This is a genomic window from Candidatus Omnitrophota bacterium (genome assembly GCA_028715415.1).
GTDB lineage: Bacteria > Omnitrophota > Gorgyraeia > Gygaellales > Profunditerraquicolaceae > JAQURX01.
This window is the reverse complement of the sequence record JAQURX010000001.1, coordinates 1-57,671: the sequence shown is the minus strand read 5'-3', so window position 1 is coordinate 57,671 and position 57,671 is coordinate 1. Positions and strand designations below refer to the sequence as shown.

Below are 57,671 nucleotides of genomic sequence, written 5' to 3'. Positions count from 1 at the left end.
TAACCCTGCCCCACCAGTAATCAATACTTTCATTCTTTGTTTCTCCTTTCAATTAAAATTTCTTGATATTTTAAATAACTCATAAATTGATAAAGCCCGGCGTAAAAAGCAATCACAAAACCATAAAATCCATCTTTATAACCTTTTTTACCGACATAAGTACGCATAAACCTATCAATTGTCCTATAAAAGAATCTTCCCAACCGCATCGGCTTATTCTGATTAAACCACTTCTCCGCTTCCCAGCTCGTCTGACGGTTAAGGCTATCTAGAAAATGCGCTAAATCAGGATACCCTTTGTGAACTATATCCTTGGTCAAATGGCCGCATTCTCCATCAATAAATGCCCTTGGATGGACCTTGACTTCTTCGTATTTAAATTTATCCTTACGGAATAACCTTACTTTTCCAGCAGGGTACCACCCGCCATGCCTTACCCAATAAGTTCCGATAAAATTCCTTAAAGGAATAGAAAAAGCGGCGTATTTTGTTTCGGGCTTTAAAACTTCACTGACTTCTCGTTTTAATTCCTCGCTTACCTTTTCATCGGCATCAAGGCTTAAGACCCATTCGTTTTTCGCCTGAGCATAAGCAAAGTTCCTATGTATTCCTTCTACATCCATTCTTCTTTTAATTATTTTATTTGTATATTTGCTTACAATATCAAGTGTTTTATCAGTAGACCCATCATCTACAACTATTATTTCATCCGCCCACCCTGAAACCGAATCAAGGCATTCAGCGATATTAGCTTCTTCATTCTTAGTAAGCACAACTACCGATAAATTAACCATTAAAAAACTCCTTGATAGAGCTTACAATATAATCTTTTTCTTCTTGGGTTAAATCAGGATGCACAGGGATTGCCACAATTTCCCTGGAAGATCTTTCTGAAACAAGAAAATCTCCTTTTTTATAGCCTAAATAACTAAAACATTTCTGTAGATGCAAAGAAAGAGGATAGTAAACTCTCGCATCTATCCCCTTATCATTCAAATATTTGATAAGTTTAGCACCAGATGAATTAAGACGCAATATATATTGATGATAGATATGCGTACTAAAAGGCGCAACAAAAGGAGTTTGAAGAGGCAAGGCTTTAAAAGAATTATTATAGTAAGCTGCAATTTCTTGTCGTTTTTTATTCCAGCAATCTAAATATTTTAATTTTACATTGAGGACCGCCGCCTGTATCGCATCCATGCGATGGTTAAACCCCAAAACAGTATGAAAATATTTCTCTTTATTTCCCTGATTCCTAAGCACTTTTAGCTTATTGGCAATGCTTTTATTATTTGTCAAAATCATGCCTGCATCGCCGAAAGCACCAAGGTTTTTTCCGGGATAAAAACTAACAGTGCCGCAATCAGCAATTGCCCCGGCCTTTCTTCCTTTGTACTCAGCGCCAAAAGCCTGCGCAGTATCTTCAATTACTTTCAATTTATATTTTTTGGCTAACTTCATAATTCCGCCCATATCCGCGCACTGCCCGTATAAATGCACCGGGATGACCGCTTTAATTTTCAACTTTTTGCTTTTCTTGATAACCTTCTCCAGGCTTTCTACGGAAATATTATATGTATCCTGATTAATATCAACAAAAACGGGAATTGCTCCAATACTTGCAATTGCCCCGGCTGTCGCAAAATAAGTAAATGTTGGGCATAAAACACCATCCCCGCTCTTAACACCCAATGCAATTAATGCTAATTTTATAGCATCAGTCCCATTTGACACTCCTATTGAATACTTGACATTACAATATTGAGAAACCTGCTCTTCAAATAGCTTGGTTTCGCTGCCTAAAATAAAATTAGCATTATCTATTACATTCTTTATCGCCAGATCAATCTCGTTACGAATAGGATTAATCTGTTTTTTCAAATCTAATAAAGGAATTTTACCCATATTTAATTATTTCTTTCTCCGGTTAAAAGACGAGCAGCTGCCTCAAAAGCTTCATTGACAGAAATGTCTTCAAGGCATTCTTTATTATTTTTACATTCTGATAAACGAAAATTATGGTAGCAAGGAACACAGTTCAATTTACTTTTTAAAACAATATGACGGTTATCATTGGGTGGATAAGGTCCATAAATCAATGGTGAAACCGGCCCATAAAAAGAGAGCGTTTTTTTGTTTAAAGCTACCCCCATATGCAATGGGCCTCCATCATTTGCAATAAGAAAATCTGACCTATCAATTATTGCAGCTAAAACACCTAAATCAGTTTTGCCTGTCAAGTCAACCGGCTTATTCCTCATAAGGCTAGTTATATTTTGGGAAATTGTACTTTCCGGTTCATCCCCAAGAATTAACACTTTAACAGAATATTTCTCCATAACTAAATCAGCTAACTGCGCAAAATTCTTCTGCGGCCAATGTTTAAATGAAGCATCAACACCCCAGCTGGCTCCTGCCCCGGGAGCAATAACAACAATTAAGTCTTTAAGGCCAACCCCGTAATCATTGAGCAATTTATCGGCTTTAATTTTATCTTTACTAGATAACGCTAACTCTAAATTTACTCTTTTAGGGTTAATGCCAATAAATCTCAAAAGATCAAGGTAATATTCTACCACATGCTTTGCGGAATAACCGGATAAGTCTATTTTTTTAGTAAGGAATCTCCCGCGGTTTTTGTAATTATACCCTAACCGCTGCCTTATTCCTGCTAACTTAGATACAAGCCCATAACGATGGTCTAAAGAACAATCAATTGAAACATCAAATCTCTCTTTCCTTATTTGGGAGAATAATTTTAATGCTTTGCTAATCCCAACAAAAAAGTTCTTTTGGAAGATCTTCTTCAGATCTCCTCGGGATAAAGCAAAAATCCTGTCAATCTTAGGATTTGGCTCAAGGATGCCTTTTACTCTCTCATTACACCAATAACCAATCAAACTGTCAGGATATGCATCCTTAATATTGCTTATAATCGGAGTAGTAAATAATACGTCCCCGATGCCAAAAGGATTAATAATGAGAAACTTTTTCAAATTTGTTTATTAAGTTTTTTTTGTTTTAATGTTTCAACAAGTCTTTTAACATCCTGGCTTTTGTCCTTAGGGCAAACCAGAAGGGCATCCGGAGTATCCACCACTAAACAATTCTCTAACCCGAAGGTAGCGACAAGGCGTTTACTCTCCGACCAAACAATGCTGTTTTCTGAACCTAAATCTATGCAGCTCCCCCTAAAAATATTCCCTAAACTATCTTTTTTTACTAAACTCTCCAGCGCCTCCCAGCTTCCGATATCGCTCCATCCGGCGTCAAGAGGAATCAAAGCTATTTTTTTTGTCTTCTCCATCACCGCGTAATCAATAGAAGTAGCAGTTATTTTTCCCCAATTCATCTTTACATTATTTAGCGTATTTACCTTAAGGATTGCTTTGTAGTCTTTCTTAGCTAACTTCTTAACCTCATCCAACAAAACACTGGCCTTAAAAATAAAGATCCCGCCATTCCAATAAAAACTTTTGTTATTAAGATATTGCTTTGCCTTTTCAAAATTAGGTTTTTCAACAAATCTTTCAACAAGAAACGCGCCGGTTTTTAGTTTTTTATTTACTTTAATGTATCCATATCCTATTTCCGGCCTTTCTGGCTTAATTCCAAGAGTAACAATGTAGCCTGATTTGGCTACACAAATAGCTTTCTTGAGAATTGACAGAAACTTAGTTTCGTTCTTGATGTAGTGATCGCAAGGCAAAACAATCATGACAGCGTCTTTATCTTTTTCATAAACAACCTTAGACAACACAACAATTGGCGGAAAAGTATTCCTGCTTTGCGGCTCAAAAAGTGCATTTTGCAAAGGGATTCCTGTCTTTTTTAACAAGCTTTTTATTTTATTAGAATACAATTTATTAGTTGCAATATAGAAATTATTCTTACTTACTAGGGGCTTAAGGCGCAATATAGTCTGCTCAATCATAGGTTTGTTTGAACAAAGATTAAGAAACTGCTTTGGCTGGCTGCTCCTACTTAACGGCCAAAACCGCGATCCTACTCCACCGGATAAAATTACAGAATAAATCATTTTTTTAATACCTCTTTTACTTTTTCAAAGACTTCCTCTGGCAAAAGGCCAGCTAAATCATCTTTTTGTATTACAATACTTCCTTTGCTTCTCGGGCCCCATCTTAAAGGGCTTTTTCCAGGCATACCACTCTTAAATATTGCTAAAACCGGCGTATTTACACAAGAAGCCAAATGCACTGGCCCGCTATCACAAGAAATAAGCAATTTACATTTTTTTAATAAGGCTGCCAATTGCAAAAGATCAGTCTTGTTAGTCAGGTCAACTAAATTGTTATAAACAAATCCTGTAAATTTTTCATGGGATTTGGATTCATCTACCGCACCCACTATAATTATCTTAACATCAAGCTTGACTGAAATTAACTCAGCCAAAACACGGAAAAACTTTTCCGGCCATTGTTTTATTGGATCACTCGTCCAGGGATGAATCGCAATCAAATTATCTACATTATTAAATTTTGCCTGGCTTAATAAATTTAATATTATACCATCATTTGTCTCTAAGGACAACGTCAAATCGTTAGTCTCCGCCCCAAGCAAATTAACCAGATCAAGATTATACTCAACTTCATGCTTAAGCCCAAGATGTTTCTCATCTTTTATTTTACGGTTTAATAAATGCCCCATTTTACGCGCGTATCCGACCCTGATAGGAATTCCTGCCAAGAAACTAATGATATTAAACTCTTTGGAAGGATTAAATACTACGCAAGCATCAAACTTACCTTTCTTTAAGCTTATAGCATAGCGAAAAATTTCCAGCCAAGAATGCTCCCTTTTATCCCAGATAATTACTTCGTCAGCATATTTTATGCAATGCGCCAAATCTTTTACATAAGAATCAACCACTAAGGTAATTTTGGCTTCCGGGTATTTTTGTTTTAAAGCCCTTAAGGCAGGAATTATTAACAGAAACTCTCCAAAACGGTCATTTCTGAAGGCAAGGATTTTTCTAATCATTTCTCTGACTTAATAAAGTTCTTAAGAGAAAGTGAAAACCCGCAAAGATACCAGAATATTAAAGCCACTCTAGATGAATTAAGGCTGCTCTCTGTTAATCCATTGATTAAGAATGCGATCAAGCAAGCAATCAGAGAAAGAGAAACTATCCTTAAATAATCATCTTTCAGCTTCCTATAGATAGCAACCGATTCACTAAACAATTTATACAGAAGCCAGAGAAATACTGCCAAACCGATAAAACCAAGCTCTGCGGTTAATTGCAAAAAGTTATTATGGGCGTATAAATAATCCGAAGTAACAATATTCATATATTCCGGGTTTTCTTTATATTTTTTGTAATTCTTCATAAAAGTATTTGCTCCAACTCCCAAAATCGGATTGTGTTTAATCATATTCATGGAATTACGGAAGATCGCAATCCTATCATCATTACACATAAACCTGATTGGATCATAATCCACCTGCTTTGCCCAATCTTTAACCCCTTTTGGTGCTATAAACGGCGAAATCACAGTCAGCACAACTAAAGAAATTATCACTATTTTATCCCTTCTTATGATGCTTAAGAAGAATAAAACAATATATATCGCCAAAAGAGTCGGCCTTGAATATGTCAGATATATCCCTATAACCGAAATAACGCTCGCTAAAACAAAGAACATCCTCTTACTACCCTTATAATAATACAAAGCAAGCCCCAAAAGCAAAGGTGCTAAAGCGCTCAAATAAATTCCAAATGTATTTGAATCCTTAAAAGAAGCGGTTGCGCGCACAAGGCCCATATTAATTATCGGCGCCCAATGCCTGATAAAATCAAACCCTGTTATAACCTGAAAGATTCCGTCTATTGAAGCAAGCACTAAACCAACTAATACAGAAAAAACAATTATTCTCACATGCTTTTTGTCTTTAATCTCTTTTGCCATAATAAAAAAGATAAAAGCATACTGTAATAGCCTAAGGATACCGCCTTTAAAAGTATCCCTAAAATTAATTGAATTCACAATGGATATGCATGTTATTAAAAAGAAAAGTAATAGTGGTAGATTTATTGCTGTTTTAGGAAATATGCCTTCTTTCTTTAAAGCCTGTTTTACTAAATAAGCAACGATAAGAAAACCGGAAAAAATGCTGACCGGGACAGGAGAAGTAGCCATAGAAAAAGGAATAAATATTATTGACCAATAAATAACATAATCAAGGAACTTAACCATTAGGCTCTCCTATTTTTATCCTACAAAACGGTACTTTATAATGTAATACATCGCCCATAAACCATCAGACCACCTAATTTTCTTACCTTCTTTGTAAGTACGGGGATTGTAACATACGGGGATTTCCAATAAACGAAGTCTTTTCTTTAAAGCATTACAAACAACCTCAACGTCAATATCAAATCCTGTTGCTTTTAGATTGAGGCTTTCAAAAACTTGCCTTCTGGCAATTTTATAACAAGTAGCATAATCATTCAGTTTGGCTGAAAACAAAGCATTTAATAACCATGTTAAAAACCTATTCCCCATCTTATGCATAAATAAACCATGGTACTCTTTCCTGAATCGGTTGCCTAATACCATATCCGCATGGTTTTCTCTTACTTCAGTCAGTAATTTCTGATAATCATTAGGATCGTACTCTAAATCGGCATCTTGGATTATTACAAATTCTCCACTTGCGTTAGTTAAGCCTGTCAGGAAAGCCGCGCCCTTACCCCTATTGCTTGTGTGATGTATAACTTTAAGACAGTTGTATTTTATATCCATAAGTATTTTATCAGTGCCATCAGTTGAACCGTCATCAACAACCACCATCTCTTTATCAATATCAAGAGCATTTATTTTTGCTAAGATATCTCTTATTGTTTTTGCTTCATTATAAACCGGGACGATCACCGAAAGTAACGCCATGCTTTATCCTTTCACCCTTTTAACCAATGCCCAAGTATAAAATTTAAGATAATTTGGAAAAAGCTTAAACATCTTAAAGCTGGATTTCCCTTTCTCCCTCTCCTTCCAAACAGTAGGAACCTCGGTTATTTTAAAACCTAAAAAATGCGCCTTAAGAGGCAGCTCCATAGATATCTCAAAGCCAACCGACTCAATATTTATGCTTTCAATTACTTTCTTTCTGTACATTTTAAAAGCGTTAGCAACATCATGAGTAGGAATGCCCAACAAGTAAAAAAGCGACCAGCCGACAAACGAAGAAAAAAATCCTTTTAATTTTGACCCTCCCAAACGAGCCCCACCCTTAATATAACGCGACCCGCAAACCACATCGAAGCCTGCCGGCATCTTGCCATACATCTCTTTTACGGTTTCTAAATCATCACATAGATCTGCCATAATCGGAATTACAAACTCACCTGATGCGTTAATAAACCCCGTCCTAATCGCATTAGCAAAGCCAGCAGGTAGCTTATTCTCAACTAACCTAATATTTTTGTATTTATTAGTTAAACTTTGCACAATTTTTCCAGTATCATCTTCAGAGTGATCATTTACTACAACAACTTCAAAAGGTATATCCAAAGAAGATTCTATTCTTTCTAAAACAGGCTGGATATTTTCTTGCTCATTGTGCGCTGGGACAATAATTGATAACATTTTACATCACCTTATAGATATGAACGGTTTGGTTAGAAAATATTAAATTAAACTTCAAAGGGTTTGATTGCGCCCAATTATCCTCAATAGGAAAATCAACATCCTTTGTTTGATGCAATGAATACACGAATAAATAATCTGTTTTCCTTCTCAAAAGATTGCTTAGCCAGACTGAATAATCCTCGTTCCCCCGGTAATTATCTTTTTCTCCAAAACTGCGGTGCATGCTCAAGAAATCATAATCCCAGTTATAACGGCTATTAGGAAAATAATGCAGTTTTGCCGGTTCAACTTTATTTACCGATACATAATAAACATTATTTTTAAAATTAGTTCCATACAAAGGGAAAGGAACCGGCCTGCCAACATAAGCTATATTATTGCCTGTAGTATTATCATTTATCCATTCCCAGGCTTTTGTTGCGTCAAGCCAAAATCCTGAATATTTTGTCATCTTTACATAACTTCTATATTCATTCCTTATGTAATACTTCTCTAATAAAATTAAACTTAACAACACGGCAAAAACAACCCAAAAAGCTAAAATAGGTTTAAGTATAAATTTTAATTTTTTGATATTCCTTCTCATAAAGAACAAACTTGTCAACGTGATAATAGTCAGGACAAAAGATGTAACCAGCTCTTGTCGTTTTGCGAGTTCCGACATTGACGCGATAATACATATAATTACCCCGATATTTATTGCAATCTTTGGGAATTTAAGAAAATTATAACTGAAAAATCCCAAAATTATCCCAAGTGCCAAAAGAGGATACAAATATCTCGTATTTGCCAATGGGATCAGATATCTATAAACTAAATAGATAAGAACCGGTAAAATCAAAAAATATCCAAACAAAAAGCTTGGTTTTTTAAATTTTTTCGCCATCAATAAAAGAAGCCCAAAAAAGACACCGGGCAGTATAAATAATAAACTCTGAGCTCCTAATCCTTCATGGAATAACAGCTTTGCTAACGAATAATCCTGAATTTTAAAATGGGCTCTATAAACAACGCTATCCATAACCCCCTTAAAGATCGTTCTCCCGAACAATTTAAAATCAAGTGGATACAAAGGATTATTTGTCAGAAAGTAATTTCTTATATACGAATACCCGCCAAATAGAATAATAAAAACTGCGGTGATTATTAAAAAATTATACTTTCTATTCTTAATTGCTAAATAAACAAATGGAATAAATAGTAAAAAACTATAGGGCAGCGCTACTGTTTTTACTCCCAATAACAATCCCAAACTCAACCCATAAATCAAACAACAAGAAAACGAGAATTTCTTTTCTAATATAAACAGAAAATTGAGACTTGCTAAAAATAATGCAACTACCATTATATCAACATAAGCAATTTGCAACTGTTTAAAGAAATTTGGAATAAGGACAAACAGCACTGAAGCGTAATAAGCATAATCCTTGGGAAGGTTGAGTTTTCTAGAAATACCATAAACACAAAAAAAGGCAAGGATAAAGAAAGGAAGTTGGCCTATATCAGCCAAAAAAACATTTCTTAGCGGAACTATAAGCCAAAAATAAAATAAACTTCCATTAATTGGATAATACGAAGGGCTAGGATCATCAAATATTGTGATCGGATTACACAAATTTGCGTTCTTTAACCATTCCACCGGAAAAGTAAAATGATAATTCAAACTATCCCAACCAAAAGGCGCATTAACAAGGTTGATAAAAACCTTAACTAGCCCAAAAACAAATATTACGCATGTTGCAAACACTATTATCCTATTACTAAATAGATGTTTTAAGGCTGGCTTTATTTCAGGAAGCTTTAAATGGTTTTTCCCATTGAGGGCCACCAGGACAAAAACAAAAAAAAGGATAAATAAATTGGATAAAACAAGGTATTTTAAGGTTAAAATCTGGAATATGCCTAAAATTGACTCGGTTAGAACAATCTGAGAAAAATAAAGGATAAAACAAGAAACTAAAAAATCAACTAGACTAGAGAAGCCAAATAACCTTGCTGCTAACAAAAACGCAGAAATTACAACTGCTATATTTATTATTAAAAATAAAATCATAATTATTTTTTATAAACCTAAGTTTAAGCCTAATGTTGTATTGATATTAAATCTTGAGCTAAAAAACACTTAAACCAATTATTTCAAGTCCGTTAACCTGGCATTGATAAATAGCCCACTGGCGAATACTTTAATTAACACCGGAAGATTTTCTTTTTCTTTTAACAATACCATAGTTATGCTAGATCTGTGATAAGGATTATTTTTATCTCTTCGAAAAATATTTCCATTCAAAACATAGAAGGTGTATTTTTTGTTATTTATGGTTTTTTCTAAAACACTCACCTTGCCTTTTATCGCGTAATTTTTTTGATTGGTGTTTAAACTTAAATCAAAATCCTTTAATTTATTAAAATCCATACGCCTTAAATTCAAGATTGCGGAAAGCGGATCTTGCGTATTAGGAAGCATTGAACGCTCTACTCCCCTTATGGTTACAATATTACCTTTCTGGTTATAAAACACCTCTTTTGTTGATTCCTTTTTACCCGATAATGAAAGCGTTTCTTTAAAATACTGAGGATTTAGGCTAACCGGATCGATATATGAATCAAGTAGGGCGGTTACCTTAAAAAACTTGGCAAAAATATTCAAATTCTCAGCTTTTGCGCTTAAGTGAATTACTTTTTGATTATTCAACTCCTCAATTCTGGAATTTGAAAAAGTCGCGTTGCCAGCAGGCAGCACCCCGAAGAAATTAATCCTGTAAACCGCTTCATCAAAGGCTGGCTTATCAATTTGATCAATAATATTCAACACTATCGGTTCCGGCCTATTGTTGTGCCAAAAGATAGCTGAAAACAATACAACTAAAACAATAATCAATATTACAATTTTATTCACGTATTCCTCCGTCTTAAAATAAAGTATAAATAAAAGGTGCCACAGCGCTACTTTGCGTAAAGAAGATAAGAATACCAAATAATAAAAGCATAATAATTATCGGAGCAAGCCACCACTTTTTCCTAACACGCAAAAACTGCCAAAATTCTTTTATTATAGAAAATTTACCCATTACTCCCCCCTGTCATTCCCGCGAAAGCGGGAATCCACTCTTATAATCTTACTTAAAATTGTCTCTCGTATAACGAAGGATCAAATTTAACCTCTTCCTTGCTCTTCCAATAAGTGCTTGCTTTCTTATCCATCTTCTTTTCCAATAAATCCACCTTAAATAATTTTAATATTAAACCAATCGGTGTAAACACTAGATAAAAAATTATTGTCAAAATCAGCCTTGTATTAACCCAAGCCAAAACAAAGGCTAACTTCATCCAAGTTATATATATAGGCTTAAGGGCTAAAGGAAAAGTAAACGCAGCAATAAAAAATAACCCAGAGCTAATTAACCCCCAAAGAGGGAAATGCCTATGTTTTAAGAAAATAATTCCGGATATGGCAATAAAAGCAACACCCATTATTATACCAAACTTCCTTAAGTTACTTCTTCCTAAATCCAGTTTTTCCATCATTTAATCCAATTCAAATTCTTTATGCCAATTATCATCTTTTGCTTGAAGCTTTTGTTCTTTCTTATCTAAAAGAAAACTGCCCATAACAAGATAGTCCATTTCAGTGCGCATAAAGCACCTAAAAGCATCTTCCGGAGTTAAGACAAGAGGCTCTCCTCTTACGTTAAAAGACGTATTTATTATAACAGGACATCCTGTTTTATTATAGAAAGATTTTATCAAATCATAATAAAGCGGGTTATCCTCTCTTTTAACGGTTTGAACCCTGGCGGAATAATCAACATGTGTTACTGCAGGGATTTGGGAACGTATAAATTTTAATTTATCCAGCCCGAAAAGTTCTTTGTCTTGGCCTTTTGGATCAATCCGCTTATCTTTCTTTACGGGAGCAACCAAAAGCATGTAGGGGCTTTCTTTATCAAGGTCAAACCATTCAGACGCCTTTTCTTTTAAGACGCTGGGAGCAAATGGCCTAAATGATTCACGGTATTTAATTTTTAAATTCATCTTTGTCTGCATTTCCCTATTCCTAGCATCCCCAATAATACTTCTTGCTCCTAATGCGCGCGGGCCAAATTCACTTCTTCCTTGAAACCAACCGATAACATTCCCCTGCGCAATCAAACCCGAAACTAAATCCGGCAATTCAGCTTCTGATAATTTTTTAAACGGGATATTTTCATTCTTTAGGAAATTCTCGATATAAGCATCCTTAAATGACGGACCAAGTAGTGAAGTATTCTGCGCATCATCAAAACCATTTACATTTCTTACATTTTTTAAGTATTTATACCAGATAAGAAGCGCAGCCCCTAATGCCCCGCCTGCATCTCCACTAGCTGGCTGGACCCATATTTCTTTAAACGGGCCTTCCCGCAGGATCCGTCCGTTTCCAACACAGTTTAAAGCAACTCCTCCAGCAAGACAAAGATTCTCTTGTTTTGTAATTTTATGGATGTGGCGCACCATACGCAGCATAATTTCTTCGGTAACTTTTTGAATTGAAGCAGCTATATCCATGTCTTTTTGAGTTAAATTTGCTTCACGTTTTCTTGGCGGTGAGCCGAATAATTTATTAAAACGATTATTAATCATGCGCAGGCTATTGCAATATCCAAAATATCTCATATCCATCCTGAACGAACCATCTTCTTTGAGATCTATTAGGTTATTTAGGATTAAATCATAATATCTTGGCTCGCCGTAAGGTGCTAATCCCATTAATTTATACTCACCGGAATTAACCTTAAATCCTGCATAATAAGTAAAAGCTGAATAAAGAAGCCCTAATGAATGAGGAAACCTTAAAAAGTGCTGAATCTCTAAACTATTATCTCGGCCAACTCCAAAGCTGGCAGTTTCCCATTCGCCGACTCCATCCAAAGTTAAAAAAGCAGCTTCTTTAAAAGGCGATGGATAAAAAGCACTTGCTGCATGAGATTCATGATGCTCAGAGAATAAAATTTTACCTTGGTAATTTAACTCTTTCCGAATTACTTCTGGAATGAAAAGTTTTTGCTTAAGCCATAAAGGCACTGCTTGAATAAATTGGCTTAACCCGCTTGGCGCATAGGCCAAAGAAGTTTCTAAAATTCTTTCAAATTTAATAAATGGTTTATCATAGAAAACAACATAATCTAAATCTTTAACAACAATATCAGCTTCTTCTAAACACCAGTTGATAGCATTGGCAGGAAAATTAAAATCGTGTTTTTTACGGGTGAAACGCTCTTCCTGCGCTGCTGCCATAATTTGCCCGTCTTTCAAAAGACACGCCGCACTATCATGATAGAAGCAAGATATACCTAAAATATTCATAATTAGTTTACTTTCGGTTCTATTGGCTCTGCGACAATCTCATACACATCAATCTCACCTGTATTGCCAGTACACATAATATTCTTTCTCCTACATTCCTCAGGTGAAAAAGTCTTAATAAGCTTAAGCCCTTGATTTGAAGAAACATTTAAAATTTCTTTTTTATCTTCAATTAAATCTGAATCCAAATAACTGTCCTTGTGCACAATAACAAATTTTACCCCTAACCACTTTAAAACTCCAGCAGTCCTCTCCTCGGATAATTTAGTTATTGTTCTAGCTATCAGATTTGCTTTAGTTCCCTGAGAAGTTCCGTTAATCATCTTCTTCTCATGTTTAGTCTGATAAAATTTATATGTCTCGTTGGAACTGGTCGAATCTAATGGATATTCAGCTATTACCACATCCATAGGCTGCCCTTTTAACCAAGAATAAACCGCTGGAGCCTGCGAAACATCAATAACTTTAAAAGGAGGATAATTCCAAAACTCAAAAAGTGCTATACAACAGAATAAAGCTGCTACAGTAATCTTTGATTTCTGAGTTTTAAATCTTTCTAAAGCAAATTTTAGCCCAAAACCGGCTAAAACTGCGATAGCAAACATTACCACAATCCCAAACCGACAGTATGCACGGAACATCGGCAATACTTTATACATTAAAAAAGACGGCATATATAATTTAAAACCAAAGATATTCCACCAAGGAGGCTGAGAAAACAACCAAGCAGCAAAAGCTAAAAGTATAAAAAAACCTAAATAAAACTGCTCTGTTTCCTGTGCCTTGTTCCTTGTGCCTTGTGCCTTTCTATTTCTTACCCACCTTCTAACCGCAACAAAAGCTAATATAAGCGGGAGAAAACCCAAATAAAGCGTATGCTCAGTAAAACTTATACCATACAAAGATGTACCGATAAAATTTTCAGTAAATTTTCCGAAAATAGGATGAGTTGATGCTGGCAATAGATAGCTTAACGGCCGGGCAGATTGAGCAAACAAATCTTCAAAAGGGCGATGGTAAACATTATGCGCTGAGGCCTCACTGACTCCAGACATTGAAACACTTTTAATAATTAATGGTAAAAACTGGGGTGACAACAAAATAAAAGCAATTAAGCCAATAACGAATACGTGTTTAAAATACTGTAGGTCCCTAAAAAGAAGCTGCTTATCTTTTAAGAATTTAACCTTCCATTGGAAAAATAAAGAATACGTTAGCAATCCAATCACTGAAATACAAGATAAATACATAATCGTCCAATCAAAAGAAAAAAGTAAAACTAAGCTGCACAAAAACAACAATGCAGTCTTTTTTGAATATTTTTCTTTCAATAATACGGCAGATAACAGCATCAATGGGATCCATTGATTAAAAGTAAGCCCAAAATGCTGCCAGGCTCTTACAAATTGGTAAGGGCAAAAAGCAAAAAGTATACCGCTAAATATAGCACTTGCTTTATTTTTAGTAAGATAAAATACTAAGGCGCACGTAAAGATTCCACTCAAAAAAAGGTTTACAAAAACAATTAAATTGTATGTCACTGCAGGTGTAGTCAGCAAACTTATAATGTAGAAAATTCCGGTCCAGAGAAACGAAGTAAATCCAGAGGTATATAAATCAATCCCGAAGGGATACGCAATTAGAGGCGTATGTGTTAAGGAGACATGGTTCTGGAATGAATAGTTAATCCTCCAACTCTCCCAAAGTGGAGCAAAATTTTCATCGCTTGAAAAGAAACCCGGAATATACGAAGAGAAATTCAATACTAAAGGATAAGTCATCGCAACCGCAATTAACAGGATTGAAACAGAAAATAGAATAGTCAACTTTGTTTTTTTATTTATATTCATGGCTAAAAAAAATAATTAAATCCCCAAATGTTTTTTATAAAAGAATCTTAACGCTAACCATTCTACTGGGAATAAATAAAAATCATGTTTAAATCTAAATTTTGAAGACTTATGCAATATTTTTAAAACAAAATCAACAATACCCCTTTTTTCTTTATATGGCAGGGTTTCCTGAGATAAAAATGATGTCAGCCAGGGCAAAACTTTTAATAATCTTGCGTGCTCAGGGCTTACCCAGTTAGGGACAAAACAATGATACTCAAATTTTTCCCATTCTTCTATCTTAACAGGATATTTAAAGCCTGCTTTTAAACAATCTTTAATCAAATCCATTTTTGGGCTCGGAGAGAAATTAAAGATCCTAATCCCTGCTGAACTATCTATCCCCTGCAAATCTTTCATCAATTTTAGTGTTTCTTTTAAATCAGCCAAACTCTCAAACGGAAAGCCAGACATGAAAGTATAATCCCCAATTATACCATACTTCTTAATACGCTCCAAAGAGGACAAAATTTGGGCAGGCGTTATATTCTTATTTATTTTTTTAAGTACCGCCAACGAACCGGATTCAGCGCCAAAATATATTTTTTTTAAATTCACTTCTTTTAACAATGCCAACAAACTTTCATCACAATTAGAGAAGAAGTCACATCTTCCAAAACTTTCCCATTTAAAATCGCACTTCTTTTGTTTATAGATCTCACAGAAGTCATGGACGCGTTTTTTATCAACAAAGAAATTGTCATCCCATAAGAAGAAATGTGAAGGCTTAAACTCTTTCTGGAAATACTGAAGTTCATCAAAAATTCTTTCAAGGCTATAGGAATAGTACGGCTTATTTCCTTCATAGAAAGCGGCAACAGAACAAAAAGAACAATTAAACGGACAGCCTCGGCTTGAGCAATATATAAACCCGCGGCCTTTAACCTGCTCTTTAAAGCCATCGAGAAGCTTATAATCATACATAGGAAATTTGCCTATATCATCATATCTAGCAGTTGGATTATGGATAATCTTTCCATCTTGCTTGTAAGACAAGCCTTTAATATTTGTGTAATCTCTGTTATGCTTTATTGCGTTGAGTAATTCCACTATAGGCTCTTCACCCCAACCCCTGATCAAGAAATCAATATAACTATTAGAAAGTGTCTGGTCGGGCTCTAAAGACGCATGGTAACCTCCCCAAACAATCTTTAACTCTGGAGCAATTTTCTTTAATGTTTTGCTAAATTGTATTGCATTTTTGATAGGGTCTCCGGTCATACAGGAGACACCAACCAATAAAGCATCTTTTAAATCGTGCTTTAAATCCTTATCAATATCAATAAATTTAATGTTTTTTAATAGCTTGACGCTGTAACCTTTTTCCTTGGCAAAAGCAGAAATTGAAAATAACCCCAGATTAACTGGATTATCCTCTGCCTTACTAAAAATCCCTTGATTTACCGCGTTATACAATAAAAGATTAGCCATAAATATTTATTTTACCTGTTTATAAAATTCCAATAACTCTAGTATTAAATTATCCCAACTGAGCTCTTTCTTGGCAATGACAACATTTTCCTCAAGCTTATGCCGCAACAATTCATCATTAAAGAAATCAATAACCTTCTTAGCAATTGCCTGCGGTCCTTCACCAGAAAGGACACAATTGTATCTCGCCAAAGTGTTATAGGCTTCGTTATCTGTCTTGTCTATTGCAATAACTCTTTCGCCATTTAGATATGTCCCGATACGTATTGGAAAACAAGCTTTTTCTGCGTCTCTTGAACCAGTAAGAAATAATATAACATCGCTTGCCCCCAAATATTCAGCAAGTTTTTCTTTTGTTATATACCCAGTTACTTTTATATTTTCAAATACATTGCGATTAATGCCTTCTTTAATCCTACTGTCATTTAAATAATTATTAGGATCCATATTAAAATATAATTTTATTGAATTATCTAGATTATAGATATGCTCAAAAGTCTTTAAAAGAAGATACGCCCTTCCTCCCTCATAGGTATTTCCGAAAGAAAGGATGATTTTGTCTTTGCTTGGAATCCCTAGGGCTTCTCTTGCTTTCTCTTTGGACATTGATTTAAATTGGCTTAAATCCACCCCATTAACAATTTTTAGAATATTTTTTTTACCGAGACTATTATACTTATTCTTTAGGAATTCACTAGTAACAGTTAGAAAATTAAATTTAGCAGGCAACTTTAAGTCACAAAATCTTATATACCGCCTTATAGCCCAATTTGAGCCGTGATACGTTGGAGAATCAAGCCAGTCATCTCCAATATCAAGAACGACTTTTTTTCTTAAAACTTTACAAAGCACTAATGGGATATTTGTTTCAAATTGGACGGATTCAAAAATATGAACAATATTGTATTTTCTAAAGATCACAAAAAAACATGCCATTATTCCGCGTAAAATTCTTCCGTTATCCAGAAAACCAAACCGCGGTAATTTAAATACGCTTAGATTAAGCGTTTTATTTTCTTTTTTAACAAAAAAGGAGGTTTCACGGCTCGAAATAAGTAAATCTACACAATGGCCTTTCTTAGCCAAAGCGCGCGCCATATTTATACTCCGGTAATAGCCTCCAAAATCCTCAAAACATTGTTGAATTAGAAGAATTTTCATTTTTAGTCTTCAGTCTTTCTTTTTCACTATTAAAAGCATGGTTTCTCTATCAAAAAACTTGAAAAATGGATACAGTGGATAAACAAGGTATTTCAACCAAGATTTTCTCATTGACCAAAATAAATCAAAAGGGAAATCAAAAGACAAATTCTTATCATTAATAACCTTAAACCCGGCTTTCTCCAAAAGTAAGCTTAAACTTTTTTTATTATATAAAATTAAGTGCCTTGGAACATCTAAATGAAACCAATATTTCTTTCCAAATTTAAATCCCAAGCTATCAGTATCTGGAGTGGCAATCATCAAGACTCCTTCTTTCTTTAATATCTTTTTTATTAACCCCAGTGTTTCGTTAGGATCTTTTAAATGCTCTATGACATGCCAAAGCGTTACAACATCAAAGAAACTATCTTCAAAAGAAGCATTCTTTAGCTCTTTATTAGCAACTTTAAGGCCTTTATCTTTACAAATACCATAACCCTTTGGATTAATTTCTAGCCCGTATTTTTCAAAAAACCGGACATCTAAATTCTCCAGGAATTTTCCATCCCCGCAACCTACATCAAGAATCTTTAATTTTGTATCCCCCCGCAAAAAATTCTTTAAAATTAAGCTTTCTTTGATCTTAACAGATAATTTATTTAATAAATGCTCCAACCGGCTAACTGGTTTTATGCTTGATTCAACTTCATAATAATCATTTGAATAATTCTTAGAATAATACTCCTCATTTATTGTTAAGTCGGGAATAAATACTGCCTCGCAATCAAGACAACTTACTAGTTGGAAATTATCCTGTGGGTTAATAACATGCCTTCCATGGGTATCACAGACCAAGAAAACATCCTTAATCTTCAAGCTTCCGCATACTGGACACTTCATATTAAAACTTTTGATTAATAAACTCCCTAACAAGCAAATCAGCTTGTTTTAAATAATTAATTTTTCTTCTTGAGAAAAACAAAACTTTCCAATATTTAAAAGACAGATAAAACTTTAGATTTAACAACACGCTGTTATATTTCTTAGAATATTTCCTTGTCCATTCCCCTAAATCAATATTATGGCGTGAGAATTTGAATTTATCAGGGTTATCCTTTATCGCACGAGACGCATCAATAAAAAAATCAGCATACTCATTCTTTGTAAACTTATAATTCCCTTTATCATAAATTTCTGTTCCCGGATAAGGGCTAAATATATTTAAACTTACTATCTCTGGTTTAATTTCGTCTAACAATTTAAGAATATCTTCTAAATCTTTTTCTGATTCCTTCGGAAGATTTACCAAAAGATTAGCAAATGTCCTGATTTTATATTTATGGCAAAGCCGGAAGATATCTTTTACCATCTCGACAGTCTGCCCCTTGTTTACCAAGCGCAGTGCTTCATTAGAACCTCTCTCTACCCCAAAATCAATCTGGACACAACCTGAACTAGCCATAATTTTTAACAAATCTTCATTAACAGTTGAAACTTTGGAAGAACATCCCCAAATAAGACCGAGATGTTCTTTCTTTAATAAACCGCAAAACTTTTTAACATTCTCTTTATTAACCGTAAAAAGATCATCAACAAAATAAAACGAATCTATTGCAAACTTCTCTTTTAAGTATTTAAGCTCTTTTATCAAACTTTCTGCGCTACGGAACCTTCCCATGCCAAAAATTTCACGTAATTTCTTTGCCACACAAAAAGTACATTGTGAAGGACAACCCCTAGAAGCCAACAGATACATTGAACGCAAAAATACGCCTCTAATTGAATATGGAGAAGCGTTTGTATAATACTGTGTATCCACCAGATTATAATCAGGAAAAGAAATTTCATCCAAATTGTCAACTGGGAGTCTTTTAGCAGTATGGACTACCTTATTCTCTTTTTTATCAAAATATGCAAGGCCTTTTATTTCACTTAAAGCTAACTTACTTTTTCCTAAAATACTCCGGCATAATTCATAAGCAGTAACTTCTCCCTCCCCAATAACGCATATATCAATAACATCATCCTCTTCAAAGAACTCTTCTGGATAAAAAGTAGGGTGGATTCCCCCCACCATAACAATAACAGAAGGATCAATTTTTTTTATTTCTTTAGCCAAAGATACAACTTCAAAGTATTCAGGAGTATAGCAAGATATCCCTACAATCTTAGTTTTAATATTCCTAAAATCATCCAGCATCCTTTTCTGAACATTGCTAATTACCTCTTTCACATTCTCTTTAAATTTACTATCCCTTATCTGATCTTTTAAAGGAACATCCATAACCTTGACACTTAAACCATGATGAGTTAAATACCCTCCAATATACAATAATCCTATTGGCGGCCTGTAATGATTAATCATTCGCGAAGGAGGCGAAAATAAAACAATATCGAAATTTTCTTTATTATTCATTTATTATCTTTTCTAAAATAAACTCTGCTTTTTTATCCCAATCCCATTCCTTAGCCCAGTTAAGAGCATCAATCTTTAACTTGGCATAAAGTTGCCTATCTTCCAGTAATCTTAAGATATTCTGAGAAAATTCCTCTAAGCTAAAACATTTAGTTTTCAGCATCCCCTTCGGGTAATACGTCTTTAATGCAGGCAGGTCAAAACTTACTGCGGGAAGTCCGCACGCCATTGCCTCACAAGCAGCCATCCCGCCACTATCATACAAGGCTGGATGGACAACGATGCTACATTTATTTAAAATTCTTACCTTTTCTTCCCCATCCGTAAAACCCTTAACTATCACATTCTCCGAAAGCGAGTTTAAATTTATTTTTTCCTTTAGTTTTTCCAGCAATTCACCATAACCGATAATAAGCAGACTGGCATTTGGTTTCTTATCTACAACCATACGCCAGATATCAATAAGCTCAATTACTCCTTTTTGCGGATGAAATCTTCCTAAGAAACAAGCATCGTATTCCTTTTTTACTTCAGGAATTTCTCTATGCAGAGAACAATCCACTCCTCCCATTATAACCAAAATCTTATCTTCAGTGCGGCGCGGAGTAATAAAATTACCTACATCGGGGATGCTTGTAACACAAACAAAATCAGCGAATCTTTTAACAATACAATAAATTGGCAATTGAGTAAAATAATACAATAACCCTCTTAATAAACTTTTCCCTCTATAAGGATTATCATTTTTAAATGGATTTGGCGCAAATAGATAGAATCCTGCAACCCACTTCGCGTTATTTAATACTTTTGCCATTATAAAAGCAGTAATACTATCCGGCCAGAAATCAGAAGTTGAATATACAATATCTATTTTTTTATTTCTGATTTTTAATTTAAGGACCAGAAAAATACCTTTTAAAAGCAAGATAACATAGAAAAGAAACAAACCTAACTTTTTGTATTTTCTACCTTGAAACGTAAAAAAATTGGCATTGCCAAGGCCATATTTACAACATGTACTAAACCCCTCATCTGTAACAAAAATATTTAATTTACACCCGGATTTAAGCCACCTCTTGCCGAGCTCAATAAAAATCCTCGTACCTCCGCACATGCCCTCATGGCCCATCGTAAGGGCTATCATATTAATTTCTTTACTACATATTCGATTTTTAATACTATCCATCAATTATTACTCTTTCTTTTGATATCTGTTTATGCTGCAGAATCTTTTCGATAATTAAATCTTCATTAATCAATTCCATACAATTAGGTTTTTTCTCGCAGATTATTTTTTTCATGCAACAAAGACAGTCAAGATTAGAAAAAACTGCTTCTCCTTTTCCATAAAACTCAATCTCATGCCAAGGCGTTGGCCCGAAAAAAACTAAAGTATGTTTACCAAGCGAAATACTTATATGCATAGCCAAGGTATCTGCGGTAACGATAGAATCACAAATATTAATTATTGAAGCAAATTCCCTGATAGAATTATCCAATCCGGCATCAACAAGTTTACTACTGCATAGTGATAGAATTTTTTGATTACGCTCAACCTCTTCTTCTCCGCCAAGTAAAATTACCTTCAAACCGCAATCAATGAGTTTATTGATCATTAAAACTATTTTTTTGATCTCAAGTTTCTTAAGAGGCCATCTTTTGCCTGCTCCGCTATTTATTCCAACCACATAATCTTTATGAAAGTCTATCTTGTGTTTTTTAGCAAAAGAGGAACCAAACTCTTTTTCTTTAGCAGTTAAAAAAAGACGACTACTAAAATCAGAATCATAAGGAAGCTCAATTATGTCATACATGATTTTTTGATAGGTTTCCTTATTTGCTTTTTTTAATTCATCTCTGTTATCCGCCCCCAGCAAACTCATAGACATCCAATATTTCGCGCCTTGCGAACAAACAATCTTCCCGTTCTCTAAATAATAGCCGAGAATTTTTCCTTTTAATTCACTAGCAAGTTGGCATGCATCATAATCTTCATCCAGATTAATAATTAAATCAAATCTATCTTTCTTAAAATGTTCAGTAAGCTCAGATTCCAGGTATACTTTTTTAATGAAATGGTTATTTTCTAGGACGGGGCGTGATTTAGCTTCGGTAATCCAATAAATTTCTGAACCGGGGAATTCATTCTTTAGCCCCGGTAAGATTGCCGTAGTACGAAGCACATCTCCTATAGCTGAATATTTTAGTATCACTATTTTCTTCATATACGCATTCCAAAAAGCTCAACATCAGCTTTACGCCGGAAATTTAAGTATACTTTTTTTAGATATTTTCTAAAGAAATTATTCCTTGGTAATAACAGCATTAACTTATAGAGCCTAAGATAATAAAGAAAGGGGAATTTGACAATAATAAAAAAAACTTTTTGTAAATTCTCGATCTGCTTTTTATAAGAAGCGTTGAAATTTAAGAAAGAAGCGTCAAAGAAATTATCGTTTAGCGCATTAAAGTTACCATCAAACAGACCTTTCTTTATGCAATACTCGGAAAGCGGAGTGCCCGGATAAGGCTGATAAATTGAGACCCATGCATAAGTCGGGGCGCATTTTATATTAAGCTTGAGAGTTTCTAAATCGGCACTAAGATTTCCTTCCGGCAAACCAATTATATTCTGTAGCATGAATTTAATCTTATATTTATTAAGCAGCTCACAGGAATTAACAACCTCTTCTCTCTTCATCCCTCTTTTAAGGATAGAATTCCGCAGATAGTCATTCCCAGCTTCTACTGCTATATGGACACTATAGCAATTAGAAGATTTTAGTAAACCTGCTACTTCTTCATTAAACAAATTAGCTCTAATATGACAATGATAAGGAAGATTTATTTGCTTTCTATAAACCTCCGAAAATTCCCTTAACCAAGCTTTATCTAAAATAAAGGTATCATCCTGAAAATAAACCAACTTAACAGGGGATAATTTCACAACTTCTTTTATTTCGGATATTAAATTATTCACGGAGCGAAAACGCACCCGTTTCCCAAGATTTTTGTAAAGAGCATAATATTGTTCGTTAAAACAATATGCGCAGCCAAAAGGGCACCCGCGCCCTGCAATAAAATGCTTTATCCCGCATTTATCAATATCCGGATACTTAAAGAATATGCTTCTATCTGGAAAAGGTATACTATCAAGATCATCTATAAGGCCTGTAAGAGGATTGTGTAAAATCTTTCCTGAGGCCTTGTATGAAAGATTGTGGACTTTTTCCTTAGCTAAGCTCCCCTGAATAAAAAGGATGAATTCCTTAATTGCTATCTCTCCTTCACCGCGTAAGCAATAGTCAATATCCGGATTAGCAACTATTTCAGGGAAAAAAGTAGGATGCGGCCCTCCCATAACAGATACGAACTTAAATTTTCGTTTTAATTCCGAATTCAATTTTAGAAACTTATCCTGGCTTCCAGTTATGACACTATACCCGATTATATCAGGCGCATATTCCTTAACTTTGGCTATAGGATCCTCACTAATCTTGATTAGATCAACCTCAACCCTTAAGTTCTTAAGGACAGAGGATATATACATAACCCCCAAGTGTTCCATAAAAAAATTTTCAGTAATAAAAAGAAACCTCACCGGATTATCCTTGCATTATTGAAACTAAAGATTTAACATGGTTTTCTATATCTATTTTTTTAATATCTATCCAGGCTTGCCTTCCCATCGTAAACGCATAATCTTTATCGTTAACTAATTTATTAATGTAATAGAGATACCCGTCTAAATCATCTTGGGCAACGAAAAATGCATCCTTCTCATGAAATAAATAGTCTGAAATTCCACATCCTTTTGGAGCAATAAACGTAACTCCATTACATGCCGCTTCATATAAAGTAGAGCCCCAGGCCTCAAAAAGAGGATGAACAAGCACTCTTGCAGAATCAAACAAATCCTTAATCCCTTCCTCATCAAGCTGGCCTTTAAAAATTATTCTTTCATTGAGGCCTTCTTCGTGTACCGCTGCTTTCACCTTGGCCAAATATTCATCTGGATGCCACTGTCCGGCAACAATCAATTTTTGAGTTGGAAGATTTTTAACCAACTTAATTAAGAAATCAAAGTTTTTCGAAAAATCCCACTTTGTAAAAGCAATCAGGTTATCCCCTCTCTTATCCGGAATAGAGTCCCTTCTCCTGTATGTTGAAGGAGGAACGACAAAAGCTTTTCTTTTAGTAATCTTTTCAATATAATCCAATTCAAACTTTGACTGCTTACAAACAGCAAAAGCATTTCTTAAGATGATTTTATCGGCTAGAACAGCAAAGAAATAAATCAAATAAAAGAAAAACTTTTTACTTCCTTTTAGGTATACTTTCCTAAAAATATAGGATATGCTGTCATGAATATAAGCTATATAAGGAATCTTTCTAAACTTACTCACGCTAGCAACGCTAAAACAAGTATAAGTTAGATGCGCAACAAAAAAATCGTATTCTTTTCTCTTTATAATAAATGGGAGGATTAAAACTTCCGATAAATGGAAAAATGAGAAAAACGAAAAGAAAGGAATCTTGAAGTTAATTCTGAAAATGGCAGGAATTTCATGCCATATTTTTCTAACCTTAATCCCCTTGAGGATATCGCCAAAAATATCTTTTTGATTATCAAAAAGCAACAAGAGCTCGGCATCATGGCCTAACCTTGATAATTCACGCACTTCTTCTATAGCAAGCTTAGCAGTGCCGCCCTTTGACAACTGATCCAGCACAACAGCAATTTTCATATTACTTTCAATTCCTATTATAAGAACCCCTCAAATACATTACTCCTATTCTAATCCTTAAGGAAAACATACCGAGAGTTAAAACACCGTGCCTGACAAGCTTAAGCCATTTCCCATTTTCAGTAAAAACACCAACATACCTATACCAAATCCCAAGTTGTTTCTTTATTACCGGGTCGCTTTCCCCCCACTTTTGTTTATAAAGATTAAACCACTGAGAATAGTAACATTTCTTTAAAATATATTCTTTTAAGTTGAAACCGTCTTCATTATGATAAATTTGAGATTTTATTATACTTACTCCTCCCGCCTGCCTTATCCTCCTGTCAAAATCCCAATCTTCAGGGCCAGTCAGGCTTTCGTCAAAACCTCCGATTCCTAAGAATTTATCTTTTCTTACAAACCTCACCGCATCAATACAAGTTGCGTCATAAAAGCTTCTTTCAAAATTTCTTACTTTAATCCAAAAACCTTTCCCGATAATTTTTTCTGGGATATACAAACCGATCAAACCTTCTTTTTCACACTTATTGAAACATTCACTCAATACTTCTTCAGACAATTGCATGTCAGCATCTAAATAAAGGACATACCTGCCACTAGCTTTCTTAACACCAAAATTCCTCTGAGCAGAACGTTCAGGCCCATAGTTAAAAACATTATTTGTATACTCTAGAGATAATTCTTTCGTTCTATCTGTTGAATTATTATCTATAACAATTACCTCTATTTTTTCTGCTGGATAATCTTGTCTTCTAATTGATTCCAAACAGGCTTTAATATTTACTTCTTCGTTTTTAGTAGTCACTATTACCGAAACTTCAGTCATTTATTTAGAAATAGAATATTTAAACACAAACACATTTACCTCGCAGCCTTTTTAAATCCTCTTCCACCATCATTTTAACCAATTCATTAAACTTTACCTTGGGTTTCCATTTTAGTATTTTTTTGGCTTTACTGTAATCTCCAATTAGCAGGTTAACCTCCGCTGGCCGGTAAAAAGTTTTATCGGCAACCACATATTTTTTCCAATCAAGCCCAACAAACCTAAAAGCCATTTCTGCAAATTCTTTCACAGAATGAGTTTCCCCAGTTGCAATTACATAATCATCGGGCTTTGCCTGTTGAAGCATCATCCACATCGCTTCTACATAATCACCTGAAAATCCCCAATCTCGTTTTGCCTCTAAGTTTCCTAACCTTAATTCTTTTGCAAGGCCTAATTTAATTTCTGCTACTCTATTTGTAATCTTACGAGTAACAAACTCAAACCCGCGGCGAGGAGATTCATGATTAAAAAGTATGCCATTGCAAGCAAATAAACCATACGCCTCACGGTAATTTCTTGTTAGGTCAAAACCAGCTACTTTTGAAATTCCATATGGAGAACGCGGATGAAATGGTGTATTTTCATTTTGCGGGACCTCTCTTACTTTTCCAAACATCTCACTTGAGGCTGCAAAATAAAATTTACATTTTGGCACTCTTTCTTTAATAGCTGAAAGAACATAGTGTGTTCCGCTTATATTGGTGTTTATGGTAGAAAATTCGTCCTCAAAAGAATAACTAACAAAACTCTGCGCTGCCAAATGATAACACTCATCGGGTTTAATCTTATCAATCACGCTAAATATACTAGCATAACTTTCTAAAGAGGCAGGGTATAGCTTTATCCTATTTAAGATATGCTTTAGCCGCCCAAGCTGATGCTCAGGATCTTCCAAAGCCACTCTCCTTACCATTCCATAAACTTTATAATCTTTTTTTAATAAAAACTCCGCTAAATATGAACCATCCTGCCCATCAATTCCCGTAATAAACGCTTTCTTCATTTTATGCTCCTTCTATACTTGTAATAAAGAACAAGTAGTACAAGCAAAGTTAGAAATGTGGTTACATTGGCTAAGATGATAATCAAATCTCTTAAATATGCCCCATAAATAGCCCACAAAGAAACCCCCAAGCTAAACTGCAATAACATAATCAAGCTAACATCTTTTACCGATTTAGTCTTTAACACTTTAACAATTTGTGGGACAAAAGAAAATGTAGTTAAAATCGCAGCAATTGCACCGATTAATTTCCAAACCATTGATTTCCCCTTTAAAGTTGATTAAAACGGTACTCTTAAACCAGCTTCAATTCCCAAATCATTTAGTTTTTTCTCAAGCCGCACAAACACCTCAGCTTCATTTTCTTTTAAGAATTTACGGCTTAAAGTAAGGCTAATTCCTAAAGGCTTATGAAGATCATTTAAAAGGTTAAATGATATCTTATCTTTATCACTAAAAGATAAATCTGCGCCAAACTCAATTTCTTTAATTTTCCCTTTTCCATAATCAACCTGAAACAATAGCCCTAAAGAACGGCTGAATTTCCAAGTACCAAAAATATAAACTATCTTTTCACGATAAGACTTATCTTCTTTTATGCCGACTCCCAAACGATATTTAATTGCGCCCTTTTGGGAATAAAGATTATTGCTCTCTATCTGCGCACGAAAATCAAAACGTGAAGCGCTGCTGTGCTCAAAAACATAAGTAAGTTTATCATTTAGGCCTATCTGCCAGAATCCTTTAAAAATCAGGACCTTGTTTATCTTTGTTTTTCTCTTTAAATCTACTCTCTAGTAAGTATAAGCAACCTGCTGATTCTTATTAACTTGCCAAGCACCTTTAAACAAAAGCGTATCGGGAACAAATTTTCTCTCAATGCAAAAATTTATTCGGTTATACTCATCCGCCTGCCATATGCCGCTTAACTCCAAAACCTGCACACTACATAATCCATTATCATTATAACTTTTAATTTCAACAGCCAGAAGATTACTATCTACAGAAACAATCTCTGCTTTTATAACTAAGTTATCCCGCTTTAACCGTCCGCTTGTTTCACTAAGTTCAAATATTAAATCGTGATTAGAATCAACTTGCCATCTACCTTCAAAAGTAATCTTTGAAGGTAAATTATTAAGCTCACGCCAGCTAGCAGGCTCATTCAATAAATAGCTAAGTTGATTCTTCCTATCTATATTAAATCGGCCTCGTGCCAGTAATTTCTTACTGCCGCGCTTAATAATTAAACGATTTTTTTCATCAACTTCGTATCGATTTATTGATTTCATTTAAGCACTATCTACCTTATTCCTTCTAAAATCAAGGACGTGCCCGGCTACTTTCTTTGCCGCCCGGGCAAAATATGCCAAATCACCAAAATCACGGATTGATAGGATTTTCCTTAAAACAAACTCGGGCTGAAATGAAACTTTATACATCTCTTGCACCAACTCCATGATTCTCTTATCTTCAATACTACTTCGCATTACGGGATGTTTCATATCATAATAATTCCAATCTAAGCTCTTAAGTAAGCCTTTCTTAAGGCAATCAGAATAAAGATCCGTACCCGGATAAGGAATAACTACAGTAGCCTGCATTGTATAAGCATAGCCTTTTTTTAAAAGCCATTTTCCGAGATTCAAAGTTTTCAAAGTGTCCTCATAAGACTCCCAGGGATAACCAAACATTATGGTTATATGCGGGAATAAACCTGCTTGTGTTGCATTCCGGCAATCTTCAACAATTCTTTCCGCTTTTAAATTTTTGTTTACTTTATCAAGAGTATCCTGATTACTTGATTCAAGCCCAAACAAAAGAAGCCGAAAGTTTGCTTTTTTCATCAACCTGAAATCTTCATTTGACAGAGCTCCAAAACGCATGTTGCAATCAAAATAGATCTTTTTATTAAGCTTTCTCAAAATTAGCCCTTTGCAAAAATCCTTAAGCCACTCTCCCGCAGGAAAACATCCTGAATCATCCATTATTTCTTTTACTCTATACTCTAAAACCAACATCTCAACTTCATCAAGGACATTGTCAACGCTTCGAACGCGGAATTCAGGATAAAAATTAGCCCAGGAACAAAAGGTGCATTTCCCCCACCAGCAGTCCCTGCCGGACATAATATAAGTTCCTGGTGTTCTTTTGTAATTCCCGTTTTTGTAAGCGTATAACTGCCACTTGGTTAATTCACGATCAATAAATGGTAGAGAGTCAAGATCATGATTAAGCCTAAATTTTCCAGTATTTCTAAGCTGGCCGTTCTCGCGAAAATAAATTCCCGGCTCCAAATCATTGTTTTTCCCATCTAAATAATTGCACAAATTAAGCAAAAGAAAATCGTAATCTCCTCCAGTTAAAACATAATCAACTTGGCTATGTTCAAATGATTCCTCTGGCAGAGCTGTAACATGATCCCCAAACAATGCTATCTTGACACTTGAAACTTGAGACTTAAGGCTATTAATTATCTTCCAATGCTCTTTGACAACAGGAGTTTTTGTCTCAAAAGCGATTAAATCCGGATTTTCTTTCTTGATAAACTCATAAAACTGGCTCTCTTCCCAACCTTGAGCAATACAATCATTCCAAATTACCTCATGCCCTGCTCTTTTTAACAGAGTAGCTGCCTGAGCAGGTACAATTGGATAAATAAAAGTCGGCTCTTTGAAATATTGAAATTGCCTGTTTTGACCGAGAGTTGGGTAGCCTTTTTGGCTGCTTAAGGGCGGATAGGATATAATAATCTTCATAGTTATATTCTTAGGATAGTAATTACCATGTATTGATTGGGGCTTTTTTTATACAACCAAATCAATCAAAATTAAACTTTTTCTTCTTTAAGTTTAATAGAAATTAGCCCTTTAAGGAAATAAACCCCGTAGGCAACATGAGTGGATATTATACCAAAAAATACGGCAGGAAGCAAACGTAAGTCTTTAGAAAAGCTAAAGATAAACACTAAAAACAAATACAGAAAAAAAGCAGCTAAATACAAAATCCTGAACTCTTTTGACAACAAAGAAATTAAGCCTCCGACAAACAAAAGCAATACGAATAAGGAAGGAATAAAATAGGCTGGCTTAAAGGAAGTTTCAGGATATTTCTTTACAAAATAACCGCGGTGCAAGGCATAATTTGATACTTGTTTAATATGCGGGACAAACCATCTTCTACGATGATGCCAGACAACCACTTCAGGGTCATAAATAATCTTTTTCTTTAATTTCTTTACAATGTCTAAACAAAGTTTTGTATCTTCTCCGGGCCAGAAATTCGTATTAAACCCTCCCAGCTCCTGCATCACTGATTTTCGTACAAAAAGATTACAAGAAGGATAATCCTCAATTTCTTGTTTTTTCCCCGGTAAATACCTATAGACAAAACCAGCGCTGACTAAAAAAGACTCAAATATAGCCCCGCTAGCTTTCTGCCTAAAACTATCGTTCTTAGGTGTAATTGCTGGCCCTCCAACTGCAGCCACAAGCGGATCTTCAAAATTCCTAACCGCTTTTCTTAACCAATCTTTTGCAGGATAAGCATCATCATCAAGAAATGCAAAAATCTCTCCGGAAGCTTCATTAATAGCCCTATCTCTTTTTTCTCCCGGACCAACTACCCCCGTAGGAACAACTTTAACTGGAATTTTAGTTCTTTTTAAGAAATCATTATCTATGAAACTATCCGGAAGGATAACAATCTCAAAATCATGGTAGTCCAACTCAAGGCATTTAGCGACGCATTCTTCTAAATTCTTTTGCCATGTTTTTACGGCGATAATAATCGATATTGTCATAGTATTTTAATATCCTCATCCTGTAAAAAACCGCCAATGTATCCTGAAAAGTAGTTAACACTGCATTCATTCCAATTCTCCCAAAGCTCCTTTTAGGATTAAGCACAATAGGAGCTTCAGCTATTTTGTAACCTAAATGATGCGCATTAACCAAAACCTCCAAATCAAAAGCGAACTGCTTAACCAATATCCTGTGGAATACCTTACGTACGACTTCAGTTTTAAAAAGTTTTAAACCCGTTTGGGTATCATGGCAAGGAAGATTAAACAAAAGCCTAACCAGAAGATAATAAACAAAACTGACCACCCTTCTCTCAAGAGGATAATTTACAACAGAATTAGGATGTAGTTTAGAACCAATGACAATATCTGCATTGTCTAAGCGCATAATATCAAAAAGTGTTTGCACTTGGAGAGGATGCAAATCCATATCAGCGTCAAGAAAAACTACATAATCTCCGCTTAAATAATGTAATGCTTTTTTAATTGCTCTGCCTTTTCCAATATTGTAAGGATTCTTCCTGGCAATGATATGCTTTGGGTATTTACGGCTTAATTCTTCCAAAATCTCAAAAGTATTATCAGTTGAGCCGTCATCAATCACAATTAACTCCCAAGAGCAACCAAACTCATTAAAAGTCTTAACTGTCTCCTCAACACTTGCGGCAATATGCCCTTCTTCATTAAAAGCTGGCATGATTATAGAAATTTTATTTTTAATATCTTTCATTTTTTATGAATTTTTTAAACTTTTTTTCGCAACAATAACAATAAAATAAGAAAAAGCATAAACGAACTAGCACAAAGAATAAATTGCACCATCAAAAGGTTTGCATGAAAGAAAATTATTCCGAACGTCTGAAGAAATGTAAGCATAACAAGATACTTCATAAAACGGAAATCCTTTAAAGAGAAAAAGTAACACATCATAACCATAACAAGAGAATATAATGTCATTGAAAAACTAAACAATTTTCCAAGCAATATTGATTCCGAATTAACTTTCCCTGTTAAAATTTTAAAGAAAAAACTTGGTGCCATAAAATAGCAAACAAAAGCAAACCCACATAAAACAGACATATAAAATATTGATTTTTTTAAAGTTCTAAGGGTATCCATTTTTTGGGCATTAAGTTTATTAATTCTTGGAAACATGGCAATAGTTATCGCCGAGGGAAGGAATAAAAATACTTTTCCCACCATTTGAGCCAAAGAATATGTTCCAGAATCCTGAGGTGAGAAAAAATATTTGACAAGTATCATATCAGAGCCAATAAGGATAGAATAGCTAAAAGTGCAAACTAAGACGGGGAGGGAAAAAATAAACATTTCCTTATAATTAATATCTAAGTGGTCAGCTTTAAAGATTAGAAATTCTTTTAAGAAGAAAAAGAAAATAATAAAGCAAATAATTTGCGAGATCAGCAATGCAATCATTGCCCCTGCAACATTAAAACCCAAAGAAACTAAAGCAAATCCCAAAACAAGCTTTAATAAACCTCCGATAATAGTAACTACCGACTGTTCTTTAAAAAGCTCAAAACCCTGGATGAATCCTAAAAAAACAGGCAGAAACCACATTGTTGAGAAAATTACTGAAAATGCAACACAAGTAAGCGGAGAATTAATTTTCAAAGCAGTAAATAAACGGGGGAAAAAAATCAGAGTAATTACCTGAGTAACAAGAACAATAACGGATGTTTTCTTTAATAAATCAGAATAAAAAAACTTAACTTTATTCAAGCTCCCTGCGGCACTAAATTCCGCGGCGTACTTAGCAATAACAGTCTGTATTGTTCCAAAGGCAAATGAAATTATAATAAAAAGCGCAACCAGGGAATTAAAAGCAGCAAAATTTTCAGGGGTAAGCTTATGAGCTATAAGCAGTTGAAAGAGGAAATTAATGAAGTTTACTGAGGTTGTACCGGCGAAAACAACTAAGATATTTCTGGTAAAAACATCTAGTTTATTAAACCTGCGAAGCATTATAGGAAGCCTCTTTAGGATTAAACTACAACTTTCAGGAACCTTCTAGAGCCGGCCTTTAAAACGCCGCTATGCGTAGGAACAAAGCTATCTTTTTCAATTTTAAGATTATCAAAGAAAACCGCTCCTTGTTTTAAAAGCCTGCGAGCTTCATTACCACTTGAAACCAAGCCGCTTTCAGTCAAGATGGAAATAATTGCCTTCTTTCCGTCACTCCTATACTCAATAATCTCTTGAGGTGTCTCTTTTTGGGCAAATACGCGCTCAAACTCTGACCGCGCTTTTTCGGCCTCTTCCTTGGAATGATAACAAGTTATAATTTCTCCGGCCAATTTCATCTTAGCTTCTTTCGGATGCATCTTCTTTATTTCATCAAGGTCACAGTCAGTTAATAATTCAAAATATTTCATCATTAGTGAATCGGAAAGAGACATTATTTTACCAAACATCTCTTTGCTGCTTTCGTTTATACCGATATAATTTCCATATGACTTACTCATTTTCTGGATTCCATCGGTTCCTTCCAAAAGAGGCATTGTAATTACAATTTGTTCAGGCTGTTTAAAATCTTTTTGTAATTCCCTGCCTACAAGCAAATTAAACTTCTGGTCAGTTCCCCCTAATTCTATATCAGCTTTTAGCACTACCGAATCATAGCCCTGTAGAATTGGGTAAATAAATTCTGACATATAAATCGGCTTTTTCTCCTTCATTCTTTGAGTAAAATCATTTCGTTCAAGCATCCTCGTAGCTGTATAATGAGTAAGCAGTTGGCCAAACTCAAGGCCATGCATTTTATCAAACCATTCACTGTTAAATACTGTTTTTAAAGTCTTCATATCAAGGATTTTGGCTATCTGACTACTGTAAGTTTCGGCATTTTTAACCACTTCTTCCGGAGTCATTTGCTTTCGCAATTCGTTTCTGCCGGTGGGATCTCCAATGCGTGCGGTAAAATCCCCAATTAAAAATACAACCTTATGCCCCAAATCTTGGAATTGCCGCAATTTTCTTAAAAGAACAGTATGTCCCAAATGAATATCCGGAGCAGTAGGGTCAAACCCGGCTTTAATAACAAGCGGGCGTTTATCCTTTATGCTCTCTTCCAATTTCTTATTTAACTCAACTTCTGAAATAATTTCAACTGCGCCGCGTTTAATTATTTGAAGTTGCTTCAAGATATCCATTTTTACCTCTAGTGTAATTATTAATGTATGGCGGATAGCGCACAGCGATAAACTATGCTCTATCCGCCATTACCTAATTAGACTTTAGCGGTTAAGCCAATCTTTGCCTGTTCCACATCAACTTTTATAACCTTAACCTTTATTTTGTCCTGAGGTTTTAATTTTGAAACCTCATCTTTATCAATTTCGCTTGCATAGACTAAACCCTCAAGCTCATCTTCAATCTTCACAAACACGCCAAAATCAGTAATACTCACAACCTCGGCTTCTAACATAGTATCCAAAGGATACTTAGAAGCAATTTCAACCCAAGGATTAGGCTGCAATTGTTTTAAACCTAACGAAATGCGCCTATTCTGGCTGTCAACAGAAAGCACAACCACATCTACTTTCTGGCCTTTCTTTAAACAATCCTGAGGATGAGCAACTCTTTTTGTCCATGAAATATCTGAAACATGAATCATACCTTCAAGATTGCTATCAAGCTCAACAAAAGCTCCATATTCGGTAAATCCCCGGATTTTCCCCGAAACCTTTGTGCCAACAGGATACTTGGATTCTGCTTCAAGCCAAGGATTTTGCTCAAGCTGTTTTAAGCTTAAGGATATCCTGCGCGCATCCTTATCAACGCTTAACACCTGCGTCTCAACCATATCTCCGACGGCAAACATCTCACCGGGATTATTTATCCTTTTGGTCCAGGAAATCTCAGACACGTGAATCAGGCCTTCAATCCCTTTTTCCAATTCCACAAAAACACCGTAAGGCAAAATATTGACTACCTTACCTTTTATTTTTGCTCCAAGGCTGAATCTTTTTTCAATATCCTGCCAAGGATCAGGGAATCTTTGCTTAAGGCCAAGCGAAACCTTCCCGGAATCTTTATCCAGATTTAAAATCATTACTTCAACTTTGTCTCCTAAAGCAACGATTTCCGAAGGATGGCTGATTTTTGACCATGACATATCAGTTATATGCAACAACCCGTCAACTCCGCCTAAATCAACAAAAGCTCCAAAGTCGGTAATTGCTTTTACTGTTCCCGGGCAAACACTTCCTACCTTAAGCTCTCCCCATATTTTTTCCTTCGCAACTTCCTTATCTTTCTGAACAGCTTCCCTTCGGCTTAATATAATACTGCGCCTTAAGTTATTAACTTTTACTATTTTAAACTTAAAAGGCTTATACATTATATCTTTCTCAAGGACATTCTTAAAAGCCGAGAGCGAAGAAGGCAGGAAGCCTTCAATTCCCATAACATCAACAAGGAAACCACCCTTAACTTTCTTAACAGGCCTACCCTCAGTAAGATCTCCGTCTTGGGAATATTTTACAATTTTATCCCAACCCTGGATACGAATTGCCTTTTCACGGGATAATACAAGCACGCCCGCATCATTCTCTATAGAGTCAACAAAGAAATCCATTTCTTTGCCAACTTCTAAATCCAACTGGCTAAACTCATCAATAGGAATAACTCCTTCTGATTTAAAACCAATATCAACCAAAACTTCTTTTTGTTTAATTGAAACAATTTTTCCTTGGACAACCTGTCCCTCATTAACAATCTTAATGCTCTGATTGTACAGTTTTTCAAGCTCTGCTCTTGTATCTACCATTTTGAATTTCTCCTTTTATGTATATTTTATATTATTGTTACTTAAGTTAATGCTTAAACAACGTGAAACAACACCTCCTTCGACCATGAATTTTAATTCCAAGCAATAATGAAACATTATAAAAACATAAATCCGATATTTTTAACATGAAATATTTTTAATATTTACCATTATCATCCCAGCAATCTCCTGATAAGGCATATCTCCTTCAATTATAATTTGTTTGCCGAATCTTACAGATACTTTAGAAAACTTTAACGCTGTCGAACCTTTTGGCAAAGCATCCTTTGTGCCTTGGACATATGCTGGCACAACCGGAACCTTAAGCTTAGCTGCCAAAAATCCTACTCCTTCTTCTGGCTTACCTATGGAATCTCCCTCATTACGCCTTCCCTCGGGAAATAAAAGTAATCCTTGTCCTGCCTTAACGCGCCTGAACGCCTCTCTAATAGCCCCGATATCAGCAGCATTTCTATTAACCGGAAATGCCCTTAAGGAAAAAAGCCAGCGGCTAAATAAAAAACCGGTAAATAATTCTTTTTTTGCCATAAAATTAATCATGCGCGGACAGGCAGCCGATAAAACAATCGGATCCATGTGGCTAACATGATTACTGGCTAAAATAAATCCACCCTTCTTTGGGATATTTTCTAAACCAGTTTGCTTAAAACCAAAAAAACATTTTAGAAGAAACTTGGCCAGAAATTTGCAAAACCAATACATCATTTATTTAACATGAGATCTTTGCCGAGGTTAAGTAGTTTTTTTGCGCGTTCTAACGAGGAAGCCTCTGCGTAAGTTCGCATAATCGGCTCAGTACCTGATCCTCTAAACATTAACCAGCTTTTATCTTCACAAATTAGCTTTATCCCATCATAATCTTTTATCTCAACAACTCTCTTGCCCAATAATTCTTTCGGTAAATCTTCTTTTTTCGGCTCAACGCGTTTTTCAAGATGAAAATCCGCCCGGACATAATAATACTTTCCGAATTTCTTTTCCGTTTCGTTCAAAATTTTTAAAATATCTTTATTGCGATATGACATCATTTCAAGCAGCAACAATCCGGCAACTGTTCCATCTCGTTCAGGAATATAACCCTTAACCCCCATTCCTCCTGCTTCTTCCCCTCCGGCAACAATATCCTCAGTTTCCATTAGATTTGAAATATACTTAAAACCAACAGGAGTCTCATATAATTTTACGTTCAAAAACTTCGCGATATTATCAATCATGGTTGTGCCGCAGATTGTTTTTACTATCCCGCCTGACCAGAGCCTATCTTGATTAAGATGAAGCGCCAGAAGCCCTAAGATTTTTTGCGGATGAATAAATACTCCTCCGGGAGCAACAGCAGCAATCCTGTCAGCATCGCCGTCAAGCGCAATACCTAAATCAAATTTTTCTTTTTTTACTCTTAATTTCAATTCTTCCAAATTCTCTTCAACAGGCTCCGGACGCCTTCCGCCAAAAGATGGATTTATAGTGTTACGCATAAATTCCAATTTTATATTTGTATCCTTTAATATCTGAGCAAAAAAACTATCTCCTGAGCCATACATGGAATCAACCAAAACCTTAAATTTCTTGCTTTTAATCTTCTTTAAATCAATATAAGAACGAATAAATTTTACATAATCACGCGTAAAATCTTCCACATGAATTTTTGTAGATTGGTCATTTTCCCCTTTCACAGGAGTTTTCCCTAAGCGGTTTTCCACATCTTTTGTCACCTCAAGGCTGGCAGCGCCTCCCGATGAATTCTTTATCTTAAAGCCATTATATTCGGCCGGATTGTGGGATGCGGTGATCATAACCCCTAAATCAAGTTTCTTTAATTTTACTATTAAACTTAAATTCGGAGTTGGAACTGGCCTGTCTGAAAGAAAAACTTCAATTCCATTGTTACTTAAAACTTTTGCTGTTATGCCTGCGAAGTTACTCGACATAAAACGCGTATCAAAACCTACGGCGACTTTCTTGCCAAAGCCTAAATAATCAGCAACCGCCTGAGAAACAATCTCGAGGTTTTTAAAAGTATAGGTATCTGCTATAACCGCTCTCCAACCATCAGTCCCAAATTTAATTTCAATGTTATCCGGCATCTCTAATCCTTTCTATAGCTGTTTTTCTGTTTTTAGCTCCAAAAATATATGAACCGGCTGCTATAATATTTGCGCCTGCCCTGATTACATCTTGTGCTGTTTTCTCATTAATCCCGCCATCAACAGAAATATCACCTGAGAATATACTTCGTAATTGTTTTATCTTTGGTAAGACCTGAGGAATAAAAGCCTGCCCTCCGAATCCGGGATTAACTGACATAACTAACACAAAATCCACATAACTTAAAACCGCTTTAATTTTTGACAAAGAAGTAGCTGGATTAAGCGAAACTCCAACCTTAATCTTCTCTTCTTTTAAAATAGCCGCTTGTTTCTTAAACTCTGCAGCACTAACTGTCTCAATATGCATAGTAATCATATCGCTTCCAGCAACAATAAAATCTTTAATATATTTCTGAGGATTTTCAATCATAAGATGCACGTCGAGAGGAAGCTTTGTTGTCTTACGCAAGTATTTAACTACAACCGGGCCAATAGTAATATTTGGCACAAAATGCCCATCCATAACATCAACATGAATCATATCAGCTCCCGCAGCTTCCACGGATTTCACCTCTTTATCCAAACAGCTAAAATCAGCAGATAGAATTGAAGGGGCTACTTTAATTATCATAAATACAACTTCCTTTTGTTTATATAATCAAATACCGCTTCCGGGACCAAATAGCGAAACGATTTAGACTCTTTTATGCATTTACGCACTTCAAATGCCGAAACATCTATCGCCCTTATATCCATAGTAGTTATGTAAGTAGGGATCCTCTCTAATGGGTAACCCGGACGGGTTGCAACAATAAACTTAACTATTTTAATAATCTCACTTAAATCTTTCCATTCATCAAGGTATTTAAGAAGATCCGAGCCGATAATAAAATACAACTCATCATCAGGGAACTTTGCCTTAAATTCTTTTATTGTGTCTATTGTATAAGAACGGCCGTTTCTTTTTATTTCAATATCGGAAACAAAGAAAAATTTATTCCCCTTACAAGCCAATTTTGCCATTTCAAGCCTATCTTTAGCATCGGCGATATTGGAATTATCTTTATGGGGAGGAAGAAATGCTGGGACAAAAATAACTTTATCCAATTCCAACTTCTCTCTTGCTTCTTCAGCAAGAATCAAGTGGCCCAAATGAACTGGATTAAACGTCCCTCCTAAAATACCTATTTTCATCCTCTTATCTGCCCATTCCCAAAAACCATATATTTATAAGTAGTTAATTCCTCTAAGGCCATCGGCCCGCGGGCATGCAATTTATCAGTTGAAATCCCTATCTCTGCACCTAGACCAAATTGATTTCCGTCGGTAAAACGGGTTGAAGCATTAACATAACAACAAGCAGAATCAACTGTTTTTAAGAACTTTAAAGCATTTTCATAATTCTCGGTAACAATTGAATCTGAATGATGCGAACCATAATGATTAATATGCTGCACAGCTTCATCTAAATCATTTACCACCTTAACTGATAAAATCAAATCCAAATACTCAGTTCCATAATCTTTAACAGTAGCTTTTTTAATACCTTTTACAATTCTTTGCGTTAATGCGCAGCCCCGAATCTCAACAGAGGCTTCTTTAAAGTGCTTTATCATGCCGGGTAAAAATCTTGCAGCAACATCTTTATGTACAAGCATGCTTTCCATTGCATTGCACACTCCCGGACGCTGCACCTTAGCATTAAAACAAATTTTAGAGGCCATATTCAAATCAGCCCATTCATCTACATAAACATGACAAATACCTTTGTAATGCTTGATAACTGGAATCTTTGAAAGACTAACCACTTTTTTAATCAGGCTTTCTCCGCCACGGGGAATTACCAAATCAATGTACTGATTTAATTTAAGTAGTTCATCTACAGCACGCCGGTCAGTGGTTGAAACAAGATTAATCAAGCCTTGCGGCAAATTATGCTTAATTAAGACTTCTTCAAGTATTTTGTAAATCTGTTTATTTGTATTTATTGATTCTGAACCACCTCTTAATATAACACTATTTCCTGATTTAAAACAAAGCCCGATACAATCAGAAGTAACATTAGGACGAGATTCATAGATTATTGCAATCACTCCTATCGGGACACGAACCTTATGTATCCAAAGGCCCGATGGGACCTGCCAGCCCTTAATAGCCTCTCCAACAAAATCATTAAGCTTTGCGACATCCAATAAAGAATCCGACATTAAAGCTATTCTTTTATCATTAAGGACAAGCCTGTCAATGAGGGCTGCCGATAAACCTGATTTTCTCGCAGCACTCACATCAATCTTATTTGCAGAAAGAATAAGGTTCTTTTTGTATATTAAACTAGCTGCCATATCCTTAAGCACAGCGTTTTTCTTGGCGCCAGAAACTGTTAGCATGAACCTGGAAGCAGTTTGTGCACTCTTTGCCATCTCCAAAAGTTCATTCTTAATATTCATTAAACACCCCTATAATATAACTAAATTATCCCTATGTACTATTTCTTTATCGTGGCGGGTTCCCTTAATTTTATCCAATTCTTTGGAGGAAAGATTTACTCTGCCTCTTGCAAACTCATGGTGCTCTTTATCTCTTATACTAACAACGTCTCCTGATTGAAAACTTCCTTCTATGCTTACAATACCGACGCAAAGTAAGCTCTTCTTGTTCATTAGAGCAGATTTTGCTCCCGCATCCACTAAAATCTTCCCCTTAGGCCTGGCAGAAAAAGCTATCCAACGTTTCTTAGCATCAAGATTATCACTGGAAGATAAAAATAATGTGCCCTCTTGGCCCGGATTCTTAGCACTTAACAATAAAATATCTTTTGTATGCCCGTTAGCGATTACGCAAGAAATGCCAGAATCCGTAGCAATACGTGCTGCCTCAATCTTTGTAATCATACCACCAACACAAGTTTTCTTATTTGTAGGGCACGCCAAAGCTTTTATCTGAGGAGTTATTTCACTAACCAGCCTAACCACTGTCTTTTTATCTTTATCTAAAAGCCCGTCCACATCGGAAAGAATAATTAAAAGATCAGCTCCGATGAGCGTTGCAACTAAAGCAGAAAGGCGGTCATTATCGCCAAATTTAATCTCATCGGTTGAAACTGTATCATTTTCATTTATAATAGGGATACTTTTTAATTTTAATAATGTAACTAGTGTATTTTTTGCATTTAAATAACGGATGCGCTCGTCGAAATCTTCCCAAGTAAGAAGCAGCTGGCCGCAATCAAACCCGGTATTCTTAAAAAATCTCCGGTAGACATCCATCAACTCCGGCTGGCCCATAGCTGCAGCTGCCTGTAAAACCGATAATTCCTTTGGCCTATCTTGTAACTTTAGCAAAGACATGCCTAAAGCAATTGCTCCGGAAGAAACAACTACTACCTCTCTATCATCCTTAACAAGTTCGGCAATCTGCGAGCACAGATTAGAAGCAAGAACAGAATCAAGCTTGTCTTTTTGAGAGTATAAAAGGCTTGAGCCAATCTTTACAACAATACGCTTATACTTTTTTTGCAATTGCTTCAATTAGATCCTCCAAACCTTCGCTTTTTAAAGCAGAAATCGGATAAATCTTTTTCTTAATATGCTTCTTAAACCTTTCCAAATTTGCAGCTGCCCCTTCTATATCCATTTTGTTTGCAACGATAATCTTTGGCTTTTTATAAACGTTATTTCCGTAATTCTTTAATTCGGCGTTAATAACTTCGTAATCTTTTAGAGGGTCTCTATTTTCAAAACCGGCCATATCAATTATATGGATAATAATTTTGGTGCGCTCAATATGCCTTAAAAATTTATCTCCTAAGCCTTTGCCTTCTGATGATCCTTCAATTAAACCGGGAATATCCGCGACAACAAACTTCTTATCATGAAAATTAACAACGCCTAACACCGGAGCTTTAGTTGTAAAAGGGTATGACGCGATTTTTGGGTGTGCGCTTGAAATTGCAGAAATAAAAGTTGATTTACCCACATTTGGGAATCCTACAACTCCAGCCTGAGCAATTAACTTTAAATCAAAGAGCAATTCTTTCTCTTCGCCGGGTTCTCCCGGAGTTGCTTCTTGGCGATGGCGATTGCCAATTCCCCCCTTACCACCATTTGCTGCAATAATCTCCTGGCCATCCTCATCTAAATCGCGCAAAATGCAGCCGTTCCTAATATCTTTAATTACAGTGCCAACCGGAACACGGATTAAAATATCTTCAGCATCTTTGCCCTTTTTATGCTTTCCCGAACCATGTTCTCCGTGATGCCCGTAAAAATGCCTATTGTATTTATAATCAAGAAGAGTGTAGAGGTTACGGTCAGCCCTTATAATAATATCTGAACCTTTACCACCATCTCCTCCATCGGGGATACCTTTACGTACATATTTATCACGGTAAAGGCTTTTACAACCTCTTCCCCCGTCTCCGCCTTTTACATATACTTTTGTCTGATCAATAAATACGTTCAAGTTACTTACCTGTTACCTTTTTAAGCATTAATCAAGCTTAATTTCTTTAATCTTCAAACAAGTAAGCTGCTGACGATGCCCTTTAGTCCAATGAGAAGACTTTCTGCGGCGGTATTTAAAAGAAATAACCTTATCAGCCTTAGTTTGCTTAAGAACAGTAGCTACAACCTTAGCTTGCTTCAAATAAGGCTGGCCAATCTCCACTTTCTTGTCTTTACAAGCCAAAAGCACCTTATCTAAAACAATATCCTTACCATCAGCTACAACTTGTTTCTCCACTTCAATAATATCATCTTTCTTGACATTATATTGTTTTGCTCCAACTTCAACTATTGCATACATTTTTGTCTCTCCTTTTGAGCACAAGCTCATCCCAATCCATCTGCCCTACCAAGGGCACACTTTGCCTTCCAATAGGCAAAAGTGAAATAGGATTGGGGATTGATCAATATAAATTCACTAGTCTAAAGAAATAATAGTATATACTATTAAACAGGCTTGGTCAAGGGGAAAAAAGCTATTTTAAGCTAGTTTTACTTCTTCAATATGTATGGCAGGATTAGAGATAAGATTGATTTTTACCCTAAACTTATTCTCAATAAACCTCAAATTCTCTTTATTCTTCAAAACCTCATCCACAACCGCTGGATTTAGCGTTAAATTGGCCTGCTTAACTGATTTGCCTCTTAAAAACCTTCTTAACTCCTTTAAAGCGTAAATTGCCATTGTAACAGGAGATTTAATTTTACCTTTTCCCTGGCAATACGGGCAGCTTTGGTAAGAAAGCATGTGAGCCGTTTTATGTATACGCTCACGGGTCATTTCTACAACACCAAACTTTGAAATCCCTGCAACATCATACTTTGCCTTATCAAGGCTTAGGGCCTTTTTCAAAACATTAAAAACTTCTCTACGATGGCCCTCTCTTTCCATATCAATAAAATCAATTACAATAATACCACCTAGATCCCTCAAAACTAACTGACGGGCAACTTCAAGAGCTGCTTCGCAATTAACTTTAAAAGCTGCTTCTTCCTGTTCAAGGTTCTTCTTAAATCCACCGCTATTAACATCAATTACAACTAATCCCTCAGTAGGCTCAATTATAAGATAAGCCTTTGATTTAAGATAAACCTTAGTTTCAAAAATTTTATTTATCTGCCTATCAATATCCTTCTCTTCAAATAAATTATCTCCCTTATAAAGCTCGACTTTTCTAGTCAGATAACTTAAAAATGCCCTCATAAAACGCTGGATCCTGAAGAATTCTGGCTTAGAATCTACAATCAGCTTAGAAACATCGTCGGTAAACGAATCCCTGATAGCTCTAAAAGTCAAGTCGTATTCTTCATAGACTAAAGATGGGGCTTTTTGCTGCTGAGCAATCTTCTCAAGCCTCTTCCATAATTTAAATAAGAACTGAGCATCGCGCAATAATTCCTGTTTATTTTTTCCGCTGGCAGCAGTACGCACAATGTAGCCAACACCCTTAGGTAGTTTTAGTTCGGAAAACATCTGCCTTATACGCCTTCTTTCATCATCATCTTCAATTCTCCTGGAAATCCCTACCTGTTTTTCAGCTGGCATTAACACAAGGTACCTTCCCGCAATGCCGATATGTGTTGAAAGCCGAGGGCCTTTTGTACCAAAGGACTCTTTGACAACCTGCACAAGCACTTCCTGCCCTTTTTTTATTTCATGAGGAGCTTGTGATTGAGTTGGAGGAGTTTCAGATAACTCATAGGCTGACTCTATCTCTGAAAGGTAAAGAAAACCTTTTTTAGGTAAACCGATGTCTACGAAAGCCGCCCCAATTGAAGGAAGCACAGCTTCAATTTTTCCTTTATAGATATTCCCAACAATAGTTCTATCCTGAGGCCTCTCAATATAAAACTCTTCTAATTGCCCGTCTTGGACAATCGCTACTCTTTTTTCCTGCGGTTCAACATTAATCAATATTTCTTTAGACATTTTTTATCTCTATTCCAATTGGTAATTGTTTTTGCAGTTTTTCTCTAAAATCTGCGGGGCTCATTTGTTCCTTTAAAACAATAATCCCTTCTTCGTTTTCACTCTCAAGCCCAAGCTTCAATGCCCGCTTAAGGCTTATTTTAGGATGCGGACTAAACCCTTCTGTTATTTTAACCGGTAAATCTGCCCTGCGGACAGCACGTGCGAACAATCTCATTAAATCCAAATGAGAAATATAGCGCGCTAAACCTTTCTTTGTAAAAACAAAACTGACTTCAAACATATTTAAAAAAAATTAAGCGCTCTTTGACACTACAGAGAAAACAAAAAATAGATTAGAAAATTCTTGTGAGCGCCTATTATAAAAATTATTTATTTAATAACCTTATTTCTTGTTTACAACTTTCTTCTTGCTCTTGTTTGCCTTAGCTTCTCTTTCAACAGCCAACGCATCTACACCTTTTTCCAACTGCGCAAGTTCTTCAGGAGCATAATCGCCATCTTTTATTAATTTAGCAGTAATAAACATAAGCAAATCAACTTTTTGAGTATTATAAATGTCCCTTCTGAACAATCCCCCGAGAATAGGAATTTTACTTGCAAACGGGACACCTATAGTTTCCTTAGCTTTTACATCCTTAAGCAAACCTCCGATAACAACTGTTTCCCCATCTTTTATTAAAACTTGAGTTTGTGCTTCACGCACATCAATAATCGGATAGCTTGTCGTAATAGTAACACCACCTGCCGAGTTAGTAGCAGTTATGCTTGAATTTGAAGAAGTTACGCTCGGATGAATAATCATATTAACAAACCCTTCATCATTTATCTGAGGTACGACATTCAACCTTATACCAATTTCCTGGTAATAATCAAGAGTTTGCACCAATGTTGCGCCTTGCGTCGTGGTCGCAGCAGATACAGAAGAAGTAAGAATTGGCGTATGATACCCAACTAAAATAGAGGCTTCCTGATTATCAAGCGTTAGAATTCTAGGAGCTGAGAGAGTATTCGTCGTAGTATCCTCTTCAAGGGCATGGATGACCGCCTCAAGTTTTGTCCCGGTAAGTTTTTGGAAAACAAGCTGTGCACCCAAAGAATAAGGTTGGACTCCCGTAACCGCCGTAGTACCTTCTTTTGGATTAAAAACGGAAGGAGTAAACTGAGAACCCAACGAATGCCCGCCTGCGGCTACAGTTGTATCCCTAGCTGCGTTTTTACCAAAAGAACCCATGCCAACTGCAGTTTGTGTTGCGTTATTGGAACCCCCAAACCCAAGATCCACACCCAAATCTCTTAACCTATTTTTGTTTACCTCCATAAGCTTTGTTTCAATTAAAACCTGTTTAGGCTTTTTATCAATAATAGGCAAGATTACATTACGGATCCTGTCTAAAGAAGAAGCTGTATCGGTAATAACAAGGATCTTTGATTTAACCGAAGATTGAAATTCCGCTTTTTTTGAAACCAAATCACCCGCAGCATTTTTTTCAATAGAAATCGTTTCAGTTTGCGCTGATTCTTTCTCTCTTACTATGCCTGATTTCTCCTGCGTTTCTTTTCCTATCTTAAAAGTTCCGAATTCCCAGCCTTTCTGTCCCCTTGCATACAAAACAGAAATTTTCCCCCTCGGAGACAATAACGAAATCAAGATTTTCTGGGCATCCTGCGCATCAAGAAACTTAAGCACAACAATTTCTGTCTGCAATGGCTCCTCGGCTTGAATTTTAGAGATATTTTCCAACTTTGTAACCAAGATAATATTCCCTTGCCTCTGATAACCGAAGCCATATGTCTTCAAGATTACATCCATCGCGGTTTCCCACGGGACATCTTCAAGCCGTATTGTAACATTGCCAATTACATCAGGAGTTGAAACAATGTTAACACCGGATTTGAAAGCAATGATTTTTAAAACATTTTGGATATCCGCTTCTTTGAAATCAAGCGTAACATTCTGCGATTTGGATATTGAATCCGTTATATTCGCAACAGGCTTAATTTCAATATCTACCTGAGGAGTTACTACAACTGCAGGAGATATTGCTTGAACCGGCTCTTCATTGGCTTTTGAGAAAGAAACCTCCACAATTCTTGATTCTACCAACGGCTGTTTTGCCACAGGGCTTACTTCAGGAGCAGTCTTTTGTTCCTTTTCTTTAGCTACAACCGTAACTGCTGACGAAGCTTCTTTGACTCCAACCGTACTAGACTCATTCTTAAGGCTGGTCTCTTTTACTTCCTGTCCTGTTGAATTTTTGCTTGGTAATATAAGAAATATAATAAAACAAAAAAGACACAATAAATACCTCATTGACCCTCCTTCTTTAATTCTATCTCTAAAGCTTCACCTTCTCTAATAAAAATTACTTTATTCTCTTCTATTTTTAAAACCTGATAATCAGACACCACATCTCCAATACCAACAACCATTCCGTTTACCACAGCAAAAGACCTGCCATTCTTATCGTAGATAATCCCTTCTACCGCCAAATTACCTCTTTGCTCCTCTTTATCCAATTTCATCAGACGTCCGTCGGTGGTAACAAGAGGAATAAAGGGGTTCCTTTTGCCCTTAGCATCATATTTAAACGTTTCTTCGCAAAAAATAACTGAATGCGCATAAAAAAATATTGCAAGAAAAACAAACACCAAACCAGAAAACATACCAATATTTTTATTATAATATTTTCTTAACATAAGTCTTCAACTGCAAGTTTACTTTTTGGCGCATATAATTCTCACCTTCAGGCATAATTTTCAAACTCTGCACCATAATTAAGACATCGGAATTCTCTAAATCATTGATAAAAGCACCCAGGTTATGATAAGCGCAAAGAAGTTCCAAATCAATTGTAAAAGTTGAAAGCTTTGAAGTCGCAACGGGAGCGCCGGGTTTATTAGTTTTTGGAGCCGTTGCAACCGGCACATCCTTACCCGGTTTCATCTGCCCAACCTTAATATCGTTCTTGTTGGCAATGTCTGAAATATCTTTAAATAACGAGGAAACCTGATCTTCAGAAACAAGCCTTTTACTTTTACTTAAGCCTTTTTGAGCAACTTCTGCTTGCTTCTTTTTTAGCTCTTCCATCTTCAACAAATCATTATCAAGAGAACTCAAATCTTTCTTTAACTTTTTAATTTTCGGCTCAATAACACTTATTGAATCCATTTGTTTACTTAAAATAAAGCTATAATCAAGATAAGAAACCACAATAAATGCAATAAAAATCAGCAATATCTTTTTATTATCCAGATTAAATTTATCAAAAAAGTTTATCATTTTGTTTTTAAGGCACAGACCAGTATAAAATCCGCTATCTCAAAAGTACCGATTGATTTCTTTTGGACCTGATTCAAAGCTATATTAGAGAAATCTTTAATAAAAACAGGATCCTTTTTTAAAGTATCAATAAATTTATTAATCAAATTGACTTCCTCTTTTTGCAAAGAAACTACAGAACCGTTTAATGATAATTCTTTTGCATTAATAGTAACATTAGTAAACCATATTCCTGACGGCAAATCCAAACTCAATCTATTTAATTTTTGAGCCCAAAGTATTCTTTTAGAAACCAAATCCTGCGTTTCCAAAGCATCTTTAGCCTGAGCGGAAGTTTCTTTATTGAATTCATCCAAAGCCTTTCTCTTAGATTCAAGCATCTTCCATTTCACATCCAACACGCCCATTTGGGCTTTACTATTTAAATCTAAAATAAAAAGGATGACATGGACAAACACCAAAATAACTACAACAATCGGGATTAAATTAAGCGCTTTTTTTGCCTTTAAACCCATAGCAGCAAGATTTGCGCCTTCTTTTTTTGGCTTAGCTTTGGCTTTCGCTCTTAATTCTTCCGGTAATAAATTAATTTCTATCATTCTACGCCCTCAGAGCTAATCCTATCGCAACAGGTAGCTGGCTTGAAATCTCTTTTAGCTTTTGCGCATCTAAGTTTTGCGGTAAAACCATTTGTTTCAAAGGATCCCAAATTTCTACTTCAATCCCCAAAAAAGCTGATAAAGCTTCTCTTAACCCTGACATCTTACTTCCCCCGCCGCTAATAAAAATTTTGCTTACTGCCGAAGTACTCTGGCTTTCATAATAATCAAATGATGTCCTGATCTCCGCAGCCAAACTTACTAATACGGAATCAACAATGGCATTAATCTTATCGGGTTGTTTAGCAGGCAAGGATGTTGAGGATGCCTGCACTTGAGCTGGAGATTTGGCGATTGCCTGAACTTTATCAGGATTAAGCTTTAATTCTTCAGCATTATTAAATTCTAATCCCAAAGTGTCCATAATCTTTTTTGTAAGGTTAGAGCCTGCAATATGGATATCCCGGCTTAAACGCGGCATACCATTTTCAACAATATTCAGATTGCTGGTAGCAGCGCCAATATTAAGAAGTGCCACAACCTTATTTTTCAAACTTTCTTCGGCGTCGTAATTAAAATTAAAAGCGTTTATAAGTGCTACAGAATCAATATCAATTAAATTTGGCCTTAAGGAGGCTTCCTCTAGTAGCTTAAGCCGCTGGCTTACTATATCTTTTTTTACCGCGGCAAGCAAAACAAGCATTTTCCCATCAGGCAAATCATCTTTTAAGATGACTCCGTCCAGATTAATTTCCGAGATTGAAAACGGGATATGCTTCTGTGCTTCAAATTTTAAGGCTTGCTTCAATTCATCTTTGTTCATCTTCGGGAAATTGACATACCTAATAACGGTTGCAGGCCCTGAAACAGAAATATTTACAAGGTCAATCCCGAAGGATTGCTTCACCTTCTTTAATAAACTAGCCAAGTCAAGTTGAGCGGAATCTATTTCAAAAGCACAAAATTCAACCGCATCTTTTGTAAACCTTAACTTGACCGCTTTTATGCTCTGCGAACCGATATCAAGCCCTACAGAAAATCTTTCTTTAGTGAATTTTGGTTTTACTTCTGGTTTTGCCATTATTAAATTTTAAGGATTCTGCAAATCTCTCCAAGAAATAACCTGCACACCGGGATTAATATTTAATCCTGCCAATGCATCCATATATGTTTGATTATAGCCGATATTTACACTTCCATTTACCCTTGCTCCTAATTCACCTGCCCATACACCACCATTAACATTTAAATTACCCCCACCACCACCGTTAACCCGGAATTCCCCACGTGTATAGATACATCCATCTACAGTTCCATTGCCATTTAAAGTAGTATCTTGCGTGGCGGTAAGATCATTAATTACATCCCCTGCTACGACAATAAACCCGCCCACAGTGCCTCCGCTTGGATTAATTGATAAATCTCCCATGATATAAACGACATTAGGCACGCCCGGAGAAAACCAAAAAGAAGTAGGAAGATTCTGGCTTCCGGAAACCGTATTTTTTAATTTATTTCCAACATATGCATAGACATTATTTTGTGACTGGCTGATTGTTAATAATTGCTGGAAGTCCAACATCGCTAAAGGGCTGATAGCCGGGTCTTGCGTATGTGTCCCTGTTATATTACTTGGGCTGGTAATGCTGCCAGCGTACCGGACATTACCATTAATATTATATGCGTTGCCGTTAAGAGTAATGTCTCCTGCTGAATAAATTGCATTGTCATAGAAATCTGCCGGTATACTCCTTCTGGCAGTAACCTGGATAATACGTTCTGTTCTGGGTGTCCCAGCTGCTACAAAAGGTATTATCCCATGAGCAGTAATTACACGGTCTGTCGGCACTGTAACATCCGGAGCAATCTCAAAAAAATAACCACCTGCAATATCATTATTGGCAACCATACGAGTTCTTGCGCTTGCGCCATTAAAATTATAATTTAAAGCTAACTGCCGCACCCCTTGAGTCATCGCTGCCTCTGCTAACCAAAAAGCTTGGGCTGATTCCAAATGTTTGCTGGCAACCCTGCCTTCTGAAATACTACGGGAAATAGCAACTGAACCAATAATTGACAAAACAAGAATTACAAAAAAAGAAATAATTAAAGCGATTCCCTTCTTATTCATTTTAATCATTATCGACCTCATTTTTAAGGATTCCTTAAATTAATTTCTTCTCTTAACGGAAATTGCAAAGTTCTTCCTCCTCTATATACAAGACTCTCCGTTAAACCTATGGTTAAAATATGGCTATTTTGGATAAATAGTAAATTGGCAACATTGTTTCCAACAACTCTAATCGTACCGGCTGGGAATTCACGTACAAGCTGGTTATTTAAAACATAGTAAGAAATACCGGCTCTTCCAATAGTGCTAAAGGTAATCTGGTTACCAGTGGGAGTGATAACAATGCTTCCTGCTAGAGTCGGATTCAAAGCTTCTCTTAATTCTTTAACCATTGTATCCATAGCCCTTCTGGTATTCTGTTGTAACATTAACAAGACATTTCCTTCATTAAATGTCTTTTCCCCAACAGTCAAAGTTGCATAAATACCAACAATTAAAAAACTAAATATAAGAACAGAAATCAAAGCTTCTAAAAGCGTAAATCCCTTCATCAATATTCCGTCAACTGCGTTCTAAGGACTATACTTCGTCTTCGCATCAAAGGACTAGTTGTTTGGTTGTCCCAACTTACTGTAACAGTTACATCTAAAGGATCGCCTATGCCGTTTGGCATTGCAGCAACAACTGTTTCATTCACTAAGGGGGCAGAATTTAGATTAGCTTGAATATCCCCGGTATTATAATTCCACGTAGCATTATTAATTCTTCCTGCAACTGAAGAAAAACTCGTATCTCTTATCCGCTCCATCACCAATTGGCCATGAGCAACTGCAGTTGTAAGATTGCGGTTTGACTGATTCATTAATAAAGAATTAATAAATAATACCAAAATAGAAACAAGAGTAAAACTAAGCAATAAAGCCGCTACCATCACCTCCATCAAAGATAAGCCTTTCTTATTGAACCGGCGCATCATTATTGGGGCTGGCTGGGCCGTCTGCTTTGGCCCAAATAGTGCTATCCTGATCTGTATAGAAGTATCTTCCTCTTAAAACATTAGAAACAGGATTAGCATTAATTGTAAAGCTGTCATCTGTTACTTTTGTATATACAAATGTATATTTCTGTTTTACTCCCGAATTAGCCCAAGAAGAATCAATATAAGCTGGATTAGCATTGGCCAAAACTGATAGATCTGCAGGGTATACCCCTGTATCAAGATGATACGACTGACAAGCATTGCTTAAGGTTTTAAGATTGGCTAAAGCAATGCCTTCAGTAGCTACTGTCCTACTCCTCATAATATTAACCGTAGCAATACCCATTAAAACTACTAAGATACCGACCACCACCATAATTTCTACTAAAGTAAAACCGCTCTTTTTCATATGATTATTCCTTTCTGCTGCATCTTTCATTAGTTAGTAACCCGCCAGTAGAAACAGCATAGATTACCCCTCCTGTTAAATTACATTTAACTGGAGTTGCATAACAATTATACCCGGAAGCCTCAAGCCTCGGACAAGCATAATAATAACCCTTTATCGGAGAAAGAGAAACATAATCTTTATCAAGATATGCAGGATTTGTTTTGATTAAAGCAGAAAAGTTTGAAGGATAAGCGCCTTGTTTATCTTTTGCGTAATTCTCTAAGGCGGTTGAAATTAACTTGAGGGTAAGAGAAGCGTTTGATTCATTTTGGATAGTTGAAATCTGGATTATTTTCTCAACAGCAATCCTTAAAAAAAGAGCACAAACTGCAATTGCTATCATTATTAAAACAAAACTTCGCGCTCTATTATTTATCTTCATTATTTTTTTAAGAAAAATTATTAAGTTAAATAAATTTTAGCATAAAACCGATTTAAAGCAAGAGAAATTTAAAAATTTCCTTATAATTCTTTATCTATATATTCTTACATTATAATTGGTTATAAAAAATTAAAGACAAAAAAGGCGCCCCGAAACTCGGGACGCCTTTTTTGCAAAACAACAACTTTAAAGAATTATTATTGTGTAGGATTCAACGCTGCACAAACAGCGGCAGTAGCAATAGCGCCGCCATTAGGATCAACTCTGATAACTCCATCTCCCTGAACACAATAAGATGCAACGCCGGTTACATTAGCAGCCACAGGAACGCAAGATGCCATAAATTCCTGATTATTGGCAGCTACTACTAATTCACCGAAATTGTAACCAGACTTTGCGCAAGGTGGAGCACCGCAACCCAATGTCGCATCAATATAAGGCGGATTAGCACCGCTTAACCCGGCTAATGTAGCTGCAGCACCACCGGGAGTCATCTGATAACTTCCGCTGGTTGAACGCAAACTCTCCATCGCTGTAGAGATTGTCTGCAATGCTGCTTGAGCTGCTGCTTGATTAGCATTAACTCTTGCACGTAGCAAGTTAGGTATAGCGATAGCTGCTAATAAAGCGATAATTGCAACTACGATCATGATTTCGACTAACGTAAAACCTTTTCTGTTTTTCATTTTCACTACCTCCTCCCTAAAGGAAAATTTGACTTGATACCACGCTTACCTCTTTGATTAAATTATTATAACTTCTATTTCAGTTGTAAGAGGCACTTACAGCGCTTGTCACCTTCTGCTGATTTTATACCACCCCCCTTCAAGCTTGTCAAGCATAAAAAAACCTATTCTCCATTTTCTAGAGAATAGGTTTTATAATCTTAATAATAATTTGTAACTATTTGAATCTATGAATGTTTTATAAATACGTTCTTGTTGCCCCTATTCCAAAATGGCGCATATAAGTATCTATAATCTTAATTAAGTATACCACATGCGTGAGTGTATTTCAAGCTATTAGGGACACATCCTGCTTTAGGATGTGTCCCCTAGTTTTCCTATTTTGGCCTTTACTAATTTATTCTTCAGGTTAAGTTTTGACTTAACAACCACCTTTAGATAATTATCGCTATAGCCCTCCCAATATTCCGGGTTATCTTTAGCCCTTGCCTCAATAAGAACCTTCATCCGTTTTCCGATAAAACTCTTCCTAAATCTTTCCGCGCAAACCCGAGCAACTTCTCTAATTTCCTTCAATCTCTCTTCTAACTCTTTTCTATTAAGCTTATTTTCTAAACAAACTGCCCTTGTCCCCTCTCTTGAAGAATAAGGGAAGACGTGTGTTCTTAAAGGTGTAACTTCTTTAATTAATTTTATGCTATTTTCAAAAGCTGTTTTACTCTCCCCGGGGAAACCCACCAATATATCAGTAGTAATCCCAATCTGAGGCACAGCTGTTTTTATTTTCTTAATTAATTTTACATAATCCCTATGTATATATTTACGGTTCATTTTTTTTAAAATTCCGTCATCTCCACTTTGCATAGGAATATGTAAATGCCGGCATAACTTTTTAGACTCTGCCATTTTCTTAATTAACTCATCTGTTACATCTGTTGCTTCAATAGAACTTAACCTAATACGGATAATTCCTTCAATTTTCTCCAACGCTTCAATTACTTGCACTAAATTTAACTTTGGCCGCAAATCTTTTCCATATGCACCAAGACAGATTCCGGTTAAAACAATTTCTTTAAAACCTTTTTCGGCTAAAGCCTGCGCCTCCCTTACAATACCATCTAGCTTTCTACTCCGGGAAGCTCCACGCACTAACGGAACCTTGCAATAAGAACAAAAATTATTGCAACCATCTTGAATTTTTAAGAAAGCGCGGGTATGCCGGGCAAAATCGCTTATTCCTTCGGAGAAAAAATTCTTACCGACAATTAATCTTATCCCTTTAATTTTAGCTAAAGCATGAGGATTGTTTTCAACAAGGCATCCCGTAACAATTAACTTTGCTTTAGGATTCTCTCTTATGCAACGCAGGATTCTTTCTTTTGATTTACGGTCAGCGATAGACGTAACTGTGCATGTATTAATAAGGCAGTAATCCGCAGGCAAGCCCTCTTTTAATTCTTTAAAGCCACGAGATAAAAATCTCTCTCGGATACTTTGGGTATCGTATTGATTAACTTTGCAGCCGAGAGTATATAATTTAATTGTCTTCATATAGTTTAATGAAACTGGCAGCGGCAACTGCCGCAGTTTCAACCCGCAGCACAGATCCACCTAAAGAAACCGGGATAAAACCAAAACTCTTTGCTTTTTTAACTTCTTCTTTACTAAAATCTCCCTCCGGGCCGATAAGCACTAAAACACTTTTACCTTGCGCACATTTTACTGCTTCCTTTAATGTTTTGCATTCCGAGCATAAGTTTGGAATTAATTTTACTTCAAAGTTTGCTGAAATCTTTAACAACCCATCAAAAGTAGTTACAGGATCAACAACGGGAATACTTGTTCGCTGACTCTGTTTTGCAGCACTTAAAGCAATCTTCTCCCAACGTTTATGGCGCATTTGGCTTTTGCTTTTATCAATCTTGATAATTACCCGCTCAGTTTCAAGAGGAATAATTCTTTCAACCCTAAGCTGCGTCAACTTATCAATAATATCGTCTATCTTTGATTTCTTTGGGATTGCACAGGCAACAGTAAGCTTAATCTCGTTTTTATTTAATTTTGAAGATTTTCTTTGAAGAATATTTGCTGAAATTCCATTCTCTGTGATTTCAGAAATTTCCGATAAATATTCGTTACCGTTTTCATCAAAAACCGCTATTTTCTCTTTTTCTTTCATGCGCAAAACATCCTTAATATGATGCACCTGCTCGCCATCATTAATTAAAATTTTATCGTGTGAAATATTCTTTATACTTGAAAAGAATCTATTCATTTTATAAAATCCTCCTTAACAACTGAATTGCGAAAAAAATAAGGATACTGCCGCATAATATTGAGAGAATCCTAGAATAAACCTTTTTCTCTTGCACTTTAAAACGCGGAATTAATCCAGCCCCCATCGAAAGCGGCAAGAGTAAAGACAATGTCGTCCCTAAACCAAAAGATAAGCTGTAAACAAAAGCAAAATACCAACTCTTAGAAACCAAACCAATATAAGATAATACTGCTAACAATGGCGCGCAAGGTAAAATACCTGCTATTAATCCTAATATAACGATGCTTTTAGTATCCCGCTCTAAAATATGTTTACACAAAAAAGCGCTAAATATATGCGACTCTACTCCAACAATCATTAAAACCCCAATTAATACAATAAAACCTACCCCCAATATCACTATATATTTTGTAAAACCTGAAAATAAATATGCGGGAGTAAAGTTCCCCAAGAAATATGCAATTATACCAAAAAGGCAATAAATAAAAGCTCGGGCCAAAGAAAATAAAAAATATGTCCTAAAGCTTCTAACGATATTTTTGTTGGTTCCGACAATATACGATAAAAGTACCGGCCCGCAACTAATTAGGCACGGCCCTGAGCCGAATAAAATTCCTGAAATAAATAGGCTAATCACGATATTTAACAAATTATTTTTCCTTCTCTGAGAATACCTCGGCAGTAAAGATATATATTTCGCAAGATTTGTCTTTCCAGGCATCAGGAGAAAGACCGGCTTTCTGGCTGCAAAGGTTTGATAGAAATTCTTCTTTTGACCAACCGGTTTCAGTAGCTACTTGAGGTAAAAATACGCCACTTCTAAATCCTTTTTTCACCAACACTCCATGCACTCCTAATTGTATTTTTTCAGCTGAATCAATCTTTTCCATAGGGCTAAGCACGGAAATTTCTATTTCTATGTCTTTTAGTTCCGGCAATTCAACACTGGGAAAACGCGGGTCTCCGGTTGCCGATTCAACAGCCATATCTCTTATTGTCAGATAAAGCGGCTGTGTTCCGACGAGGTTGCCTATACAACCACGCAATTCTCCTTTTTCATGCAAAGTAACAAAAGCACCAAAATCTTTGAGTAAAATTGGGTCCGTTTGAGTTAATTCTAATTTTTTGTTTGTCTTAAGATAAGTTTCTATGGATTCCCTGGCAATTTCCAGCAACTTTTTTCTCTGCTCTTTATTTAGCATTGCCTGCTCTCCTTTTTTCTGTATAATGGCCTCTTTAGGCTTGGATATTACACAACTTGTGTAACCTACCGTCCAATTCCCCTTAACGCGCTTATCCGTTACTATTGCAGAATTTGTATATTTTAAAACAGTTAAATTATCAAACCCAAGATCTTTAGATAACAGTAATGCGGCGACAGCGCCAAACCCCCCGCATAGCTGTAGTTTATTTTCCCTAAGGCCGTCGTATAAACCCTGGGCATCCATATTTACCAAAAAAGTCAACGTCAGGTTATCAACTACCTGTGCTTGCTCAAAATCATAACCGTGATACATATCGCTTGATACAACTATCAAACAATCATTGCGTTCTCCAATAGCGCCCTTTAAGAGCCCTGCAAACCTCTGAATCGTAGAAAAAGAACAATCGCCTATCACAACAGGGACAATCTTAAAATCGCTTAATGTTTTCTGTAAAAATGGAATTTGTACTTCAACGGAATGCTCTTTATCAAAAGCCTGCGGCAAATATGAAACCTCTTCTTCTTTATCGAGTAATTTTTTAGTAAATTCATTGTCTACTTCAACATCCCCTAAAGGAGTCCTGAACTTGCCTTCTTTATAAATTGAAACTCCACTAAATCCATATTGGTGGCTGGTCCCTAAAATCACAACCGTCTTATAAGGCTTATCTTTTATTAATTTATAACCAAAGGCTGCCGTCTGCCCGGAAAAACCATATCCAGCGTGAGGGCAAATTATCGCAAGCACTTCTGCGTCTATTTTTTCAGGGTTAGCGTTATTAAGAAAGATACCTATTAATTTAGATAGCTGTTCTTTATTGTCAGGATAAAATGCCCCTGCTACATTAGGCTCTTTGCAAACTTGGGCAAAACAGGCACAAGATACAAGGCACAAGGCACAAAATAAAAAACTACAAATTAAAAGTTTTTTACTAATTCCAAACACCTTTAATCTCCTCTTTGCAAAACTTACATTTTCCGTCAATAATATTATTCTGCGCTACAAAATACCCTTTTCGCTCAATGATAATTTTCTTGCATTTCGGGCAAAAAGTATTTTCCGCCGGATTCCCGGGAAGATTTCCTATGTAAACGTACTTTAACCCGCAGCCCAGCGCTATCCTATGCGCATTCTCCAAAGTTTGCGCGGGGGTAGGGTTAAGTGCGATAAGCTTGTAAGTTGGAAAAAATCTTGAGAAATGAAGCGGCGTATCTTCTCCAAGGTTTTCTTTAATCCATAAACACATCTTTCTTATCTCATCCTCATTATCATTATACCCCGGAAGAATCAAATTAGTAATCTCAATATGCACGCCTTCATCTTTTAAAATCTTTAAACTCCTAAGCACAGGATCAAGTCTTCCTTCGCAAATACTCTTATAATAATCATCGGTGAAGCCTTTCAAATCAATATCTGCTGCATCAAGATATTTTGCCAATTCTCTTAAAGGAGCTTCATTAATAAAGCCATTTGAATGCATCACATTTTTAATCCCATGCTGTTTGGCTAGCTTTGCTGTTTCAAGCATATATTCAAAGAATATAGTTGGCTCTGAATATGTATAGGCAATGCTTGGCCTCCCAGACTCAATCAATTTCTTAACTAGGTTCTCTGGCTCAATATAAAAATATTCAACCTCTTCGGGAAGCTTTTGTGAAATCTCCCAATTCTGGCAGAATTTACATTTCAAATTACAACCTGCTGTTGCAATTGAGAATGTTTTAGTTGCAGGCAAAAAGTGGAAAAAAGGTTTTTTCTCAATAGGATCATCAAATGTAATTGTAACCGGCTTGGCGTAAACAAGAGTATACAAAACGCCTTTATGATTCTCTCTTGTCCCGCAAAATCCACGTTTTCCGTCGGGGATTACACAGGTACGCGGGCAAAGCTGGCATTGCACAACACCCTTATCCAGTTTTTTATAGAAGGATGCTTCTTTTAAATTTTCATTTGCTTCTATGCAAGACGTCTTAAAGATTTTAGGCAGAAATATACAAACAGAGACTAAAGAAAGAAAAATCAATAAGGATAAGAAATTTTTGAGATTTTTCATTGCTCGGCGAAAATATTTGGGTGGGGCCGAAATACATTATTTCGGCATCCATGTGAAATTTTATTAATGAAATTTCACATGGACCTGAGCGGGATCGAACCGCTGGCCTCCTCGTTGCGAACGAGG

General features: G+C 35.9%; 60 protein-coding genes (1 of these 60 running past the window's edge). All 60 read right to left on the bottom strand.

The window, feature by feature from the left end:
• Positions 1-33, bottom strand: the start of a protein-coding gene (locus PHO70_00300) for a GDP-mannose 4,6-dehydratase (protein ID MDD5431418.1). It extends 1,011 nt beyond the left edge of the window; 33 of the gene's 1,044 nt are visible here — the first part of the coding sequence; its start codon is at positions 31-33; its stop codon lies beyond the left edge, outside the window.
• Complete coding sequence (locus tag PHO70_00295) at positions 30-794, bottom strand: glycosyltransferase family 2 protein (protein ID MDD5431417.1); 765 nt, start codon at positions 792-794, stop codon at positions 30-32. Before PHO70_00295 ends, PHO70_00300 begins: the two co-directional genes overlap by 4 nt.
• Positions 787-1,908 carry a DegT/DnrJ/EryC1/StrS family aminotransferase gene (locus tag PHO70_00290; protein MDD5431416.1) on the bottom strand — a complete coding sequence of 374 codons (1,122 nt, stop codon included), beginning with the start codon at positions 1,906-1,908 and terminating at the stop codon, positions 787-789. Before PHO70_00290 ends, PHO70_00295 begins: the two co-directional genes overlap by 8 nt.
• 2 nt (positions 1,909-1,910) lie before the next feature.
• Positions 1,911-2,999, bottom strand: coding sequence for a glycosyltransferase family 9 protein (locus PHO70_00285; GenBank protein MDD5431415.1), 1,089 nt, complete (start codon positions 2,997-2,999; stop codon positions 1,911-1,913).
• Positions 2,996-4,042, bottom strand: coding sequence for a mannose-1-phosphate guanylyltransferase (locus tag PHO70_00280; GenBank protein MDD5431414.1), 1,047 nt, complete (start codon positions 4,040-4,042; stop codon positions 2,996-2,998). The genes PHO70_00285 and PHO70_00280 overlap by 4 nt, the downstream gene beginning before the upstream one ends.
• The gene (locus tag PHO70_00275; GenBank protein MDD5431413.1) at positions 4,039-5,004 is read right to left on the bottom strand and encodes a glycosyltransferase family 9 protein; all 966 of its coding nucleotides are present in this window, start codon (positions 5,002-5,004) and stop codon (positions 4,039-4,041) included. The genes PHO70_00280 and PHO70_00275 overlap by 4 nt, the downstream gene beginning before the upstream one ends.
• Complete coding sequence (locus PHO70_00270; GenBank protein MDD5431412.1) at positions 5,001-6,221, bottom strand: O-antigen ligase family protein; 1,221 nt, start codon at positions 6,219-6,221, stop codon at positions 5,001-5,003. The genes PHO70_00275 and PHO70_00270 overlap by 4 nt, the downstream gene beginning before the upstream one ends.
• A 15-nt stretch (positions 6,222-6,236) precedes the next feature.
• Positions 6,237-6,914, bottom strand: a complete 678-nt coding sequence (locus PHO70_00265) for a glycosyltransferase family 2 protein (protein ID MDD5431411.1) — start codon at positions 6,912-6,914, stop codon at positions 6,237-6,239.
• A 3-nt stretch (positions 6,915-6,917) separates the two neighbouring features.
• Complete coding sequence (locus tag PHO70_00260) at positions 6,918-7,613, bottom strand: glycosyltransferase (protein MDD5431410.1); 696 nt, start codon at positions 7,611-7,613, stop codon at positions 6,918-6,920.
• 1 nt (position 7,614) lies between these two features.
• Complete coding sequence (locus PHO70_00255) at positions 7,615-9,669, bottom strand: hypothetical protein (protein MDD5431409.1); 2,055 nt, start codon at positions 9,667-9,669, stop codon at positions 7,615-7,617.
• Between the two features lie 78 nt (positions 9,670-9,747).
• A complete protein-coding gene (locus PHO70_00250) occupies positions 9,748-10,512 on the bottom strand; it encodes a DUF3108 domain-containing protein (protein ID MDD5431408.1) in 765 nt (254 codons plus the stop codon).
• A 13-nt stretch (positions 10,513-10,525) separates the two neighbouring features.
• Complete coding sequence (locus tag PHO70_00245; GenBank protein MDD5431407.1) at positions 10,526-10,684, bottom strand: DUF5989 family protein; 159 nt, start codon at positions 10,682-10,684, stop codon at positions 10,526-10,528.
• 52 nt (positions 10,685-10,736) lie between these two features.
• A complete protein-coding gene (locus PHO70_00240) occupies positions 10,737-11,141 on the bottom strand; it encodes an SxtJ family membrane protein (protein ID MDD5431406.1) in 405 nt (134 codons plus the stop codon).
• Positions 11,142-12,959, bottom strand: coding sequence for a carbamoyltransferase (locus PHO70_00235; protein ID MDD5431405.1), 1,818 nt, complete (start codon positions 12,957-12,959; stop codon positions 11,142-11,144).
• A 2-nt stretch (positions 12,960-12,961) separates the two neighbouring features.
• On the bottom strand, positions 12,962-14,809 hold the full coding sequence (locus PHO70_00230; protein ID MDD5431404.1) for a hypothetical protein: 1,848 nt from the start codon (positions 14,807-14,809) through the stop codon (positions 12,962-12,964).
• Positions 14,810-14,824: 15 nt separating this feature from the next.
• Positions 14,825-16,282, bottom strand: coding sequence for a radical SAM protein (locus PHO70_00225; GenBank protein MDD5431403.1), 1,458 nt, complete (start codon positions 16,280-16,282; stop codon positions 14,825-14,827).
• 6 nt (positions 16,283-16,288) lie between these two features.
• Positions 16,289-17,443, bottom strand: a complete 1,155-nt coding sequence (locus tag PHO70_00220; protein ID MDD5431402.1) for a hypothetical protein — start codon at positions 17,441-17,443, stop codon at positions 16,289-16,291.
• A gap of 9 nt (positions 17,444-17,452) precedes the next feature.
• Entirely contained in the window at positions 17,453-18,325 is an 873-nt protein-coding gene (locus tag PHO70_00215) for a class I SAM-dependent methyltransferase (protein MDD5431401.1), read from the bottom strand.
• Between the two features lies 1 nt (position 18,326).
• A complete protein-coding gene (locus tag PHO70_00210) occupies positions 18,327-19,841 on the bottom strand; it encodes a radical SAM protein (protein MDD5431400.1) in 1,515 nt (504 codons plus the stop codon).
• Positions 19,834-21,027, bottom strand: a complete 1,194-nt coding sequence (locus PHO70_00205; protein ID MDD5431399.1) for a glycosyltransferase family 4 protein — start codon at positions 21,025-21,027, stop codon at positions 19,834-19,836. The genes PHO70_00210 and PHO70_00205 overlap by 8 nt, the downstream gene beginning before the upstream one ends.
• A complete protein-coding gene (locus tag PHO70_00200; protein MDD5431398.1) occupies positions 21,020-22,066 on the bottom strand; it encodes a glycosyltransferase family 9 protein in 1,047 nt (348 codons plus the stop codon). Before PHO70_00200 ends, PHO70_00205 begins: the two co-directional genes overlap by 8 nt.
• Positions 22,063-23,409, bottom strand: a complete 1,347-nt coding sequence (locus PHO70_00195; protein MDD5431397.1) for a radical SAM protein — start codon at positions 23,407-23,409, stop codon at positions 22,063-22,065. The genes PHO70_00200 and PHO70_00195 overlap by 4 nt, the downstream gene beginning before the upstream one ends.
• Before the next feature lie 37 nt (positions 23,410-23,446).
• Positions 23,447-24,589, bottom strand: a complete 1,143-nt coding sequence (locus tag PHO70_00190) for a glycosyltransferase family 4 protein (GenBank protein ID MDD5431396.1) — start codon at positions 24,587-24,589, stop codon at positions 23,447-23,449.
• Between the two features lie 7 nt (positions 24,590-24,596).
• A complete protein-coding gene (locus PHO70_00185) occupies positions 24,597-25,418 on the bottom strand; it encodes a glycosyltransferase (protein ID MDD5431395.1) in 822 nt (273 codons plus the stop codon).
• Positions 25,419-25,437: 19 nt separating this feature from the next.
• Positions 25,438-26,424 (bottom strand): GDP-mannose 4,6-dehydratase, encoded by a 987-nt coding sequence (locus PHO70_00180; GenBank protein ID MDD5431394.1) that lies wholly within the window; start codon positions 26,422-26,424, stop codon positions 25,438-25,440.
• Positions 26,421-26,684, bottom strand: a complete 264-nt coding sequence (locus PHO70_00175) for a SemiSWEET transporter (protein ID MDD5431393.1) — start codon at positions 26,682-26,684, stop codon at positions 26,421-26,423. The genes PHO70_00180 and PHO70_00175 overlap by 4 nt, the downstream gene beginning before the upstream one ends.
• A 21-nt stretch (positions 26,685-26,705) precedes the next feature.
• Positions 26,706-27,035 (bottom strand): hypothetical protein, encoded by a 330-nt coding sequence (locus tag PHO70_00170; protein MDD5431392.1) that lies wholly within the window; start codon positions 27,033-27,035, stop codon positions 26,706-26,708.
• A gap of 183 nt (positions 27,036-27,218) precedes the next feature.
• Positions 27,219-27,716 carry a hypothetical protein gene (locus PHO70_00165; protein ID MDD5431391.1) on the bottom strand — a complete coding sequence of 166 codons (498 nt, stop codon included), beginning with the start codon at positions 27,714-27,716 and terminating at the stop codon, positions 27,219-27,221.
• Complete coding sequence (locus tag PHO70_00160; GenBank protein MDD5431390.1) at positions 27,717-29,183, bottom strand: radical SAM protein; 1,467 nt, start codon at positions 29,181-29,183, stop codon at positions 27,717-27,719. It abuts the gene before it with no gap.
• A 71-nt stretch (positions 29,184-29,254) separates the two neighbouring features.
• Positions 29,255-30,226, bottom strand: coding sequence for a glycosyltransferase (locus tag PHO70_00155; protein MDD5431389.1), 972 nt, complete (start codon positions 30,224-30,226; stop codon positions 29,255-29,257).
• Positions 30,162-30,956, bottom strand: a complete 795-nt coding sequence (locus PHO70_00150; GenBank protein ID MDD5431388.1) for a glycosyltransferase — start codon at positions 30,954-30,956, stop codon at positions 30,162-30,164. The genes PHO70_00155 and PHO70_00150 overlap by 65 nt, the downstream gene beginning before the upstream one ends.
• A 14-nt stretch (positions 30,957-30,970) precedes the next feature.
• Positions 30,971-32,212, bottom strand: a complete 1,242-nt coding sequence (locus tag PHO70_00145) for an oligosaccharide flippase family protein (protein ID MDD5431387.1) — start codon at positions 32,210-32,212, stop codon at positions 30,971-30,973.
• 20 nt (positions 32,213-32,232) lie between these two features.
• Complete coding sequence (tyrS, locus tag PHO70_00140) at positions 32,233-33,399, bottom strand: tyrosine--tRNA ligase (protein ID MDD5431386.1); 1,167 nt, start codon at positions 33,397-33,399, stop codon at positions 32,233-32,235.
• Positions 33,400-33,476: 77 nt separating this feature from the next.
• Positions 33,477-35,018: a 30S ribosomal protein S1 gene (locus PHO70_00135; GenBank protein MDD5431385.1), complete on the bottom strand. Its 1,542-nt coding sequence runs from the start codon at positions 35,016-35,018 to the stop codon at positions 33,477-33,479.
• 141 nt (positions 35,019-35,159) lie between these two features.
• The gene (locus PHO70_00130; GenBank protein ID MDD5431384.1) at positions 35,160-35,744 is read right to left on the bottom strand and encodes a lysophospholipid acyltransferase family protein; all 585 of its coding nucleotides are present in this window, start codon (positions 35,742-35,744) and stop codon (positions 35,160-35,162) included.
• Positions 35,741-37,123 (bottom strand): phosphoglucomutase/phosphomannomutase family protein, encoded by a 1,383-nt coding sequence (locus PHO70_00125; GenBank protein MDD5431383.1) that lies wholly within the window; start codon positions 37,121-37,123, stop codon positions 35,741-35,743. The genes PHO70_00130 and PHO70_00125 overlap by 4 nt, the downstream gene beginning before the upstream one ends.
• The gene (gene rpe, locus PHO70_00120; protein MDD5431382.1) at positions 37,113-37,754 is read right to left on the bottom strand and encodes a ribulose-phosphate 3-epimerase; all 642 of its coding nucleotides are present in this window, start codon (positions 37,752-37,754) and stop codon (positions 37,113-37,115) included. Before rpe ends, PHO70_00125 begins: the two co-directional genes overlap by 11 nt.
• Positions 37,754-38,320, bottom strand: a complete 567-nt coding sequence (gene nadD, locus PHO70_00115) for a nicotinate-nucleotide adenylyltransferase (GenBank protein MDD5431381.1) — start codon at positions 38,318-38,320, stop codon at positions 37,754-37,756. Before nadD ends, rpe begins: the two co-directional genes overlap by 1 nt.
• Entirely contained in the window at positions 38,317-39,573 is a 1,257-nt protein-coding gene (locus tag PHO70_00110; GenBank protein ID MDD5431380.1) for a glutamate-5-semialdehyde dehydrogenase, read from the bottom strand. Before PHO70_00110 ends, nadD begins: the two co-directional genes overlap by 4 nt.
• A gap of 9 nt (positions 39,574-39,582) precedes the next feature.
• The gene (gene proB / locus PHO70_00105) at positions 39,583-40,653 is read right to left on the bottom strand and encodes a glutamate 5-kinase (GenBank protein ID MDD5431379.1); all 1,071 of its coding nucleotides are present in this window, start codon (positions 40,651-40,653) and stop codon (positions 39,583-39,585) included.
• Entirely contained in the window at positions 40,628-41,587 is a 960-nt protein-coding gene (obgE, locus tag PHO70_00100) for a GTPase ObgE (protein MDD5431378.1), read from the bottom strand. The genes proB and obgE overlap by 26 nt, the downstream gene beginning before the upstream one ends.
• Positions 41,588-41,614: 27 nt before the next feature.
• Positions 41,615-41,929 carry a 50S ribosomal protein L21 gene (gene rplU / locus PHO70_00095; protein MDD5431377.1) on the bottom strand — a complete coding sequence of 105 codons (315 nt, stop codon included), beginning with the start codon at positions 41,927-41,929 and terminating at the stop codon, positions 41,615-41,617.
• A gap of 180 nt (positions 41,930-42,109) precedes the next feature.
• Positions 42,110-43,558, bottom strand: coding sequence for an Rne/Rng family ribonuclease (locus tag PHO70_00090; GenBank protein ID MDD5431376.1), 1,449 nt, complete (start codon positions 43,556-43,558; stop codon positions 42,110-42,112).
• On the bottom strand, positions 43,551-43,841 hold the full coding sequence (locus PHO70_00085) for a TIGR03936 family radical SAM-associated protein (GenBank protein ID MDD5431375.1): 291 nt from the start codon (positions 43,839-43,841) through the stop codon (positions 43,551-43,553). Before PHO70_00085 ends, PHO70_00090 begins: the two co-directional genes overlap by 8 nt.
• Before the next feature lie 102 nt (positions 43,842-43,943).
• Entirely contained in the window at positions 43,944-45,872 is a 1,929-nt protein-coding gene (locus PHO70_00080) for a secretin and TonB N-terminal domain-containing protein (protein MDD5431374.1), read from the bottom strand.
• Complete coding sequence (locus tag PHO70_00075; protein MDD5431373.1) at positions 45,869-46,258, bottom strand: hypothetical protein; 390 nt, start codon at positions 46,256-46,258, stop codon at positions 45,869-45,871. Before PHO70_00075 ends, PHO70_00080 begins: the two co-directional genes overlap by 4 nt.
• Positions 46,239-46,841: a type 4a pilus biogenesis protein PilO gene (pilO, locus tag PHO70_00070; protein ID MDD5431372.1), complete on the bottom strand. Its 603-nt coding sequence runs from the start codon at positions 46,839-46,841 to the stop codon at positions 46,239-46,241. The genes PHO70_00075 and pilO overlap by 20 nt, the downstream gene beginning before the upstream one ends.
• A complete protein-coding gene (locus PHO70_00065) occupies positions 46,838-47,440 on the bottom strand; it encodes a PilN domain-containing protein (protein ID MDD5431371.1) in 603 nt (200 codons plus the stop codon). The genes pilO and PHO70_00065 overlap by 4 nt, the downstream gene beginning before the upstream one ends.
• A gap of 1 nt (position 47,441) precedes the next feature.
• Positions 47,442-48,521, bottom strand: a complete 1,080-nt coding sequence (pilM, locus tag PHO70_00060; protein MDD5431370.1) for a type IV pilus assembly protein PilM — start codon at positions 48,519-48,521, stop codon at positions 47,442-47,444.
• Between the two features lie 9 nt (positions 48,522-48,530).
• The gene (locus tag PHO70_00055) at positions 48,531-49,580 is read right to left on the bottom strand and encodes a hypothetical protein (GenBank protein MDD5431369.1); all 1,050 of its coding nucleotides are present in this window, start codon (positions 49,578-49,580) and stop codon (positions 48,531-48,533) included.
• Between the two features lie 14 nt (positions 49,581-49,594).
• A complete protein-coding gene (locus tag PHO70_00050) occupies positions 49,595-50,062 on the bottom strand; it encodes a prepilin-type N-terminal cleavage/methylation domain-containing protein (GenBank protein MDD5431368.1) in 468 nt (155 codons plus the stop codon).
• Positions 50,062-50,487 carry a hypothetical protein gene (locus tag PHO70_00045; GenBank protein ID MDD5431367.1) on the bottom strand — a complete coding sequence of 142 codons (426 nt, stop codon included), beginning with the start codon at positions 50,485-50,487 and terminating at the stop codon, positions 50,062-50,064. Before PHO70_00045 ends, PHO70_00050 begins: the two co-directional genes overlap by 1 nt.
• Complete coding sequence (locus PHO70_00040; protein MDD5431366.1) at positions 50,468-50,929, bottom strand: prepilin-type N-terminal cleavage/methylation domain-containing protein; 462 nt, start codon at positions 50,927-50,929, stop codon at positions 50,468-50,470. The genes PHO70_00045 and PHO70_00040 overlap by 20 nt, the downstream gene beginning before the upstream one ends.
• Entirely contained in the window at positions 50,904-51,284 is a 381-nt protein-coding gene (locus PHO70_00035; GenBank protein ID MDD5431365.1) for a hypothetical protein, read from the bottom strand. The genes PHO70_00040 and PHO70_00035 overlap by 26 nt, the downstream gene beginning before the upstream one ends.
• A gap of 236 nt (positions 51,285-51,520) precedes the next feature.
• Complete coding sequence (locus tag PHO70_00030) at positions 51,521-52,009, bottom strand: prepilin-type N-terminal cleavage/methylation domain-containing protein (protein MDD5431364.1); 489 nt, start codon at positions 52,007-52,009, stop codon at positions 51,521-51,523.
• A gap of 354 nt (positions 52,010-52,363) precedes the next feature.
• On the bottom strand, positions 52,364-53,560 hold the full coding sequence (locus PHO70_00025) for a MiaB/RimO family radical SAM methylthiotransferase (protein MDD5431363.1): 1,197 nt from the start codon (positions 53,558-53,560) through the stop codon (positions 52,364-52,366).
• Entirely contained in the window at positions 53,547-54,284 is a 738-nt protein-coding gene (locus PHO70_00020) for an RsmE family RNA methyltransferase (protein MDD5431362.1), read from the bottom strand. The genes PHO70_00025 and PHO70_00020 overlap by 14 nt, the downstream gene beginning before the upstream one ends.
• Position 54,285: 1 nt before the next feature.
• Positions 54,286-54,936: a sulfite exporter TauE/SafE family protein gene (locus PHO70_00015; protein MDD5431361.1), complete on the bottom strand. Its 651-nt coding sequence runs from the start codon at positions 54,934-54,936 to the stop codon at positions 54,286-54,288.
• Between the two features lies 1 nt (position 54,937).
• Positions 54,938-56,437, bottom strand: a complete 1,500-nt coding sequence (gene amrB / locus PHO70_00010; protein ID MDD5431360.1) for an AmmeMemoRadiSam system protein B — start codon at positions 56,435-56,437, stop codon at positions 54,938-54,940.
• Positions 56,424-57,545 (bottom strand): AmmeMemoRadiSam system radical SAM enzyme, encoded by a 1,122-nt coding sequence (gene amrS, locus PHO70_00005; protein ID MDD5431359.1) that lies wholly within the window; start codon positions 57,543-57,545, stop codon positions 56,424-56,426. The genes amrB and amrS overlap by 14 nt, the downstream gene beginning before the upstream one ends.
• Positions 57,546-57,671 lie beyond the last annotated feature (126 nt).

Bases quoted from the DNA above. Each gene is read 5' to 3' on its own strand.
- PHO70_00295 (MDD5431417.1), bottom strand. From the start codon at position 794: ATGGTTAATTTATCGGTAGTTGTGCTTACTAAGAATGAAGAAGCTAAT.
- PHO70_00290 (MDD5431416.1), bottom strand. From the start codon at position 1,908: ATGGGTAAAATTCCTTTATTAGATTTGAAAAAACAGATTAATCCTATT.
- PHO70_00280 (MDD5431414.1), bottom strand. From the start codon at position 4,042: ATGATTTATTCTGTAATTTTATCCGGTGGAGTAGGATCGCGGTTTTGG.
- PHO70_00275 (MDD5431413.1), bottom strand. From the start codon at position 5,004: ATGATTAGAAAAATCCTTGCCTTCAGAAATGACCGTTTTGGAGAGTTT.
- PHO70_00270 (MDD5431412.1), bottom strand. From the start codon at position 6,221: ATGGTTAAGTTCCTTGATTATGTTATTTATTGGTCAATAATATTTATT.
- PHO70_00265 (MDD5431411.1), bottom strand. From the start codon at position 6,914: ATGGCGTTACTTTCGGTGATCGTCCCGGTTTATAATGAAGCAAAAACA.
- PHO70_00260 (MDD5431410.1), bottom strand. From the start codon at position 7,613: ATGTTATCAATTATTGTCCCAGCGCACAATGAGCAAGAAAATATCCAG.
- PHO70_00255 (MDD5431409.1), bottom strand. From the start codon at position 9,669: ATGATTTTATTTTTAATAATAAATATAGCAGTTGTAATTTCTGCGTTT.
- PHO70_00245 (MDD5431407.1), bottom strand. From the start codon at position 10,684: ATGGGTAAATTTTCTATAATAAAAGAATTTTGGCAGTTTTTGCGTGTT.
- PHO70_00240 (MDD5431406.1), bottom strand. From the start codon at position 11,141: ATGATGGAAAAACTGGATTTAGGAAGAAGTAACTTAAGGAAGTTTGGT.
- PHO70_00235 (MDD5431405.1), bottom strand. From the start codon at position 12,959: ATGAATATTTTAGGTATATCTTGCTTCTATCATGATAGTGCGGCGTGT.
- PHO70_00230 (MDD5431404.1), bottom strand. From the start codon at position 14,809: ATGAATATAAATAAAAAAACAAAGTTGACTATTCTATTTTCTGTTTCA.
- PHO70_00225 (MDD5431403.1), bottom strand. From the start codon at position 16,282: ATGGCTAATCTTTTATTGTATAACGCGGTAAATCAAGGGATTTTTAGT.
- PHO70_00220 (MDD5431402.1), bottom strand. From the start codon at position 17,443: ATGAAAATTCTTCTAATTCAACAATGTTTTGAGGATTTTGGAGGCTAT.
- PHO70_00215 (MDD5431401.1), bottom strand. From the start codon at position 18,325: ATGAAGTGTCCAGTATGCGGAAGCTTGAAGATTAAGGATGTTTTCTTG.
- PHO70_00210 (MDD5431400.1), bottom strand. From the start codon at position 19,841: ATGAATAATAAAGAAAATTTCGATATTGTTTTATTTTCGCCTCCTTCG.
- PHO70_00205 (MDD5431399.1), bottom strand. From the start codon at position 21,027: ATGGATAGTATTAAAAATCGAATATGTAGTAAAGAAATTAATATGATA.
- PHO70_00200 (MDD5431398.1), bottom strand. From the start codon at position 22,066: ATGAAGAAAATAGTGATACTAAAATATTCAGCTATAGGAGATGTGCTT.
- PHO70_00195 (MDD5431397.1), bottom strand. From the start codon at position 23,409: ATGGAACACTTGGGGGTTATGTATATATCCTCTGTCCTTAAGAACTTA.
- PHO70_00190 (MDD5431396.1), bottom strand. From the start codon at position 24,589: ATGAAAATTGCTGTTGTGCTGGATCAGTTGTCAAAGGGCGGCACTGCT.
- PHO70_00185 (MDD5431395.1), bottom strand. From the start codon at position 25,418: ATGACTGAAGTTTCGGTAATAGTGACTACTAAAAACGAAGAAGTAAAT.
- PHO70_00180 (MDD5431394.1), bottom strand. From the start codon at position 26,424: ATGAAGAAAGCGTTTATTACGGGAATTGATGGGCAGGATGGTTCATAT.
- PHO70_00175 (MDD5431393.1), bottom strand. From the start codon at position 26,684: ATGGTTTGGAAATTAATCGGTGCAATTGCTGCGATTTTAACTACATTT.
- PHO70_00165 (MDD5431391.1), bottom strand. From the start codon at position 27,716: ATGAAATCAATAAATCGATACGAAGTTGATGAAAAAAATCGTTTAATT.
- PHO70_00160 (MDD5431390.1), bottom strand. From the start codon at position 29,183: ATGAAGATTATTATATCCTATCCGCCCTTAAGCAGCCAAAAAGGCTAC.
- PHO70_00155 (MDD5431389.1), bottom strand. From the start codon at position 30,226: ATGACAATATCGATTATTATCGCCGTAAAAACATGGCAAAAGAATTTA.
- PHO70_00150 (MDD5431388.1), bottom strand. From the start codon at position 30,956: ATGAAAGATATTAAAAATAAAATTTCTATAATCATGCCAGCTTTTAAT.
- PHO70_00145 (MDD5431387.1), bottom strand. From the start codon at position 32,212: ATGCTTCGCAGGTTTAATAAACTAGATGTTTTTACCAGAAATATCTTA.
- tyrS (MDD5431386.1), bottom strand. From the start codon at position 33,399: ATGGATATCTTGAAGCAACTTCAAATAATTAAACGCGGCGCAGTTGAA.
- PHO70_00135 (MDD5431385.1), bottom strand. From the start codon at position 35,018: ATGGTAGATACAAGAGCAGAGCTTGAAAAACTGTACAATCAGAGCATT.
- PHO70_00130 (MDD5431384.1), bottom strand. From the start codon at position 35,744: ATGATGTATTGGTTTTGCAAATTTCTGGCCAAGTTTCTTCTAAAATGT.
- PHO70_00125 (MDD5431383.1), bottom strand. From the start codon at position 37,123: ATGCCGGATAACATTGAAATTAAATTTGGGACTGATGGTTGGAGAGCG.
- nadD (MDD5431381.1), bottom strand. From the start codon at position 38,320: ATGAAAATAGGTATTTTAGGAGGGACGTTTAATCCAGTTCATTTGGGC.
- PHO70_00110 (MDD5431380.1), bottom strand. From the start codon at position 39,573: ATGAATATTAAGAATGAACTTTTGGAGATGGCAAAGAGTGCACAAACT.
- rplU (MDD5431377.1), bottom strand. From the start codon at position 41,929: ATGTATGCAATAGTTGAAGTTGGAGCAAAACAATATAATGTCAAGAAA.
- PHO70_00090 (MDD5431376.1), bottom strand. From the start codon at position 43,558: ATGTCTAAAGAAATATTGATTAATGTTGAACCGCAGGAAAAAAGAGTA.
- PHO70_00085 (MDD5431375.1), bottom strand. From the start codon at position 43,841: ATGTTTGAAGTCAGTTTTGTTTTTACAAAGAAAGGTTTAGCGCGCTAT.
- PHO70_00080 (MDD5431374.1), bottom strand. From the start codon at position 45,872: ATGAGGTATTTATTGTGTCTTTTTTGTTTTATTATATTTCTTATATTA.
- PHO70_00075 (MDD5431373.1), bottom strand. From the start codon at position 46,258: ATGTTAAGAAAATATTATAATAAAAATATTGGTATGTTTTCTGGTTTG.
- pilO (MDD5431372.1), bottom strand. From the start codon at position 46,841: ATGATAAACTTTTTTGATAAATTTAATCTGGATAATAAAAAGATATTG.
- PHO70_00065 (MDD5431371.1), bottom strand. From the start codon at position 47,440: ATGATAGAAATTAATTTATTACCGGAAGAATTAAGAGCGAAAGCCAAA.
- pilM (MDD5431370.1), bottom strand. From the start codon at position 48,521: ATGGCAAAACCAGAAGTAAAACCAAAATTCACTAAAGAAAGATTTTCT.
- PHO70_00055 (MDD5431369.1), bottom strand. From the start codon at position 49,580: ATGATTAAAATGAATAAGAAGGGAATCGCTTTAATTATTTCTTTTTTT.
- PHO70_00050 (MDD5431368.1), bottom strand. From the start codon at position 50,062: ATGAAGGGATTTACGCTTTTAGAAGCTTTGATTTCTGTTCTTATATTT.
- PHO70_00045 (MDD5431367.1), bottom strand. From the start codon at position 50,487: ATGATGCGCCGGTTCAATAAGAAAGGCTTATCTTTGATGGAGGTGATG.
- PHO70_00040 (MDD5431366.1), bottom strand. From the start codon at position 50,929: ATGAAAGATGCAGCAGAAAGGAATAATCATATGAAAAAGAGCGGTTTT.
- PHO70_00035 (MDD5431365.1), bottom strand. From the start codon at position 51,284: ATGATAGCAATTGCAGTTTGTGCTCTTTTTTTAAGGATTGCTGTTGAG.
- PHO70_00030 (MDD5431364.1), bottom strand. From the start codon at position 52,009: ATGAAAAACAGAAAAGGTTTTACGTTAGTCGAAATCATGATCGTAGTT.
- PHO70_00025 (MDD5431363.1), bottom strand. From the start codon at position 53,560: ATGAAGACAATTAAATTATATACTCTCGGCTGCAAAGTTAATCAATAC.
- PHO70_00020 (MDD5431362.1), bottom strand. From the start codon at position 54,284: ATGAATAGATTCTTTTCAAGTATAAAGAATATTTCACACGATAAAATT.
- amrS (MDD5431359.1), bottom strand. From the start codon at position 57,545: ATGAAAAATCTCAAAAATTTCTTATCCTTATTGATTTTTCTTTCTTTA.